Source organism: Pseudomonas sp. NPDC008258, from assembly GCF_042956345.1.
Classification (GTDB): Bacteria; Pseudomonadota; Gammaproteobacteria; order Pseudomonadales; family Pseudomonadaceae; genus Aquipseudomonas.
Genome location: NZ_JBIBGE010000027.1, coordinates 57,443 through 105,826 on the forward strand (window position 1 = coordinate 57,443; position 48,384 = coordinate 105,826).

The window sequence follows — 48,384 nt, forward strand, 5'->3', positions numbered from 1 at the left end:
GCAGGCGAAGGCCACGTCGAAACGCTCGCGCAGGCCGATCAGGCCCTGCATGGCGTAGGGCGAGGATGGGTCCATGCGGATCTGCCCGTCCCAGTCGACGGTCATGAAGCGGAAGGTGGGGTCCACCTCGGTGTTCACCACTTCCAGGTCCAGCTTGTAGTGTTCGGCAATGGCCGACCAGTAGCGCACCCCTGCCCCGCCCAGCGGGTCGACGCCCAGGCGCAGCTTGGCGTTACGGATAACGTCGAAGTCGATGACGTTTTCCAGGTCCGCCACATAGCTGCTCACATAGTCATGGCGCTGGGTGGTCGGGGCCTGCAGCGCCTGGGCATGGTCCATGCGCTTCACGCCCGCAAGGTTGGCAGCCAGCAACTCGTTGGCCTTGGCCTCGACCCACTTGGTCACGTCGCTGTCGGCCGGGCCGCCATTGGGTGGGTTGTACTTGAAACCACCGCTTTGCGGCGGGTTGTGCGACGGGGTGATGACGATGCCATCGGCCAGGCCCTGCTCACGGCCACGGTTGTGGCAGAGGATGGCGTGGGACACGGCTGGCGTCGGCGTATATTCGTCGTCCTTGGACAGCCTGACCTGCACGCCGTTGGCCGCCAGTACTTCCAGGGCGCTGGCAGTGGCCGGCGCTGACAGGGCGTGGGTGTCGGCACCGATGAACAACGGGCCATCGATGCCCTTTTCCTGGCGGTACAGGCAGATGGCCTGGGTAATGGCCAGCACGTGGTATTCGTTGAAACTCAATTCAAGCGAAGTCCCCCGGTGCCCCGAGGTGCCGAAGGCCACCCGCTGGGCCGCCACGGCAGCGTCTGGGCGGCCGGTGTAGTAGGCGGTGAGCAGTCGGGGAATATCGACCAGCACGCTGGCCGGAGCCGGCTTGCCTGCCAAAGGACTGAGCGTCATGCAAAAACCTCGAGTTCAACAGATGTTGGTGTTGGAGCGTGCAGTGTACTGAGAGTTGCAATGCCGTGCGATGGGCGACATCAAAGAAAACAACAGCCCACCTGGCACGCTTTGACGGGGATAGCTGTCTTGATGAAAACCAGAGCCTTGCGCGATCCCTGTGGGAGCGGGCGAGCCCGCGAACACGGGCGCAGCCCGTGCCAACCACCGTGGTGCCTGCTTCGCGGGCTCGCCCGCTCCCACAATGGACGGCCTATACCGCTCATGTGTCTTATCACAGTCTAGAGTGGTTGCCATACCCACCGAAAAAGAGGCCCCATGGCTTTCCACCGCCTGACCCGTACCCACCCCCGCCTGAGCTTCGCCGCCGCAGTCGGCGTTGTCGGCGCCTGGCTGATCCCCGCCGGTGACACCGTTCTGCACATCCTCGCCGGCTGGAACCTTGGCGTGTGGCTGTACCTGCTGCTGGTGCTGTACCTGACCTGGGGCGCCAGCCCTGAAAAGGTCCGCAAGGTTGCCCGCGTCGAAGACGAAAACGCAGGCGTGGTGTTGCTTACGGTGTGTATCGCCGCCATCGCCAGCCTCGCCGCGGTCACCCTGCAACTGGTGTCCAGCCGGGGCCTGCAAGGCTCGGCACTGGCCCTGCATTACCTCTACACCGGCCTGACCGTGGCGGGCTCCTGGCTGCTGATCGGCTGCATATTCAGCCTGCATTACGCCCGGCTGTTCTATACCGGGCAAAACCACGAACCACCACTGCGCTTCGCCGATGGCGAGCGCAACCCGGACTATTGGGACTTTCACTACTTCTCGTTCACCATCAGCGTGGCGGTGCAAACGTCAGATATAGGCGTCGCCGGCAGGCAGTTACGGCGGATTGTGTTGGCGCATTCGCTGGTGGGCTTCGTGTTCAATACGGCGATTCTCGGGTTCACCATCAACATCGCCGCCGGTTTGCTGGGCTGATTACACCGCTCGTCTGAAACTACGTGTGCCGAACACCACTGAAAACGGACTGAACGGAGCAGAAAACTACCGCAATCGTGACCGGAAAACGTTTGCCCTGCCGGCTACGGCCCCAGGGGCTTCGTGACAAGTATGTGACCTCTGTCATGCATTGGTACATTTGTCTTATTTGCAACCGAGAATCGTGCGTGGCAGCTGCTATGTTTACCTTCCCGGTGGCGCACACGCGCAGCCAACCGATCACCGCGTCCAGGCACGGACAAGGAGGCTGGCATGAACAAGATGACGTTTCCCAACGCCTGCCAGGTGATGCGTTGGCATTTCCACCCGCTGGGCTTCGAGGCCATCATGGATGCGCCCCGCAGCATGGTCGCCCGGCTGTTCGACCGCGCCACTGGCGAAACCCTGCTGGCCATTGCCGGCATCCCTTGCATGGCCATCATGGCGGCAGCCGATGTTGAACGCATCATCGAGGCCGTCGAAGCGGAAATGGATGCGTTCATCCCCGCCTTCACCCTGCGCGACGCCGTTTAACCGGTAGCGGCATCCTGCTGACGCAAGGCCTGCAACTTGCCCATGAACTGCTCGGCCGGTACTGGCTGGCCCAGCAGGTAGCCTTGTAGCGAATCACACCCCAGACGGGTCAGGAAATCCTGCTGCCTGCCGGTCTCCACGCCTTCGGCAACAATACGCAGGCCCAGCGCCTGGCCCAGGGCGACGATGGCTGAGACAATCGCCGCATCGTCACTGTCCTGTTCCAGGTCACGCACAAAACCGCGGTCGATCTTCAGCTCGTTGGCGGGCAGGCGCTTGAGGTACATCAAGCTGGAATAGCCGGTGCCAAAGTCATCGATGGACAGGTCCACGCCCATGTCGGACAACCGTTGCAGCACGGTAAGGCTGGCATCGGCGTCGTGCATGGCAGTGGTTTCGGTGATTTCCAGGGTCAGGCAGTTGGCTGGCAGGCCGTGCTGTTGCAGGGCCCTGGCCACACTATCGACCAGCCCGGCATGGCAGAACTGGATGGCCGACAGGTTCACGGCCATGCGCCAGCCTTGATGCCCTTGATCCAGCCACTGGCGCATCTGCCGGCAGGCTTCGTCCAGCACCCACTCGCCGATCGGGATGATCAAGCCGGTCTTCTCCGCCAGGCCGATAAAGCGGTCGGGCAGCAACAGCCCCTGCTGCGGGTGCTCCCAACGCAGCAAGGCTTCGGCACCTATAGGCTGGCATGCCTGTGCGTCGAACTTGGGCTGGTAATGCAAGCGGAACTGGCGTTGCTCCAGCGCCTGACGCAGGTCTTGCAACAGCTGCAATTGCTGGCGGGCGTTACTGTTCATCGACACATCGAAGAAGCTGTAGCCGTTCTTGCCGGCGCTCTTGGCGTGGTACATGGCGGCGTCGGCATTGCGCAGCAGCTCGTGCTGGTCCAGGCCGTTGCCGGGGTACAGGACGATACCCAGGCTCGCGGACAGTTGCAGGTCGTGTTCGGCTACCCGGAATGGCCGTGACACCAGGTTCACCTGCTTCACCGCCACATCCATGGCATCGTCAGGCTCCTGCAACTCCACCAATAGCACGAACTCGTCGCCACCGATGCGCGCCAGGGTGTCCTGGCTGTGCAGGTGGCCGCGCAGGCGTGCGGCCACGGCCTTGAGCAGCAGGTCGCCGATATGGTGGCCGAACGCATCGTTGACCGGCTTGAAGCCGTCCAGGTCGATGAACATCAAGGCAAAGCAACCACCCTGCTCCGCCACCTTGGCAATGGCCTGCTCGATACGATCTGCCAGCAAGGTACGGTTGGGCAGGTCGGTGAGCGTGTCGTGCAGCGCCAGCTGGGTAAGCTCCTGGTTGGCCAGGGTCAGCGAACGGGCCAGCTCGGCGGTGCGTGCCTCCAGGCGCGCGTCCAGCACCGAGGTCAGCAAAGCCACGGCCAGTACCGCCAGGGTGGTGATCAGCACCAGGTAGACCAGGCTATCGCCCTGCAACCCACCGCCCAGCGCACCACAGAAGCTGCCCTCGGGGAAATTCGCCGCCGCCATGCCGGTGTAGTGCATGCCGACGATGGCAAAACCCATCACCACCGCCGCCAGCCCGCGGATCTGCCGCACGTAGGGGGTATGCTTGCGCAGGCGGAAGGCAATCCACAACGCCGCCGCAGAAGCACCCACGGCAATCAGCAGCGAGGCCCCGAACAGCGTGGGGTCGTAGTCGATACCTGGCAGCATGCGCAGCGCGGCCATGCCGGTGTAGTGCATGCAGGCGATGCCGGCGCCCATGATCAGCGCGCCAAAGCCCAGTTGCAGGCACGGCAGGCGCGGCTGGCTCACCAGCCACAGGGCAAAGCCCGAGGACAGCACGGCGATCAGCAGCGAGAACGCGGTAAGCGCCAGGTCATAGCCCAGGTCGATGGGCAGGCTGAAGGCGAGCATGCCGATAAAGTGCATCGACCACACGCCAATGCCCATGGCCAACGCGCCTCCCCCCATCCACAGGTAGGCAGCCCGGCCCTTGGCCGTGGCAATGCGGCCGGTCAGATCAAGGGCGGTATAAGACGCCAGGATCGCCACGCACAGCGAAATCAACACCAGCGAAGAGGAGTAGCTACCGGTCAGCATTGGGAATTCCAGCGACGGGACAGGGGGCCCGGCAAAAGCTGACGATTGTACTCAAGCTTTGGCGAAACGCACGGGGTTTTTGCGAATGGGAATGGATCCAATACAAGCCCTAAGCAGATCTGCAGCGTACTTTGTGGGAGCGGCCTTGTGTCGCGAAAGGGCTGCGAAGCAGCCCCGGCAATTTTACTGTTTGTACGGGTAATCCGGGGCCGCTCCGCGGCCCTTTCGCGACACAAGGCCGCTCCCACAAAAGCGTGCGTTTACTTCAATCCTGCTCGGCAAACGCCTGTTCGGCGTCCCAACCGCCACCCAGCGCGGCTACCAACTGCACACTGGCCACCAGGCGCCCTTGCAGCAGGTTCAACACACTGCGCTCGTTACTCAGCGCCGTAGTCTGCACGTTGACCACATCCAGGTAGCCGATCAACCCGGCACGGTACTGGTTCTCGGTCAGGCGCAACGACTCTCGGGCCGCATCCAGCGCCTCCTGGCGCACCACCGCTTCATCGCCGTACACCTTCAACTGCACCAGCAGGTTTTCCACTTCCTTGAAGCCATCGAGCACGGTCTGGCGGTATTGCGCCACGGTCTGGTCGTACACTGCCACCGTGCGGTCAACCTCGGCGCTGCGCTTGCCGGCATCGAACAGGGTCAGCGCCAGTTGCGGGCCTACCGACCAGTAACGGTTGGGCAGTTCGATCCAGTTGCTGAAGCTGCTGCTGGAATAGCCGCCGCTCATGCTCAGGCTCAGGTCAGGGAAATACGCCGCACGCGATACGCCGATGTTGGCGTTGGCAGCCATCACGTTACGTTCGGCGGCGGCGATGTCCGGGCGCCGCTCCAGCAACTGCGAAGGCAGGGATACCGGGATCTGCGGCAGCGCAGGAACGTTTTTGCTGTCGGCCAGGGCAAAGTCGGCCGGCGTCTTGCCCAGCAACACCGCAATGGCGTTCTCGAACTGTGCACGCTGCCAGATCAGGTCGATCAAGTCAGCCTGGGTGCTCTTGAGCTGGGTGCGCGCCTGGGCCACTGCATCTGGCCCGGCAACACCAGCGCGGTACTGGTTTTCGTTCATCCGCAGCGAGCGTTCATACGCCGCCACGGTGGCTTCCAGCAGGCGCTTCTGCTCATCGATCACCCGCAGTTGCAGGTAGTTCTGCACCAGCTCCGACTGCTGGCTCAAGCGGATCGAAGCGAGGTCGGCAAGGCTGGCTTCGGCGCTGGCCTCGTTGGCATTCATGGTTTCGCGCAGCTTGCCCCACAGGTCGATTTCCCAGCTGACACCCAGCTGAGCGTTGTAGGTGTCGCGGATGCCGCTGCTGTTGTTGGACAGGCTGGAGCTGGAACTGCCGGTACCTTGGGCAGAACGGTTCTTGCCGACCGTCAGGTCCAGGCTTGGGAACAACCCTGCCCGGCTGCTGCGCACCAGTGCCTGGGCCTGGCGATACTGCGCTTCGGACTGGGCTACAGTCTGGTTGCTGCGGTTCAGCTCCTCGACCAGCGCGTTAAGCCCGGCATCGCCGTAGATCTCCCACCAGGCGCCACGGGCGATTGCGTCCGATGGCGTGGCCTGGGTCCAGCCTTGGGCGTGCTTGAACTGCGCCGCCGTGCTGGTCAGTTCCGGGCGGTGGTAGTCCGGGCTCAGGGTACAGGCACTGAGCAAGGCCACGCACAAACCGGCGCCGAGCAGGCGCGAGCCACGCCCACGAGTCAGCGTTTGCAGGGCACGGTGCAGTGGGGTCTGGGCAAAAGTCATAGCGGGTTTTCCAGGGCTGCGTCGGTGCGCACGCCGCGCCAATGATTGAAACGGTGGCGCAGGCGGTCCAGGTACAGGTAGACCACCGGCGTCGTATAAAGGGTAAGGACCTGGCTGAACACCAGGCCACCGATGATGGTCAGGCCCAGCGGCTGGCGCATTTCTGCACCTTCGGCGTGGCTCAGCAGCAGCGGCAAGGCGCCGAGGATGGCCGCCAGCGTGGTCATCAGGATAGGCCGCAGGCGCAGCAGGCAGGCCCGGCGGATCGACTCTTCCGGCGACAGCCCCTGGTGACGCTCCAGCTGCAAGGCCAGGTCGATCATCAAGATGGCGTTTTTCTTCACCACGCCAATCAGCAGGAACAGCCCCAGCAGCGAGATCAGGCTGAACTCGCCCCCTGTGACATACAGCGTGAGCAGCGCACCAACGCCGGCCGACGGCAGTGTCGAAAGAATGGTCAAGGGGTGGATGTAGCTTTCGTACAGGATACCCAGCACCAGGTACACCAGCACCAATGCCCCCAGAATCATCAACGGCTGCCCCTGCTGGGTCTTGGCAAAGGCGTCCGCAGTACCGCCCAGCTTGGCGATCACCTCTTCGGGCAGCCCCAGCTTGGCCACCTCACGCTCCAGCGCTGCCATGGCCTGGTCGGGGCTGTAGCCTTCGGCAACGTCGAAGGCAATGTCTTCCGAGGCGAACTGGCCTTCGTGGCTGACGCGGTCGTTGGCCAGGCTGTTCTCGTAGTGGGCAATGGTGGACAGCGGCACGCGCGCGCCGTCTGCGGTAATCACCTGCACCTGCTCCAGGGTACTCGGGTCCCAGGCATATTTGGGGTTGATCTCCAGCACCACCTGGTACTGGTTGAGGCTGTCATAGATGGTGGAGATTTGCCGCTGGCTGTAGGCGTTGTTCAGCACGGCGGTGACCATGTCCATGTCGATGCCCAGGCGCTTGGCCTGGTCGCGGTCGACTACCAGGGTCACCTGCTGGGTGCCGGCACCGTCGCGGGCGTCGATTGCGGTCAGCTCCGGCAGCGCACGCAGGGCAGCAACTACCTTGGGGAACCACTCACGCAACGCCGCGAGGTCGCCGCTTTGCAACGTGTACAGGTATTGCGACGACGTCTGGTCACGACCGCCGCCGCCCAGTTGCAGATCCTGGTCGGCCATCAGGAACAGGCGCCCGCCCGGTACTTTTGGCATTTCCTTGCGCAGGCGCTCGATCACTTTCTGCGCATCGAGCTTACGCTCGCTGATCGGCTTCAGGCGCACCAGCACCATGGCGTTGTTGGTACCGCTGTTGCCACCGATGAACCCGGCAACACTCTGCACCGCCGGGTCGGCGAGCAAGGCGCGGCGGTAGATTTCCATCTTTGGCTGCATCACGCTGAACGACAAGCCGTCATCTCCACGGATGAAGCCCATCAACTGGCCGGTGTCCTGCTGCGGCATCAGCGTCTTGGGCACCACCACGTAAAGGGCAATGTTCACACCGATGGTCGCCAGCAGGCTGATCAGGGTCAGGCGCTTGTGGCGCAAGGCCCAACCCAGGCTGCGGTCATAGGCGTTGACCATGCGCTGGTGTTGCTTGTCGCTCCAGCGCTGCAAGCGGGTCTGCTCGGCCTGGTGCGGCTTGAGCCAGCGGGCGCAGAGCATCGGCGTAAGGGTCAGCGACACCACCAGCGACACGATGATCGCCGCTGCCAGGGTGATCGAGAACTCCTGGAACAGGTTGCGCACGATGCCGCCCATGAACAGGATGGAGACAAACACCGCCACCAGCGACACGTTCATCGACAGCAAGGTGAAGCCGACTTCCTTGGCCCCCAGGAAGGCCGCCTTCATCGGCGGCTGGCCGTCTTCGATGTGCCGCGAGATGTTCTCCAGCACCACGATGGCATCGTCGACCACCAGGCCGGTGGCCAGGATCAGCGCCATCAGCGACAGGTTGTTCAGCGAGAAACCGCACAGGTACATGACGGCAAAAGTACCCACCAGCGATACCGGCACTGCCAGGCTGGGGATCAGCGAGGCGCGCAGGCTGCCGAGGAACAGGTACACCACCAGGATCACCAGTACCACCGCGATCAGCAGGGTGTGTTCGGCCTCTTTCAGGGTGGCCTTGATCACCGGCGAACGGTCCATGGCCACGTTCAGTTGCACACTGGCCGGCAGCAGTGATTGCAGGGCTGGCAACTGCGCCTTGATCTGGTCGACCGTTTCGATGATGTTGGCGCCGGTCTGGCGGTTGACTACCAGCAGCACCGCCGCCTGGTCATTGAAGAACCCGCTGTTGTAGCGGTTCTCGACGCCATCGGTAATGGTCGCCACGTCGGACAGGCGCAGGATGGTGCCATTCTGCTGGCGGATCACCACCGGCTCATAGTCCTTGGCGCTTTCCAGCTGGTCGTTGGCCCGCACCTGCCAGTTGCGCTCGGCATCCTCGACAAAGCCCATGGGCCGGCGCTGGTTGGCGTTGGACACGGCTGTGCGCACATCGTCCAGCGACAGGCCATACTGGTTGAGCAGTTGCGGTTCGACGGCAATGCGCACCGCAGGCAGCGAACTGCCGCCGATCTGCACCTCCCCTACCCCTGGTACCTGGGCCAGGCTCTGCGACAGGATGGTGTCGGCCAGGTCGTACAGCTGGCCTTTCTGCAGCACGTCCGAGGTCAGCGACAGCACCATGATCGGCGCCTGCGACGGGTTGATCTTCTTGTAGGTGGGCATGCTGCGCATGCCGCTGGGCAGCAGGTTGCGGGTGGCGTTGATCGCGGCCTGCACCTCGCGCGCCGCGCCATCGATGTCGCGGCCCATCTCGAAGCCGATAACGACCCGCGTGGAGCCCTGGTTGGAGCTGCTGGTCAGCGTGGTCACGCCGGCAATGCTGCCCAGCTTGCGCTCCAGCGGCGTGGCCACGGTGGAGGCCATGACCTCGGGGCTGGCACCGGACAGGTTGGCCGATACCACGATTACCGGGAAGTCCATTTGCGGCAGCGGTGCCACCGGCAGCAGGCCGAAGCTGACCCCACCCAGCAGCATGATCGCCAGGCTCAGCAACATGGTCGCCACCGGGCGACGGATAAAAGGACCGGACAGGTTCATGCCTCGGCCTGCTTCACGTCAGTGGCCGGGCGCCAGCGGCGGGCCAGGCGGTCGAAGTACAGGTAGATGACCGGGGTGGTGAACAGTGTCAGCACCTGGCTGACCAGCAACCCGCCCACCATCACCAGCCCCAGGGGCTGACGCAGCTCGGCGCCGGAACCGGTGGCGAGCATCAGCGGCACCGCGCCGAACAGCGCAGCCAGGGTGGTCATGAGGATCGGCCGGAAGCGCAGCAGCGCCGCCTGGTAGATGGCATCACGCGGGCTCATGCCCTGGTGGCGCTCGGCCTCGAGGGCGAAGTCGATCATCATGATCGCGTTCTTCTTGACGATACCGATCAGCAAAATAATGCCGATGATGGCGATCATGCCCAGGTCATTGCCGCTGATGAGCAAGGCCAGCAAGGCCCCCACCGCCGCCGACGGCAGGGTCGAGAGGATGGTCACCGGGTGGATGTAGCTTTCGTACAGCACGCCCAGCACGATGTACATGGTCACCACCGCAGCCAGAATCAGCAGCAAGGTGCTCGACAGCGACGCCTGGAAGGCCTCTGCCGCACCCTGGAAGCGGGTTTGCACCCCCAGCGGCATGCCGATGTCCTTCTGCACCTGCTCGATCACCTGTACCGCTTCGCCCAGCGAGGCGCCGTGGGCCAGGTTGAACGACAAGGTCACCGCCGGGAACTGGCCGATATGGGAAATGGCCAGCTGGGCTTGGCGCTGCTCGATACGTGCCAATGCCGACAGCCGCACCTGGCCGCCATCGGTGGCCTTGACGTGGATCGACTCCAGCGCCTGCGGGCCGATGACCGCCGCGTCCTGCGACTGCAATACCACGCGGTACTGGCTGGCCTGGGTGTAGATGGTCGAGATCTGCCGCTGGCCGAATGCGTCGTAAAGGGCGTTGGTAATCTGCGATACCGTGATGCCCAGGCGGCTGGCCATGTCCCGGTCGATCACCAGGTAAACCTGCAGGCCTTTGTCCTGCAGGTCACTGGCCACGTCCGCCAGCTCCGGGCGCTGCTGCAGTGCCTGCACCAGCTTGCCGCTCCACTGCGCCAGCAGGTCGGCGTCTGGCGACGACAGGCTGAACTGGTACTGGGTACGGCTGACCCGGTCTTCGATGCTCAGGTCCTGCACCGGCTGCATGAACAGGCGGATGCCCACCAACCTGTCGAGTTGTGGTTGCAGGCGGCTGATCACTTCGCTGGCGGTGACATCGCGCTCGCCGTGGGGCTTGAGGTTGATCAGCAGGCGGCCGCTGTTGAGCGTGGCGTTATCACCGTCGACGCCAATGTAGGACGACAGGCTCTGCACGGCAGGGTCCTGCAGGATCACCTTGCTCAGGGCCTGCTGGCGCTCGCTCATGGCGGCGAACGAAGTGGACTGCGGCGCTTCGGAAATGCCCTGGATCACCCCGGTGTCCTGCACCGGGAAGAAGCCCTTGGGCACCACCATGTACAGGAACACCGTCAGCACCAGGCTCGCGACCGCCACCAGCAGGGTCAGCGGCTGGTGCTTCAGCACCCACTGCAAGGCGCTGCCGTAGTGTTTGATCAGCCAGTCGATCCAGGCGCCACTGGCGCGGTAGAAGCGGCTTTGCTCTTCTTCCTTGGGCTCACGCTTGAGCAGGCGTGCACACATCATCGGCGTGAGGGTCAGCGACACCACCAGGGAAATCAGGATAGCCACCGCCAGGGTGATGGCGAACTCGCGGAACAGCCGGCCAACCACATCGGCCATGAACAGCAGAGGGATCAACACCGCGATCAGCGAGAAGGTCAACGAAATCAGGGTGAAGCCGATTTGCCGGGCGCCCTTGAGCGCCGCCTGCATAGGTGTTTCGCCCTCCTCGATATGCCGGGAAATATTCTCCAGCATGACGATGGCATCGTCGACCACAAAGCCGGTGGCGATGGTAAGGGCCATGAGCGTGAGGTTGTTGACCGAGAAACCGGCCAGGTACATCACGCCGAAGGTGCCGATCAGCGACAGGGGTACGGCAATCGACGGAATAAGGGTGGCGCTGAAGCGGCGCAGGAACACGAAGGTGACCATCACCACCAGGACGATGGCGATCAACAGTTCGTGCTGTACGTCCTTGACCGCCGCACGAATGGTCTGGGTGCGGTCGGTCAGTACCGACACATCCAGGCCGGCCGGCAGGTTGTCGGTAATCGACGGCAGCAGGTCCTTGATGCGGTCGACCACTTCGATCACGTTGGCGCCCGGCTGGCGCTGGATGTTCAGCAGTACCGCGTGGTTTTCGTTGGCCCAGGCGGCCAGACGCTCGTTCTCCGCGCCATCGACGATTTCGGCCACGTCCTTGAGGCGCAGCGGCGCACCGTTGTTGTAGGCCAGGATCAGGTTGGCGTATTCCTCGGGGGAACGTAGCTGGTCGTTGGCGTCGAGCATCGACACCCGGGTCGGGCCGTCGAAGTTTCCCTTCGGCTGGTTGACGTTGGACGCGCCAATGAGCGTGCGCACGTCATCGAGATTCAGGCCGTTGGCGGCCAGGGCATCGACGTTGACCTTGATGCGTACCGCCTGGCGCTGGCCGCCAGCGATACTGACCATGCCCACGCCGCTGATCTGCGCGAGCTTTTGCGCCACGCGGGTATCGACCAGGTCGTTGAGTTTGGGCAGCGGCATGGTCTTGCTGGAGATGGCCAGGGTCAGCACCGGGGTGTCGGCCGGGTTGACCTTGTTGTACACCGGCGGCGCCGGCAGGTCGCTGGGCAGCAGGTTGCTGGCGGCGTTGATTGCAGCCTGCACCTGTTGCTCGGCAACGTCCATGTTCATGTCGAGGTTGAAGCGCAGGGTCAGCACCGAGGCGCCCCCGGAACTGGTCGACGCCATCTGCTCCAGGCCGGGCATCTGGCCGAACTGGCGCTCCAGCGGTGCGGTAACCGCGCTGGTCATGACTTGTGGGCTGGCGCCGGGGTACAGGGTCATGACGCGGATGGTCGGGTAATCCACCTGCGGCAAGGCGGAAACCGGCAGCAGCTTGTAGGCGATCAGGCCGGCCAGGACGATGGCCAGCATGCTCAGCGTGGTAGCGACCGGCCGCAGGATGAACAGACGCGAGAGGTTCATGCGCCCGCCTTGCCTGCTGCTTTGCCAGGCTGGGCTTCACCTGTGTGCGCCGAGCCTTTGGCTTCCTGGCCCTGCAGGTGCTGGCCCGGGGTAGTCGGCACTTGCGAGCTGTCTTCGACCACTTCCACCTTGGTACCTTCGCGCAGGCGGTCGGTACCCTCCAGCACCAGGCGGTCACCGGCCTTGAGGCCGTCGAGAATCACGCTGTTCTCGCCATCGCTGGCGCCTACCTTGAGCTTGCGCACGTTCACCGTGCTTTCTGCGTTGACCACGTAGGCAAAGGTGCCGTCGTTGCCAAACTGGATAGCCGCAGCCGGGGCCATGACCACCTGCTTGAGGGTGTCGGCCAGCAGGCGCACGTTGACGAACTGGTTGGGGAACAGGGCCAGGTCCTTGTTCTCGAAACGCCCCTTGAACTTGAGGGTGCCGGTGGTGGTGTCGATCTGGTTGTCGATGCTGCCCAGCACGCCGGTGGACTGCAGCTTGCTGTCACTGCGGTCCCAGGCCTCGACCGGCAGGCTGGCGCCATTGCGGTAGCGCTCCAGCACGGTGCTCAGTTCGGTTTCCGGCAGGGTGAAGGCAACACTGATCGGCTCGGTCTGGGTGATCACCACCAGAGCGGTGGCATCGTTGGCGGCCACCAGGTTGCCCAGGTCGAGCTGGCGCAGGCCGACACGGCCGTTGATCGGCGCACGGATCTGGGTGAAATCGAGGTTCAGGCGGGCATCGTTAACCTGTGCCTGGTTGGTCTTGACCAGCCCCTGGAACTGCGCCACCTGTGCTTCGGCAGTATCCAGGGTTTGCTTGGCAATGCTGTCTTCGGCGTACAGGCCTTTATAGCGGGCCAGGTCGACCTGGGCGTTTTTCAACTGCGCCTGGTTTTGCGCCAGGGTGCCTTCCGCTTGCTGCAGGGCAATGCGGTACGAACGCGGGTCGATTTCAGCCAGCAGGTCGCCGGCCTTGACCTGCTGGCCTTCCTTGAAGTGGATCTTCACCAGTTCGCCCGCCACGCGGCTGCGCACATTGACCGTGTTGGTCGCGGTGACCGTACCCAGGGCCTTGTAGTAGAGCGGGAAGTCGCCAACCCGCACCGGTTCGACGCGCACCGGAACCGGGTCGCTGGAGCCACCGAAGCCTGGGCGCCCGCCCATCACGCCCATGCCCTTGCCGCCGCGCCCGCCGCCTGCGGCCTCTTTATGCGCGGGCGTTGCTGCGGGCCACAGCCACCAGGCCACCGCAGCCACCAGCAGCAGGATCAGCAGGCCGACGAACCAGCGACGGGGGGAACGGGAATTGGACGCTTGCATGGGTTGAACGAACCTTGTTCGGAATGGCGGCTTGGGGAGGGTGAACGATAAGCAATGGCATCGTTTTAGCAAAGGGCCTTTACCAGAGGTTTACCTTTGGCTGACGTTGCCAAGACGCTGAACTTTAAATGAAAACGGCCCGGAAAGCGTTCCGGGCCGTTACAGGGTGTTGCTTGGAGTGGGGGCGGGCTTGAGGGTTCCGCTGCTTGTGCCGGCCTCTTCGCGGGCTTGCCCGCTCCCACAGGTACAGCACAGGTTTCAGAAGCGGTGCTATCCCTGTGGGAGCGGGCAAGCCCGCGAAAGGGCCGGTACAGGCAACAGATACCCGCCCTGCCCCACGCAATCCTTACTTCAGTACAGCCAGCGCTGCCTCGTAGTTCGGCTCGTCAGCGATTTCGCCAACCAGCTCGCTGTGCAGCACCTTGTCGTTCTCGTCCAGCACCACCACGGCGCGGGCAGCCAGGCCGGCCAGCGGGCCGTCGGCGATGGCAACGCCGTAGTTCTCGAGGAACTCGCGGCCACGCAGGGTCGACAGGTTCTTCACGTTCTCCAGGCCTTCGGCACCGCAGAAGCGCGCTTGGGCGAACGGCAGGTCGGCGGAGATGCACAGCACGACAGTGTTGGCGACATCGTTGGCCTGGGCATTGAACTTGCGCACGGAGGTAGCGCAGGTTGGGGTGTCGACGCTCGGGAAGATGTTCAGCACCTTGCGCTTGCCGGCGAAGTCTTTCAGCGACTTGTCAGCCAGGCCTTCACCGACCAGGGAGAAAGCCGGAGCCTGGGCGCCGGCCTGCGGCAGGTTGCCGTTAACCTGAACCGGGCCGCCTTTGAGAGTCACTTGAGCCATGACGAAATCCTTATGCTGGGTTTGAAAAGGACACTGAGTTAAGCATGAAGCCGGCCGGGTGCCTATGGGTGTAGGTAAAATTGTTCTAAATACCAGACTATTTTTGTGGACAAAATGCCGAAACCTGCGGTCACGGCCAGTTGCCGAGCCTCAGGCCGACCGCCCACTACGAGCCTGTTACGAAGTTTTTTACATTGACATGAACTGCACAATGCTACTTTCAAAGCGGCTACATGGCGTGCACTAGAAGCCTTACGGCCAAGTTGGACTGCGCCCTGATAAATATCAAGGTAAAAAATCCTACAACTTCATCGGAAATTTCGGTACACCATTAATCTTGTACATCTTCAAAGAGCCGCTACCATCAGATGTGTCGCAATAACGCGGCGCTTATATGGAGATTCAACTATGAAACCTATCAAGATGGAATCTACAAAACTGGCCAATTTGGCACTTCTGGTCAAAAAGGGCCAGTAAGCCTTAGCCAATGAATGCTAAAGCGCAGTGCCGGCCTGCGCTTTAGCCAAGGGAGAAGACAATGGTAAGTAGAGACTGCTTCTTTTTCGCCATGGATGACGCCCTCATCTGCTGGGACTTCAAGAGTCACAAGCAGTACCAACTGTCAGCCGAGCACGCAAACAAACTGGTATCGATTATTTATGATCACACTTGCAACGATTCGAATGACACCCTACTCAAGGATTTGAAACACTGCAAGGTTGTCGTGGACGCGACCAGGGATGAAAGCACTTGGGGGTGGGATATTCTTTCTCGAATCTTTCATCTTGGAACAAAAGATGTACCGCTAGAAAGCCAGCCAAACAACGCGCATGAGTGGGCTACTCAGTACCTTGAACATTGCACCGACGTATTGACTGAAACAACTCCTACCGAGACCCTTAGGCTGAATGGAGATGGCATCCAACTGCCGACCTCGAACACCACTGACGAATTCGATAGAATTTTAAGGCAACGCGCAACTGTAAGAACCTTCCATCACTCACCGATTCCGATGGAAGAGCTAGGGCGGATCTTGCAGCAAACGCTAGGCTTTGTTGACGGTCGAACACTATCTAGTGCAGAAGGAGGAGTTGAGCAGTTCACCAAACGCCGCAGCAGTCCATCAGCGGGCGGACTAAATGCTACAGAAGGCTATGTATATGTAGCCAATGTCGAAGGCGTAGAGCCCGGAGTCTACCTCTACGACCCTCATATGCATCAATTGCACTGGCGCAATCAGTTGGCGCCAAGATTGGGGGATCTGCTCTCCGGACAGCATTTTGCGAACGATATACCAGCAGGACTATTCCTCACTTCCAGACTCGACAAGTTGTGGTGGAAATATGAGCATTCACGTGCATATCGGATGGCGCTGGTAGAGGTTGGCCACGTGGCCCAGACGTTTCAACTGGCTGCTACTGCCAGCGGCATGAACACATGGCTAACTGGCGCATTGAATGAGTACTCAGTCGAGGCTCTACTAAAGCTCGAAAACGCTAGTGAACAGGTCCTTTTCTTTGTCGGCTGCGGCTACAGTGACGGCTCCGCGATTCCCGACTGCCTAAAGTCGCTCTTGAAAAAAAACTGATGCGAACGTACATATGAATGAGGCAACCTACCGCAGCATCACCTTGTTTCGGAACTGGGACTCATCCAGTGCCGTGCGCTCACGACCTTACGCGTATCAATTCACCCATGAGGATTTTGCTCAGACTGAACCCAGTTTATGGTTTCCTGCCACGCTTAGCTCAGCCCTGACTCATGACTCGGTAAAATCGCTTCCCAAGAAAGAGCTATTGCTCGTACACGCGCATCATCTAGTGCACTTCATGGGCTATACCACAGCCCTGGAAGTGGTTCACGTCAATGAGGCCGTGCGTTGCATTGTGGCTGGCAACTTGAGCAAATACTTTGAAAACGAAGAGCGTCATGTTGCTCTTAAACTCTACGCTGACGAGGCGTATCATGCGCTGTTTTCAAAGGATATCGCAGATCAGGTGGCGAAGCATTTCAACTTGATGCGCACCAAGCCTACCCGCATAGAGGGGCTGAATTTTATCTTAGAACAAAGCCCGCCAGACCTGAAGTGCTTAACCCGCTTCTGTATCGGCTTTGTATCGGAAACATTGATCACCCGCGAGTTACTCAAGTTGTCTACCGGCGCGCTTGTTGGACCAGTCACGAATTTGCTACAGGATCACTTATATGATGAAGGTCGTCATGCAGTCTTCTTTTCCGAGTGCTTCTCGCAGCTGTGGCGACAAATCCCCAAGATCGAAAGAGACTATGTCGCCAAAATGCTACCTAAGATACTCACTGCCTTCAGCCAACCCGATATACCCTTCTTGCGAATGGTTTTCAAAACTCGGCCAGCCCTCGGAGAAGAAGTTTCCGCTTTTGCACTGGCGAACCAGGCGGTACGAATGGTGGAAATTTGCAAGCCCACGCTTCGGGCAATTGAGCGCACTGATTTACTGGATGACGAAAGCTATTTCGTGCATTTCCAATCGGCGGGGTTAGTAGCATGAACCGCCCGCCGGATTCGCTCCGGCGCCATCTGTGCTCGACGCTGCTGATTCTGTTGTGTCTGTTAGGTGTATTTCCGCTGGATGTAATCCTCCCATCATTCCCTGCGCTCTCAGATGAGTTTCGGGTGGACTCAAAGCAGATAGCCTATTCAGTGAGCTTTTTTGCTGTGGGTGTTGCCATGGCGCAAATAGTGATTGGCCCGTTGTCGGATGGCATCGGGCGCAAGCGTTTGCTGCTCGCCGGGTTGGGAGTGTCCATTGCAGGCGCGTTCGGATGTATATTTTCAACCAACTATGAAACGTTCATGGCGTTTCGTTTAGTGCAGGCCCTGGGCTGCGGCAGCCTCGTCCTGGGCCAGACACTTGTGCAGGACCTGTACAGGGGTAAACAGCGCAATGCGATGCGAATCCTGTTAACCAGCGCAAGTGGGCTGTTCATCTCCCTGTCACCGCTAGCAGGTGCCCTTCTTCAACAGTCCTTTGGCTGGGAGGCAAGCTTTGCAATATTCGCGATCATCGCTGCGATCGTTTCACTTTTATCGTATGTGCTGCTTCATGACACACCTGCCCTGCGCCACCGGGCGCCAGGCATGTCCAGTTATAGGGTGATGCTGCGAGACGCGACCTATCTCGCGCATTCCCTACAGTCCAGCCTCGCCTTTGCCTGCCATTTTTCCTTCATAGTCATAGCGCCATTGCTGCTGATGGGCAGGCTGGAGCTGACGACCTATCAATTCTCCATAGTATTTCTCGGCTATGGGTTGGCATATATCGCTGGCGGAGTAGCTGCGACCTACTTGAACCATCGGGTAAGCCCGCAGGTTCAAATAAAAGCGGGCTTCGTGCTTATAAGTGCAGCAGGCATCACCCTTTTGATTTGGGAGCGGGTAGCAGGGTTATCTGTGGTGGGTGTTCTGCTACCGATGATTGTCTGTACCACCGGGACAACCCTGGTGCGCCCAGCTGCAACGACCCAAGCCTTGTCGCGGTATTCGCATCAGGCAGGCGCCGCAGCATCGCTCAACACAACGTTGCTGTTCGCTGGTGCTGGTTTGACCAGCAGTGTGGTCGCAGGCTTCGAAAGTATGCTTCCGGTGGGTTTGGGACTGCTGTTCGTGGCAGCCAGCCTCTGTGGATGGTGGCTGCTGGCATACTGCAAGGACGATGAAATGCAACGCTGTTGAAACCTTGGCCACGCTGAAAAGAATGCCCGGGTGGCGATAGCCGACCCGGGCATTCTTTATTGCAAGCGGCGAATCAGCTCAGCAAGCCGTATACCACCGAGGTCAGCGCAACCAGGCCCACTGCCACGACGAACACGTTGGAAGCCGCACCGCTGTACTTGCGCATCGAAGGTACACGACGAATGGCATACATCGGCATCAGGAACAGCAATACCGCGAGAATCGGGCCGCCGAGCGACTCGATCATGCCGAGGATGCTCGGGTTGAGGGTGGCAACGATCCAGCACACCACCAGCATCAGCGCAGCAACCATGCGGTCCAGGGCCTTGGCACCCGGGCGCGCGCCGGTCTTGGTGATGATGCCCTTCAGGCCTTCGCTGGCGCCGATGTAGTGGCCCAGGAACGACTTGGCGATGGCCACGAAGGCGATCAGCGGTGCCGCAAACGCGATGGTCGGGTTGCTGAAGTGGTTGGCCAGGTACGACAGGATCGACAGGTTCTGTGCCTTGGCTTCGGCCAGTTGGGCGCTGCTGAGGGTGAGCACGCAGCTGAACACGAAGAACAGCACCATCACCACCATCAGCAGGTGGGCACGGCGCAGGATCTGGCCGCTACGCTCGTCGGCGTGTTCGCCGTAGCGGCGCTTCTGGTCCACCGCAAAGGCCGAGATGATCGGCGAGTGGTTGAACGAGAACACCATGACAGGGATGGCCAGCCACAGGGTATGCAGGAAGGCCGAAGCCGGCGGCACCTGGGTGGCGCTGTCGAGGATGCCACCGGTCCAGTGCGGTACCAGGTACAGACCCAGCAATGCCAAGGCGACGATGAACGGGTACACCAGCAGGCTCATGACCTTGACCGTGGCCTGTTCACCGCAGCGCACGATGGCCAGCAGCCCGAGGATCAGCACGAACGACAGGATGGCCCGTGGTGGTGGCTCCATGTGCAACTGGTGCTCCATGAAACTGGAAACCGTGTTGGTCAGCGCCACGCTGTAGATAAGCAGGATGGGGAAGATCGCGAAGAAGTACAGCACGGTGATCGCGGTACCGGCGGAGCTGCCGAAGTGCTCCTTGACCACCTCGGTGATGTCGCCATCGTTGCGCCCGGAAAGCACGAAACGGGTCAGCCCGCGGTGGGCAAAGTACGTCATCGGGAAGGCCAGTATGGCCAGGACCAGCAGCGGCCAGAAACCGCCAAGGCCGGCATTGATCGGCAGGAACAGGGTTCCGGCGCCGATAGCTGTGCCGAACAGGCCCAGCATCCAGGTAGTGTCGTGACGCGCCCAGCTGCCAAGGGTGGCGGGGGTCGATTCTGCAAAGCGTTGTTCAACGCTTGGGGCCTGCTCATTCATTCCGGGTGAAGCTCCACTCGCAAGACTGCAACAGGCTGAGAATGGCGAAATAGACGTTTCGCCCAACTCAACCGGGGAAGAGGGGCGCGATTGTGCACGGAAAGGTTGCACTTGCGAAGCCCTTTTCCGAGGAGCGGTTGCACTTGTCATGACAAGGGAGGCACCGACGAGCCCGTCCGGACGAAATACCAGTCCCATTCGCAGTGGCGCTCATAACGTTTAAAAGTTACTGTTGACGCCTAAGCACCTCAGCTAACTGAAGGGCGTTTGCATCTCGCTCCATTCTCATATTCTTCAGCCAACCTTCAATCTTCGTCATATTCTCTGCGTGTGCGCGCTGAAATCCTCGATCATGCTCTTGGAATGGAATGCTGATGTCTCGGGCATCACGCAACTTCTCCACCATCCGTACAACTTGGCTTTCCTGCTGCGGAAACATCCCTCTCGAATCAATGTCCATTTCATTTACGGCGAGTGCCATATAGGCGCGCTTCGCGTTTTTCATAGAACGGTACAGAATCATCACTCTGACTGATTGCATGCCCTCACTGTGAGGAAATTGGTCAAGCGTTAACTCACCTGAGGGTGTAGCATCAAATGCATCCTTGAACTCTGCGGTAAAATCTGCAACTTCGAAGCTCGGCCTCTTCTTACCTGTGGTAGACTTCATAAATCTCCGCAAACCAGGAGAGCTATTTGTAGCGTTGACCTTGACTCGTTTGAGAGTCAACGCCGAATTCCAAAATCGCCCATCCGGATCAACTCGGTTTATCGGATCTCCGGCACAGTACCCATACGCATTCAGGCCACCTCGGCTAAAGGGGCTAAGACTATCGGGTGACAAAAAACGCATCATACTGGGGCTATAGCTACGATAACCGTTACCCAGCAGATAGTATTTGGAGAGTGCATCGAAGTAATACCCTGAAAAGCCGATGGCATTTGCCAATTCGGCAAAATTCTTATGTAAGCCGTAGACGCTGTAGCTTTCTCCACGCCCCCCTGCTGGCCCCGTCATCCCAAGTACTGAAGCCTGCTTATCTCCCCACGCCATGCGGGTAACAGCACCCCGTTCTACAAGCACTTCCCTTTCGTGTCGGATGACCCATCGAACACTATCTTCCGACTTTAGGGTGTGCACTTTTCCTGCGCAATAAAATAGTTTCACCCTTCGCCCTCGCGCCTGAGTTCATTCACCGCTACGCCAGTATTGGCAGATCGGCCTCAGGGCACAACTGGCAGAAATATCAGGTGTTTTGATCAGGCAAACCTGTTCGAGGGCGGCGACATTTATCTATACGAGGAGGTGCCAAGGGGGCGGGAGCGATTCATGTAGAGAAAGGGGCGCAATGCGCCCCGTATCTTGCACTATTTCTGAACAGCAGCGAACGCTTCGGCAACCTGTTGCAGATTGGCTGGGCGCAGGCCGGACATGCACACGCGACCGCTGTCGATCAGGTACACACCGAATTCGTCACGCAGGCGGCGCACTTGCTCGACGCTGAAGCCGGTGTAGCTGAACATGCCACGCTGGCGCAGGAAGAACTGGAAGTCCTGACCTGGCAGCAGCACGGCCAGGGCATCGACCAGCGCCTGGCGCATGTCGAGGATACGCTTGCGCATCACTTCGACCTCGTCGGCCCACTGGGCATTCAGGCCGGCATCGCTGAGCACGCCTGCAACCAGCTGGGCGCCGAAAGCGGGCGGGCTGGAGTAGTTGCGACGTACGGTGGCCTTGAGCTGGCCAAGAACGCTCTGGGCAGTGGCGTCGTCGTCACACACCACCGACAGGCCGCCAACCCGCTCGCCGTACAGCGAGAAGATTTTCGAGAACGAGTTGCTGACCAGGCACGGCACGCCGGCACGGGCCATTTCGCGGATGGCGTAGGCGTCTTCCACCAGGCCTTCGGCAAAGCCCTGGTAGGCGATGTCGAGGAACGGGATCAGCTGGCGCGCCTTGACCACTTCGACCACCTGTTGCCACTGGTGTTGCTCCAGGTCGGCGCCGGTGGGGTTGTGGCAGCAGGGGTGCAGCAGTACCACGCTGTTGGCTGGCAGGCTTTGCAGGGTGGCCAGCATGCCGTCGAAGTCCACGCCACGGGTGGCCTGGTCGAAGTACGGGTAGGTGTGCACCTTGAAGCCGGCACCTTCGAAGATGGCGCGGTGGTTGTCCCAGGTCGGGTTGCTGACCCAGACTTCGGACTGCGGGAAATAGCGCTTGAGGAAGTCGGCACCGACTTTCAGGGCGCCGGAGCCGCCCACGGTCTGCACCGTGGCCACGCGACCGCCGGTCACGGCCGGGTGATCGGCACCAAACAGCAGCGCCTGGATCGCCTGGCGGTAGCTGGCCAGGCCTTCCATCGGCAGGTAAAGGGATGCTTCGTGGTCCTGGCCGGCAATGCGTTTTTCCACCGCATCCACCGCCGCCAGTTGCGGCACCACGCCGGCCTCATCGTAATACAGGCCGATGCTCAGGTTGACCTTGTCGGCGCGCGGGTCGGCCTTGAAGGTTTCCATCAACGAGAGGATCGGGTCGCCGGCATAGGCATCGACATGTTTGAACACAGCGTGCAACTCCTTGGATCAGGACAGTTCGAAAAGGCAGCCCTGAGCATACCCGGAGTGCGGGCTCAGGAACATCCACCATTGTGCAAGGTTGTCTATGCAACATTGCATGGCCGGGATTTTGTGCTGGATTCTTCGCGGGCATGCCCGCTCCCACATGCACCGCACAGGCCTCAAGGGCGGTGATATCCCTGTGGGAGCGGGCGTGCCCGCGAAGAGGCCGGGTCAGCCAAGCAAGTCTTTCAGGCCCTGCAACTCCTGCTCAGTCACCGCCACCCCCTCCTCCTCGGCCACCTCACGCTCGCGATAACGTCGCTCACCCGGCATGCGCGTCAGCCCCACCGCCTGCATCTGTTCCACCAACTCGCGGCTGCGCTGGGCAAACCGCTCGCCCTCGGCCTTGTGCGGGTCGATGACGATGATCAGCTGCCCCGTCCATGGCGTTTTCGCCCCCGGGTGCCCGGACCAGTCGAACTCCCAGGAGAAATTACCGCCGGTCAGCGCCGCCGCCAGCAGCTCGACCATCATCGACAGCGCCGAGCCCTTGTGCCCGCCAAACGGGAGCAAGGCACCGCCCTCGAGGATGGCCAGCGGGTCGGTGGTCGGCTCGCCATTGGCATTCACCCCCATGCCTTCCGGCAGTTGCTGGCCGGCACGCGCCGCAATCTGCACATCGCCATGCGCCATGGCGCTGGTCGCCATGTCGAAGACGATCGGGTCGTGTTCGGCGCAAGGCGCAGCAAATGCAATGGGGTTGGTGCCGAACAGTGGCTTGCGGGCGCCATGCGGCACCACGCAGGTCATGCTGTTGACCACGCTCAGGGCCACCAGGCCCTCTTCGGCAAACGGTTCAACATCTGGCCACAGTGCCGCGAAGTGGTGCGAGTTGTGGATTGCCAGCACGGCGATGCCGGCATTGCGCGCCTTGGCCACCAACAGTTCGCGGGCCGCAGCCAGCGCCGGCTGGGCGAAGCCGCCAGCGGCATCGACACTGACATAGCCGGCAGCCACATCACTGACCTTCGGCGTGGCCTGGCCGTCGACCCAACCACTGGCCAAGGTCGATACATACCCAGGCATGCGGAATACCCCATGGCTGTGCGCGCCGTCACGCTGGGCACTGGCGCAGTTGTGAGCCAGCACCCCGGCCACGCGCTCGCTGCAGCCATGGCGCTGGAAGACAGCCTGCAACAGGCCCTGCAGTTCGGTAAAAGGCACACGCACAACAGTGCTGGTGGAAGGTGCGGACATCTGAAGCTCCTTGTTGGTATTGGAATGGCTACAGCGTTGCAACGACAAAAACTTTCCTGCATGTGACAGCAATCTGTCAAATATTGACTTGATGACAGAAAACATTCATTTTCTAGCCCAAGCCTTACCCCCCTGGAGCCACAGCATGAGCCAACCGATCAAGCAACGCCTGGAAAACAGCCTCGAAGGAGCCGCTGCTTCGGGCCGCAAGATCGCTACCTACATGCTTGCCAACCTGCACGAACTGCCGTTTCAGACCTCGGCCAGCATCGCGGCCAAGCTGGGTGTCAGCGAATCCAGCGTCGGGCGCTTCTGCCGTTCATTGGGTTATGCCCACCTCAAGGCATTAAAACAAGACCTGCAGAACGACCTGGGCGATGGCCCGTGGCTGGTGGGGGACCGCCTGCAAGATTACCGCCAGAACCAGGACGCCAGTGACAACGCCGGCAGCCTGGAGCTGGAAATCGCCGCCTTGATGCGCGTGCACGAGTACCGCCAAAGCCCCACCTGGCACAGCGTGGCGCAACGCCTGGCGAGCAAGCCACGGGTGTTTGTTGCCGGTTTCCAGACCGAGCGCGGCGTCGCCATGTGCATGAGCCACTTGCTGCAATACCTGCGCGATGGCGTGCAGCTGGTGGATATCAGCGCCGGGCACTTTGGCGACGTACTGCTGGGCCGCGCCGAAGACAGTGCGCTGGTGGTGTTCGAAGCGCGCCGTTATTCCCGCCACGCCCTGTTGCTGTGCCAGAAGGCACGCGAGGCAGGCATTGCGGTCACCCTGGTGACCGACACCTTCTGTGACTGGGCCGATGCCAACGCCGATGAGGTGTTCCGCATCCCCACCGAGTTCAATCTGTTCTGGGAATCCACCTCGACGATGCTGTCGTGGGTACACCTGATGGTCAACGAGGTCTGCAAGAAACTCGGGCCTGATGTTGAAAAACGCTTGGAAGCGACTGCCGCTCTACATAACGAGTTCGTCGGCTACACCTCGTGGTCGACGGGCAAACAACAATAGCAAGAGTGCAATGAGGTGCGAGATGAACAAGACCATGGCCTTGGTGGGTGCGTGCGCCCTGCTGCTGACGGGTGCCGCCAGTGCCGAAACCCTGCGCTTCGCCACCGAGGGCGCCTACCCGCCCTTCAACTATGTCGACGCCAATAATCAGTTGCACGGTTTCGACATCGACATCACCCATGCCCTGTGCGAGCAGATGAAAGTCGAGTGCACACTGGTGGCCCAGGACTGGGAAGGCATCATCCCCGCCCTGATGGCGCGCAAGTACGACGCCGTTGTCGCTTCGATGATCAATACCGAAGAACGGCGCAAGAAAATCGCCTTCACCGACCACTACTACCGTACCCCGCTGACCGTTGCGGTAGCCAAGGACAGCAAGATCGACAGCGCCCAGACCGACTTTGTCGGCTACACCGTCGGCGCCCAGTCATCGTCCACCCAGGCGATCTACGCCGAAGACGTGTATGGCAAGGCCGGTGCCGATGTGAAGTTGTACCCGACCATGGACGAAGCCAACGCCGACCTGGCTGCCGGGCGCCTGGACGGGGTGATTGCCGACAAGTTCCCGCTGCATGAGTGGATGACCAAGAACGGCGGGGACTGCTGCAAGATCCTCGGCGACGTGGCCGACACCAAGGCCGATGCCGCCATTGCCGTGCGCAAGGACGACGAGGCCCTGCGCCAGCGCCTGAACACCGCGCTGCAACAGATCGTGGCCAACGGCACCTACCAGAAGATCGCCAGCAAGTACTTTGCTTTCGATATCTACAACTGACCTTAGAGCCCGCATCGCCTGACCGGGCCCTATCGCCGGCAAGCCAGCTCCCACAGGACCGCACAAGGCCTGAAGGATGCGCAGTCCCTGTGGGAGCTGGCTTGCCGGCGATAAGGCCGGTGAGGTCCACACAAGGTGTTCGTCATGCTCGATCAATTGTCCTTGCTGTCCTTCGCCAGCGGAGGCTGGGGCCAGGCGCTGCTGGCCGGCGCGCTGGTTACCGTTTCGCTGGCCCTGGCCTGCCTGCCCATCGGCCTGCCACTGGGGCTGCTGGTCGCCCTGGCGGCACGCTCGCGCAAGCGCCTGCCACGGGCCTGGGCCACCACGTTCTCTACCGTGTTCCGCGGCCTGCCCGAGCTGCTCACACTGCTGATCATCTATTACGGCTGCCAGATCGCCGCACAGAAAATCCTCGCGGCCATGGGCTACGAGGGTGAGTTCCTGATCAACACCTTCCTCGCCGCGATGATCGCCTTCAGCCTGGTGTTCGCCGCGTTCTCCAGCGAGATCTGGCTGGCGGCGTTCAAGACACTGCCCAAGGGCCAACTGGAAGCCTGCTCGGCACTGGGCCTGAGCAAACGTACCGGGTTCTTCAAGGTGCTGCTGCCGCAACTTACCCGCATCGCCCTGCCCGGCTTGTCCAACAACTGGCTGTCGCTGCTCAAGGACACTTCGCTGGTATCGACCATTTCGCTGGTCGACCTGATGCGTCAGACCAACCTGGCCGTCAGCGTGACCAAGGAGCCGATGTTCTTCTATGGCGTCGCGTGCCTGGGTTACCTGCTGTTCGCGGCACTTTCCGGGCGTGTGTTTGCCTTCATCGAACGGCGCAGCAACCGCCACCTGCAAGGAGCACGCGCATGAGCTTCGATCAACTGCTGGCACTGGTACTCGACCCGGACCTGCTGGAACGTTACGGCCCGCGCTTTTTCGATGGCCTGCTGGTCACTGCCAAACTGGTGGCGATCTCCTTCAGCCTGGGCGCGGTGCTTGGGTTGTTGCTGGCGCTGGCGCGCATGTCACGTAGCCTGGTACTGCAACGTATGGCGGCCGGTTACGTGTACTTCTTCCGCGGCTCGCCACTGCTGGCTCAACTGTTCCTGCTTTATTACGGCCTGGGCTCGCTCAAGGGCTTCTGGCAGGACGTAGGCCTGTGGTGGTTCTTCCGCGAGGCGTGGTTCTGCACCTTGCTGGCCTTCACCCTGAACACCGCCGCCTACCAGGCAGAGATCTTCCGCGGCAGCCTGCTGGCCGTCGCCCCCGGCCAGCATGAGGCGGCGCGGGCGCTGAACCTGAAACGCTCGACCACCTTCTTCAAGGTGATCCTGCCGCAATCGCTGCTGGTGGCCATCGGCCCGCTGGGCAACGAACTGATTCTGATGATCAAGGCCAGCGCCATTGCCTCGCTGGTGACCATCTACGACCTGATGGGCGTGACCAAACTGGCCTTCTCGCGCAGTTTCGACTTCCAGATCTACCTGTGGGCCGCTGTGCTCTACCTGGTGATCGTCGAACTGGTGCGGCGCCTGCTGAAACACCTGGAAGGCCGCCTGGGCCGCCACCTGAACTGACCGAAGGATACGTTCCATGCATTGCCAGACCCTTGTCCTCGGCGCCGGCATCGTCGGCGTCAGCACTGCCCTGCACTTGCAGGCCCGCGGGCGCCAGGTCGTCCTGATCGACCGCGACGAACCGGGCAGCGGCACCAGCCACGGCAACGCCGGGCTGATCGAGCGCTCCAGCGTCATCCCCTACGCATTCCCCAGGCAGCTTGGCGCACTGCTGCGCTACGGCCTGAACCGCCAGCCCGACGTGCGCTACAACCTGGCGCACCTGCCCAAAGCCGCACCGTGGCTGTGGCGCTACTGGCGCCAGTCGGCCCCGGGGCGCCTGGCCGGGGCCGCCGCTGACATGTTGCCGCTGGTGCAGCGCTGCGTCGAAGAGCACGACGCGCTGATCAAGGCCGGCGGCCTTGAAGGCCTGGTGCAGGCCAAAGGCTGGATCGAAGTGTTCCGCGACCCGGCGCTGTTCGAGCAAGCCAAGGCCGACGCCAAGGGCCTGAGCCGCTATGGCCTGCAATTCGAGATCCTGGAATGCGGGCAGCTGCAGGCCCGCGAGCACCAGCTGGACGCCACCGTGGTGGGCGGTATCCACTGGCTCGACCCCAAGACCGTGAACAACCCCGGCGCCCTCACCCGGGGCTATGCGGCGCTGTTCCTGCAACGTGGCGGGCAGTTCCTGCATGGCGATGCCCGCAGCCTGCGCCAGGCCAATGGCCAATGGCGGATAGACAGCCGTCGCGGCCCGATCACCGCCGACGAGGTGGTTGCCTGCCTCGGCCCGCAGTCAGCCGACCTGTTCAGTGGCCTGGGCTACCAGATTCCGCTGGCGATCAAGCGCGGCTACCACATGCACTACAGCACCCGTGACGGCGCTGTGCTTGAGCACTCCATCTGTGACACCCAGGGCGGCTACGTGCTGGCACCGATGGCGCGCGGCGTGCGCCTGACCACCGGCATCGAGTTCGACGCCCCCACTGCGCCTGGCAACCAGATTCAGCTGGGCCGCTGCGAAGCCCTGGCGCGCAAGCTGTTCCCCGCCTTGGGCGAACGCCTGGACGACACGCCGTGGCTGGGCCGCCGCCCGTGCCTGCCCGACATGCGCCCGGTGATCGGCCCTGCGCCGCGCCACCCGGGGCTGTGGTTCAACTTCGGCCATGCCCACCACGGCCTCACCCTGGGCCCGGTCAGCGGCCGGCTGCTGGCCGAGCTGGTCACTGGCGAACGCCCCTTCACCGACCCCGCGCCCTACAGCGCGACCCGTTTCGACTGAACCCACGCGGGAGAAAAACAACATGACCGCATCACTGAGCCTTGCCAGCCTTGCCCCCGAGCCCGACCCACGCCAGGTGCTTATCCGCATCGACGGCCTGAACAAGCACTACGGCGAATTCCACGTACTGCGCAACATTGACCTGCAGGTGCGCGAAGGCGAACGCATTGTGCTGTGCGGGCCGTCCGGCTCGGGCAAGTCGACGCTGATCCGCTGCATCAACCGCCTGGAAGTGGCCCAGCAGGGCAGCATCCAGGTAGGCGGCATCGACCTGGCCGCCACCACCCGTGAGGCGGCGCAAGTGCGCAGCGACATCGGCATGGTGTTCCAGCATTTCAATCTGTTCCCGCACATGAGCGTGCTCGACAACTGCTTGCTGGCCCCCACCAGCGTGCGCGGGCTGTCGCGCAAGGACGCCGAAGAGCAGGCGCGCATGTACCTGAGCAAGGTCGGTATCGAAAGCCAGGCGCACAAGTACCCCAGCCAGTTGTCCGGCGGCCAGCAGCAGCGCGTGGCAATTGCCCGGGCGCTGTGCATGAAGCCGCGGATCATGCTGTTTGACGAGCCTACCTCGGCCCTGGACCCGGAAATGGTTGCCGAGGTGCTGGATGTGCTGGTGCAGCTGGCCGGCACCGGCATGACCATGCTGTGTGTCACCCATGAAATGGGCTTTGCCCGGCAGGTGGCCGAGCGGGTGCTGTTCCTTGAGGGCGGGCAGATCATCGAAGACAGCCCGCCACAGGTGTTCTTCAACCAGCCGCGCACCGAGCGGGCCAAGGCGTTTCTGGCGCAGATACTGCACTGAACCCTGTTCTGGCCTCTTCGCGGGCACGCCCGCTCCCACAGGATTACCTCGGGCTTCAAGACCTGTGATGTACCTGTGGGAGCGGGCGTGCCCGCGAAGAGGCCGAAACTGGCTAGTACCTGCGCCACATTCATTGCACCGCTGCAAAGACCCAACTGCGTCGTTAAATATTATTGACCAGCACCCCCACCAAACCCACGCCGCCACAGGCCCGCATCGGTTTCAGCCCCCAAAAACCGGCGCATTCCCCGCGTTAAAGCCCTCTTCAGTCGTTTGACATATCGAACGGCTCTGGCAAGCTATCTACATGCCCCGACCGGAATCGTCGCCTCTGACGAGCCGGCAGTGCTCGGAGCTACAGGCTGCACCCAGGGCCCCGTGCCGTGCACCTGCACAACAACGACAGGCCGAACCTGTCCCAAGGTGACATATGTCCAACAGCAACATTGGCAACAAGCAACCTTCCCTGCGCAAACCCGTCGTCCTGATGACCATGGGCAGCCAAGAGCGCAAAGGCCATGACTATCAGGTCATGACCCACAAATACATCACCCCGCTGGTCGAGTTCTCCGATTGCGTCCCGGTACTGGTGCCCACCTGCTGCGGCACCGAAGACCTCGAGACCTACCTGGACATGGCCGACGGCGTGTACCTGACCGGTGCCGGCAGTAACATCGACCCGGCCCTGTACGGCCAGGAAAACCAGACCCCAGGCAAAGGCCAGGACCAGAACCGCGACTTGTTCGACATCCCGCTGGTCAAGGCGGCGATCAAGCGTGGCCTGCCAATCTTCGGCATCTGCCGTGGCATGCAAGAGATCAACGTGGCCTTGGGCGGCGACATTTACCAAAAGGTTTACGCCGAACCTGGTTTCAATGACCACCGGGAAAACCCGGAAGACCCGGTTGAAGTACAGTACGCTCAGGTGCATGGGGTGAAGATCAAGCCGGGCAGCTGGCTGCAAGACACCCTGGGTACCGACGAGATTCGCGTCAACTCGCTGCATGGCCAAGGGCTGCACAAGCTCGGCGCCGGTATCGAAGCCATCGCCCACGCCGAAGACGGCCTGGTCGAAGCCATTCACGCCCCGAGCATCTCGCCGTTCCTGTTCGCCGTGCAGTGGCACCCTGAGTGGCAAGCCGCGAAAAACCCTGATTCGATCAAGATTTTCCAGGCGTTCGGCGATGCTTGCCGCGCCCAGGTACGCAAGGCGCAGATCAAGCGCCAGCATGCTGCCTGACCTTCAGTTTCCTCTGCTTTGATCGCGGGGCGGCGCAAGGCCGCCCCCGTTTCCCCGGTCACCCTCTGCTGGTCCCAGAACACTTCCCGTGGAATCGGGCGGCGGCCTTGTGCCTGTCTCCGCGATCATTTTTTCCCTCCCCCGCCAAGAGATACGATGACTGATTGCGAATAGTCTGCCATCGGTGTCTGCACCTTTCGTTATTTGTCGCCTGCGCCGGCCTCTTCGCGGGCGCGCCCGCTCCCACAAGTATCTCCACAGCTCTTGAAGGGAGCGTGGACCTGTGGGAGCGGGCGCGCCCGCGAAGAGGCCAGCACAGGGAATAACACCTTTTTCCTTCCCCGCCGCAAAAAAACTCAAGCAGGGGCTAGTCATCGCGCAAGTTGTACGATAACTTACCTCCAACGCAAAACAACACCCTTCACCCAAGCGCCACAGGATGCCTACAACAATGACTCCACAAGAACTGAAATCCATCCTCTCCCACGGCCTGCTGTCTTTCCCGGTCACCGACTTCAACGCCCAGGGCGACTTCAACCAGGCTGGCTACATCAAACGCCTGGAATGGCTGGCCCCGTACGGCGCCAGCGCCCTGTTCGCTGCCGGCGGCACCGGTGAGTTCTTCTCCCTGGCCGCCAGCGAATACAGCCAGGTGATCAAGACCGCCGTCGACACCTGCGCTACTTCGGTACCTATCCTCGCCGGCGTGGGTGGTTCTACCCGCCAGGCCATCGAATACGCGCAAGAAGCCGAGCGCTTGGGTGCCAAGGGCCTGCTGCTGCTGCCTCACTACTTGACCGAAGCCAGCCAGGACGGCGTTGCCGCCCACGTTGAAGCGGTGTGCAAATCGGTAAAAATCGGCGTGGTGGTGTACAACCGCAACGTCTGCCGCCTGAATGCCGACCTGCTGGAAAAACTGGCCGAGCGCTGCCCGAACCTGATCGGCTACAAAGATGGCCTGGGTGACATCGAACTGATGGTGTCGATCCGTCGCCGCCTGGGCGAGCGCTTCAGCTACCTGGGTGGCCTGCCAACCGCCGAAGTGTATGCTGCTGCCTACAAGGCCCTGGGCGTGCCGGTGTACTCCTCCGCAGTGTTCAACTTCGTGCCGAAGACCGCCATGGACTTCTACAACGCCATCGCCCGTGACGACCACGCCACCGTGGCCAAGCTGATCGACGATTTCTTCCTGCCGTACCTGGACATCCGCAACCGCAAGGCCGGCTACGCCGTGAGCATCGTCAAGGCTGGCGCCAAGATCGCCGGTTACGATGCAGGCCCGGTCCGCACGCCGCTGACCGACCTGACGGCCGAAGAATACGAAATGCTCGCAGCCCTGATGGACAAGATGGGTCCGCAATAAGCGTACCCCTGCGGCCTGCCATTGCCGCACCCGGAGTGGGAAGCCCCACTCCGGTTACAATTCGTGAGCCCGCACAAAAATAACTAGTGGGAGTATTACCAGCATGCAAGCGACTAAGAAGACGCATGTGCGCTACCTGATCCTGTTCATGCTGTTCCTGGTGACCACGATCAACTATGCCGACCGCGCTACCATTGCAATCGCAGGTTCCAGCCTGCAGAAAGACCTCGGCATTGACGCCGTTACCCTCGGTTATATCTTCTCTGCCTTCGGATGGGCTTACGTGGCTGGCCAGATACCTGGTGGCTGGCTGCTCGATCGTTTCGGCTCCAAGAACGTCTACGCCTTCAGCATCTTCACCTGGTCGCTGTTCACCCTGCTGCAGGGCTTTGTCGGTGGCCTGCCGGTTGCCTGGGCCGTAGTGACCCTGTTCACCCTGCGCTTTCTGGTTGGCTTCGCCGAAGCCCCGTCGTTCCCAGGTAACGCACGCATCGTCGCCGCCTGGTTCCCGACCCAGGAACGCGGCACAGCCTCGGCCATCTTCAACTCGGCGCAGTACTTCGCCACCGCACTGTTCGCCCCGATCATGGGCTGGATCGTGTTCAGCTTCGGCTGGGAGCACGTATTCGTGGTCATGGGTGCACTGGGCATCGTGTTCTCCATGATATGGCTGAAGACCATCCACAACCCGCGCCAACACCCACGCATCAGCCAAAGCGAGCTCGAACACATCGAGCAGAACGGCGGCCTGGTGGACATGGACCAGAAGCGCGGCAACGACGGCCCGAAATGGGGCTTCATCAAGCAACTGCTGACCAGCCGCATGCTGCTGGGCGTGTACCTGGGCCAGTACTGTATCAACGCCATCACCTACTTCTTCCTCACCTGGTTCCCGGTGTACCTGGTGCAGGAACGCGGCATGACCATCCTCAAGGCGGGCTTCATCGCCTCGCTGCCAGCGGTCTGCGGCTTCATTGGCGGTGTACTGGGTGGAGTGATCTCGGACTGGCTGCTGCGCCGGGGCAACTCGCTGACCTTCTCGCGCAAACTGCCGATCGTGTGTGGCCTGCTGCTGTCCACCACCATGGTGTTCTGCAACTACGTCGACGCCGAGTGGATGGTGGTTGGCTTCATGACCCTGGCGTTTTTCGGCAAGGGCATTGGCGCACTGGGCTGGGCGGTGGTCGCAGACACCTCGCCCAAACAGATCGCCGGGCTGTCCGGCGGCCTGTTCAACACCTTTGGCAACATCGCCTCGATCACCACCCCCATCGTGATCGGCTACATCATCAGTGCCACCGGTTCGTTCAAGTGGGCGCTGGTGTACGTGGGTGCCAACGCCTTGGTGGCAGTGTTCAGCTACCTGGTGATTGTCGGCCCGATCAAACGTATCGAGCTTCGTGACGATGCCCCAAAGCCACAGCCTGAGCCCGCCGCCAACGGCGAACTGGCCAGCTCGCGCCACTGAGTGAACACGCCCGCGCCGGGCTACCCGGTGCGGGCAGATGTACAAAAAGCCTGAGAACCTGACAAGTAGGGCCCCAACATGCAGTTGATCGAACATTCCGACTCGCCCCGCTACGTCCGCCTGCACGACGACGATAACGTCGTGGTGGTCGTCAACGACGGCGGCCTGGGCGAAGGCGCCCGTTTCGCCGACGGCCTGACCTTGGTCGAAGGCGTGCCGCAAAGCCACAAGGTGGCCACCGTGGCCATCGCCAAGGGTGAACCTGTGCGCCGTTACGGGCAAATCATCGGCTATGCGCTGGAAGACCTGCGCCAAGGCAGCTGGGTGCAGGAAAGCCAACTGGCCATGCCGAGCGCCCCGGCACTGGACAGCCTGCCGCGCTGCGACGCCGTCCCGCAGCCCTTGCCGCCGCTGGAAGGCTTCACATTCGAAGGCTACCGCAACGCTGACGGCACCGTCGGTACACGCAACATCCTTGGCATCACCACGACCGTGCAATGCGTGACCGGCGTGCTGGAGCACGCGGTAAAGCGTATCCGCAGCGAACTGCTGCCCAAATACCCCAACGTCGATGACGTGGTGGCCATCACCCACAGCTACGGCTGCGGCGTGGCGATCAACGCACGCGATGCCTACATCCCGATCCGCACCGTGCGCAACCTGGCCCGCAACCCCAACCTGGGCGGCGAGGCACTGGTCATCAGCCTGGGCTGCGAAAAGCTGCAGGCCGGCCAGGTGATGCACGACAACGACCCATCGGTGGACCTCAGCGACCCGTGGCTGTACCGCCTGCAGGACGCCAGCCTAGGCTTTGTGGAAATGATCGGGCAGATCATGGAACTGGCCGAAACCCGCTTGAAGAAGCTCGACCAGCGCCGCCGCGAAACAGTGCCAGCCAGTGAACTGATACTCGGCATGCAGTGTGGCGGTAGCGACGCCTTCTCGGGCATTACTGCCAACCCGGCACTGGGCTATGCCTCCGACCTGCTGGTACGCGCTGGCGCCACCGTGCTGTTCTCGGAAGTAACCGAGGTGCGCGATGCCATCTACATGCTGACCTCACGCGCCGAAAACCAGGAGGTCGCCGGCGCACTGATACGGGAAATGGACTGGTACGACCGCTACCTGGAGCAAGGCGCCGCCGACCGCAGTGCCAACACCACGCCGGGCAACAAGAAAGGTGGCCTGTCCAATATCGTCGAGAAATCGCTGGGTTCTATCGTCAAGTCCGGCAGCGGCGCCATCCAAGGCGTGCTTGGCCCAGGCGAGCGGGTTACGCGCAAGGGCCTGATGTTCTGCGCCACCCCGGCCAGCGACTTCGTCTGCGGCACCCTGCAACTGGCCGCCGGCATGAACCTGCATGTGTTCACTACCGGCCGTGGCACCCCGTATGGCCTGGCCATGGCGCCAGTGGTCAAGGTGTGCACCCGCAGCGAACTGGCGCAACGTTGGCCCGACCTGATCGACATCGACGCCGGGCGCATCGCCACAGGCCGTTCGACTATCGAAGAGCTGGGCTGGGAACTGTTCCATTACTACCTGGACGTGGCCAGCGGCCGCAAGCAGACCTGGGCCGAGCAGCACCGTTTGCACAACGACATCACCCTGTTCAACCCGGCACCGATTACCTGATGCCAAGGCCTTGCCCGATTCAACGATGCCACGCGGTCATTGTGGGAGCGGGCATGCCCGCGAACACCGGCGAAGCCGGTGCCATGCACCGAGTCGGCTGCTTCGCGGGCGCGCCCGCTCCCACACAGATTTCCTCTCAACCTACAGGAGCACCCCATGCCTGAAATCCTCGGCCACAACTTCATCGCCGGCCAGCGCAGCGCCGCTGGCGCCCAGCGCCTGCAGAGCCTGGACGCCAGCACTGGCGAAGCCCTGCCTTACAGCTTTGCCCAGGCCACCGAAAGCGAAGTGGACCAGGCCGCCAAGGCCGCAGCCGCAGCCTTCGCCGAATTCCGCCAACTCGCCCCGGCCCGCCGCGCCGAGTTCCTCGATGCCATCGCCGCCGAACTGGACGAACTGGACGACGCCTTCGTCGCCATCGTCTGCCGCGAAACCGCCCTGCCGGCGGCCCGCATCCAGGGCGAGCGCGGCCGCACCAGCGGCCAGATGCGCCTGTTCGCCCAGGTGCTGCGCCGTGGTGATTACCTGGGTGCCCGCATCGACCTGGCCTTGCCGGAGCGCCAGCCGCTGCCACGCGTAGACCTGCGCCAGATGCGCATCGGCGTCGGCCCGGTTGCCGTGTTCGGCGCCAGCAACTTCCCGCTGGCCTTCTCCACCGCCGGGGGTGATACCGCCGCCGCCCTGGCTGCCGGGTGCCCAGTGGTATTCAAGGCCCACAGCGGCCACATGGCCACCGCCGACCTGGTCGGCTGCGCCATCGTGCGCGCTGCCGAGCGTACCGGCATGCCCAAGGGCGTATTCAACATGGTATTCGGTGGCGGCGTGGGTGAGTGGCTGGTCAAGCATCCGGCCATTCAGGCCGTCGGCTTTACCGGTTCGCTCAAAGGCGGCGACGCCCTGTGCCGCATGGCCGCGCAACGCCCGCAGCCGATCCCGGTGTTTGCCGAGATGTCCAGCATCAACCCGGTCATCATCCTGCCGGGTGCCCTGGCCAAGCGTGGCGAGGCCATCGCCCGCGAACTGGCCGGCTCCGTGTGCATGGGCGCAGGCCAGTTCTGCACCAACCCGGGCATGGTCATCGGCTTGCAATCGCCACAGTTCAGCCAACTGCTGGCCGACCTCGGCCAACACCTGGACGCCCAGGCTGGCCAGACCATGCTCAACGCCGGCGGCCTGCGCAGCTACATCGGCGGCCTGGAGCACCTGCACGCCCACGCCGGTATCCAGCACCTGGCCGGCCAGGCTCAGCAAGGCAGCCAGGCCCGCGCCCAGCTGTTCAAGGCCGACGCCACCCTGCTGGTCAATGCCGACCCGCTACTGCAGGAAGAAGTGTTCGGCCCCACCACCGTGGCCGTCGAAGTGCAGGATAACGAGCAACTGCGCACCGCCCTGCTCGGCCTGCGTGGTCAGCTGACCGCCACCCTGATCGGCGAAGCGGAAGACTTCGAGGCCTATGCCTGGCTGGTACCGCTGCTGGAAGAGAAAGTCGGTCGCATCCTGATCAATGGTTACCCGACCGGCGTCGAAGTGTGCGACGCGATGGTCCATGGCGGCCCTTACCCGGCCACTTCCGACGCCCGCGGCACCTCGGTCGGCACCCTGGCCATCGACCGCTTCCTGCGCCCGGTGTGCTACCAGAACTACCCGCAGGCATTGCTGCCTGAGGCGCTGCGTGACGGTAACCCGCTGGGGCTGCGCCGCCTGGTGAACGGGCAGTGGAGTGACGGGGCGATCTGACCGATTGCCTGAAACAGGAAAGCCCCGCACATGGCGGGGCTTTTCTTTATGGCTGTACCGGCCTCTTCGCGGGCAAGCCCGCTCCCACAGGTACTGCGCAAGATTCACAACTTGTGCGATCTCTGTGGGAGCGGGCTTGCCCGCGAAGGGGCCGGTCCTGCTGGCAGAGGCCTCAGGCCCCCTGCGCCTCAGCCTCTTGATGAGCCTGACGCAAACGCTCCCGGCTATTGCTCAGGTGCATGCGCATGGCCATCTTTGCCCCTTCGCTGTCACGCCGGGCAATGGCTTCATAAATCGCCTCGTGCTCATGCATCAACCGGCTCATGTAATGTGCCTGGTCATCATGGGCCAGGCGCGCCGAATTCAGCCGGGTACGCGGGATGATGCTGGTGCCCAGGTGGTTGATGATATCGGCGAAGTAATGGTTGCCACTGGCCTGGGCAATACGCAGGTGGAACTGGAAATCCGCCGACACCGCATCATTGGCATGCGCCGCCCCTTCGTTCAGTTCGTCCAGCGCCGCACGCATGCCTGCCAGCTCTTCATCGCTACGCCGCTGCGCGGCCAGGCCTGCGGACTCGATCTCCAGGGCAATGCGTAATTCCAGCACCGCCAGCACTTCACGCAGGGTAACCACGGTGGCCGGGTCGATACGGAAACCGCCCGAAGCCGGCGCGTCCAGCACGAAGGTGCCGATGCCGTGGCGAGTCTCGACCTGCCCGGCAGCCTGCAGCCGCGAGATCGCCTCACGCACCACGGTGCGGCTGACGCCCTCCTCGGCCATGATCTGCGATTCGGTGGGCAGCTTGTCGCCGCGCTTGAGTTGGCCGCTGCGAATGCGTTCGGTCAGCACTGTGACCAGTTCCTGGGCCAGACTACGCGGCTTGCGCCGGGTCCTTGCCTGTACCTGCTGCTCTGTCATTGCCCTGTGTTTCACCTTGAAAGACAGCGCTCATCATAGCGCAAGCGGTTGTACGATCACATACACCCGGTGCGGTATTTATTCCTGCCCGCTGTTGATCAAACCCCTCGAAAAAACGGCACAAGTGCTGGCCCAGAGCCTGCCCTGGCCTGTAATGTGCGCCTTCACGCTCATTCATCCATGGAAGGAAAACGCAGCATGAAACGTCTCGACCGCTTGTTGCTCACCTGCGGGTTGCTGATACCGCTCTGGTTGCTGGCAGGTGTGTGGCTCACCGCCCAGGCCTACCCCGGCTACGACCACCTGCAACAGGCCATGAGCCAGCTCGGCGCCACAGGCTCGCCCACCCACAGCTGGTCGCCCCTGCTCAACAACTTCCCCCTGGCCGGCTTGTTCGCACTGTTTGCCTGGGGCCTGGCGCGGCGCTGGCGTGGCTCGAAACTGGCCTTGCTGAGTGCGGGCCTGGTGTTGCTGCATGGTGTCGGCAGCCTGGGTACCGGCTGGTTCCCATGCGACCAGGGTTGCGCTCCCGCACAGCCTTCCGCCTCGCAGCAGCTGCATAACCTGTTCGGCCTGCTGATGTTCCTCTCGCTTACCCTGGCCAGCGCACTCTGGGCCTGGCTGGGCAATCGCATTGCCGGGTCGCGCGCCCTCGCGCTGTTCTCCCTGGCCTGTGTGGTACTGGCGATCGTAACCGTTGCGCTGATGGGCCAAGCGGTGCAAAGCGGCCAGCTGTTCGGCCTGTATCAACGCCTGAACTACGGCGTGTCGGTAATCTGGGTTGCCAGCCTGGCCTGGGCCAGCCTACGCAGGCCTGCTGTCAGCCCGCTGCGCATGGCCGTGAACTGACGGCAATTTGCTGGCCCCCAGCAGCTGAAATGGAAGGCAAACTCCCTTTTTCTTCAGATGCTTAGGACAGCAACATGCGAGTACTTCTAGCTACTGTGGCCGGCTGTGTGCTGGCCACGCTCGCTTTTGGCGCCCAGGCCCGCGCGCTGAACCAGAACGATCGCCACACCTGCGGCTGGGGTGCGCAGATAGCCGCCGAGGCCCAGCAGGCCAAGCTTTCCGGGGTAACCCTGTATGCCACGCGCAAGAAGCTGCAGGTACGCAAGTTCCCCAAACCGTGGATGCGCATGACCGCCTTCGGCATTACCGAGCAGACCTACAACAGCCGCTCGCGGCTCAAGCCCGCAGCGATCAAGCAAACGTACTACGAGCAGTGCGTACAGCATGCTGTTGCCAGACGATAAGCTGGAGCACCGCGCAGCCCGCCTCAGCCTCGCCACGGCGCGCCCGCTTCGAAGTGTGCCTCCAGCCAGGCTTTGAAGGCACCCAGGGCGGCTGTATTGAGGCGCGCGGTCGGCCGCACCAGGTAGATCCCCGCAGCCACATCCAGCTGCCACTGCGGCAACACCCTCACCAGCCGCCCGCTGGCAAGGTCTTCACCCATCAGCCAGTCGCCCCCGGCAAGAATGCCCACACCACGCCGCGCCGCTTCCAGCAGCGCTTCGTTGTCGTTGCTTCGCAAGTTGCCTGCCACCTTGACGCTCACCTGCTGCCCGGCATTCATTAGCCGCCATTCGGGAAATGAACGTAAGCCACTGAACCCCAGGCAATTATGGTCGACCAAGTGCTCCGGCCGGCCAGGTGCGCCATGCCGGGCCAGGTACTCCGGCGACGCACACAGGATGCGCACGTGATCGCAGAGTTTGCTGGCCACCAGGCGGTTGTCCGCCAGCTCACCAATGCGAATGGCGGCGTCAAAACCCTCACCGATCAGGTCGACGAAACGGTCGGCGTACTCGGCGTCCACCGTCACCTGCGGGTAGGCCAGCACAAAGTCAGCCAGCATCCCGCTCAACCAGCGCCGGCCCATGGCCGCTGGCAACGCCAGGCGCAAGCGCCCGCGAATCGTTGCAGCACCTTCGGCAGCTTCCTGTTCCGCTTCGGCGATCAGGCGGTTGGCCTCGCGCACCTTGGCTACCAACCGCTCGCCCTCATCGGTAAAACGCAGCTGCCGCGTGCTGCGCTCCACCAGGCGAATGCCAAGGCGTGCCTCCAGTGCACTCAGGCGCTTGGACAGCACCGTGGGGTGGCGCTCCAAATGCCGCCCGGCAGCCGCAAACGACCCCTGCTCGTGCAGGGCCAGCAAGGTGGCAAGTTCATCGGCGCGGCGGCTGTCAAAGGCATCCATGGCAAGGCTCGGTGGCGAGGTCGGGTATCAGGCGGTCAGGACCAGCGCGCCCTCCGACAGCCCTTGCTCCAGGTCCCGATGAGCCCTGGCCACTTCGGCCAACGGGTAGCAGCGCCAGACCCGAGGCTGGATGATACCCTCGGCGACGGCGGCCAGCACATCGGCGGCGCGCTGCTGGTACTCGTCAACCGTGCGCGTATGGGCAGCCAGCGACGGCCGGGTCAGGTACAACGAGCCTTTGGCATTCAGCGTGGCTACCTCGATTGCCGCCGGGGCACCGGAGGTACCGCCAAACGACACCAGCAGGCCGCGCACCCGCAGGCTGTCCAGCGACGCCTCCAGCGACACCTTGCCGACGCAGTCATAGGCCACGTCCACGCCCTGCCCCTGCGTCAGCTCGCGCACTTGACCTGCCAGCGTTGCCGCATCGAACACCAGCACATGGTGGCAGCCAGCCGCCTGCGCCCTGGCCACACTCTGCGGGCGCGATACCACGCCAATCACCGTCGCCCCAAGGTGCCGAGCCCACGGCGCCATCAGCTGGCCCAGGGCACCGGCAGCGCCATACAACAGCACTTGGGTACCGGGGCCCACGGCATAGGTGGTTTTCAGCAGGTACTGCGCGGTAATGCCTTTGAACAGTACCGCTGCGCCAGCCTCGTCAGCCAGCTGCGGCGGCAGCTTGACCAGCCGCTCGGCCGGGAACAGCCGGCCGCTGGCGTAGGCCCCGACCGGCCCCATTGCATAGGCGACCCGGTCACCCACCTGCACGTTGTGCACGCCATCGCCGACGGCCATGACCCTGCCTGCGCCTTCCAAGCCCAGGCCAGATGGCAAGGCCAAGGGCGCACCGCCCTTGCGCTGCAACAGGTCGAGCGGGTTTACACCCATGGCGGTCTGCTCCAGCCAGACCTGTCCGGGCCCCGGGGCTGGTGCTTGAACGTGTTCAATCTGCATGACATCGGCGCTGCCGGTGCGGTCAAGCATAATGCGGGTAGCCATGATCGAATCCTGTTGGTTGGGAGAGGGATTCAGGCTAATCAGGCAGGTGATATTGAACAATCAGGCGAGGTGCAGATGATTCCTGCACCCCTTGCAGCAATTCACAGAGTGTTTCAGCAGCCCGTCAGCACCGCAGGGCGCCGCTCACCGGCGAAAAACAGCGGGCGCAAGCGCACACCGATCAGGTTGCCGGCATAGGCAGCAACCAACCACAGCCAGCCATGTACGCTGCCCGATGCAATGCCACTGAAGTACGCCCCGATATTGCAGCCATAGGCCAGGCGCGAACCGTAACCCAGCAGCAGGCCGCCAATCACTGCGGCCACCAGCGACGGTAGCGGGATCTTCAGGCTTGGCGCAAAACGCCCGGCCAGGCCAGCTGCCAGCAGCGCCCCCAGCACGATGCCCAGGTCCATCACCGTGGTGATGTCTTGCCACAGCGGCGAGGCCAAGGCCTTGGCATTGGCCGGCGCCTGCCAGAACACCCAGCTGCCGACATCCACGCCCAGCCCATCGAGGACCTTGGCCCCCCACAAGGCAAAGGCCGAGGTAATGCCCCAAGGCCGCCCCGCCAGCGCCAGGGTGGCGTAGTTCAGCAGGGCCAGGGCGATGGCACCCCACAACAGCGGCCATGGGCCGCGCAGGAAGCGACGCAGGCCCTGATGCTCGCTGGCAAGCGGCGCTTCCAGCGCACCGTGACGGCGTTTTTCCAGCATCACGGTGGCCCAGGCGATCAGCCCGAACACCGCCAGGCTCACCAGCAGTGCCGGCACCACGCCCCACGCCTGCACGATCGAGGTTGCCGGGAACGACGGCAAGGCAAACCACCAATCGGCATGGTGCGTGGCGGTCACCGAGCCGATGATGAAGAACAGCAGGGTCACCAGCATGCGCGCATTGCCGCCGCCCACGGTGAACAGCGTGCCCGACGCGCAGCCGCCACCCAGTTGCATGCCGATGCCGAAGATGAATGCACCGAACACCACCGACACGCCCGCAGGTGCTACCAGGCCATTGACCGGGCTACCGAACAGGCTGCCGGCCGACAGCGCCGGGAAGAACAGCAGCACAGCCAGGCTCAGCATGACCATCTGCGCACGCAGGCCCGCGCCACGTCGCTCGTTGATGAACACCCGCCAGGCCGAGGTGAAGCCGAAGGCGGCGTGGTACAGCGTCAGGCCCAGTGCCGCGCCAACGAGCAGCAGCAATACCTGCTTGAAACCGGCATTAAGGTTGAGAAACCAGACGCCGGCCAGCAGCAGGGCCATGGCGATCAACGGAGCGCCCAGGCGGCGCGGTTCGGGTGTTGCAGTTGCAGAAAGACCCATCGGAGTACTCGGATAACAGTGAAACGGAGGGGGAGTATAACCCCGGATAGCGCACCCGCCACGCCTTACGGAATGAGGGCGTTGCTGCCGGATCATTTGTTAAGCTGATCCAGACCGACAGAAACAACCAGGGCCATTCACCTCATGGATGAACTGCGCAAGATCGACCTCAACCTGCTACTCGCCCTGCACGCGCTGCTCAGCGAGAAACACGTGACCCGCGCCGCGTTGCGCCTGCACCGCAGCCGGCCAGCCAGCCAGCCAGCCAGCCAGCCAGCCGGCGGTAAGCCATGCGTTGGCGCAGTTGCGCGAGCACTTCGACGACCCCTTGCTGGTGCGCCAGAACGGCCGCATGGCCCTCACCACCCTCGCCCAGTCGCTGGCCAGCCCGTTGCAGGACGCCCTGGGTAGCCTCAACGGCCTGCTGGCCACACCCCAGTTCGAGCCAGGCAAGGCGCAGCGGCGTTTCAGGCTGTCGTTATCGGATTACTCCTCGCGCATCATCCTGCCTCCCCTGATGCGCCACCTGCGCCAGGTCGCGCCCGGGGTAGACCTGGCCATCAGCCAGGCCAGCCGCGAAACCATGCAGGCCCAACTGCTCGACGGCGAACTGGACCTGGCGCTGGGCATCTTCCCGGACTTGCCACAGGACATCACTGCCCAACCGCTGTTTGCCGATCGTTTCATCAGCGTTGCCGACCGCCAGGTGCTGCCCGCCAGCGGCGACCTGGCACTGGAAGACTGGCTGTCACGCCCGCATGTGCTGATGGCCATGCGCCCCGATGCCTTCGATGAAATAGAACGTGCGCTGGCGGCCCAAGGACTGCACCGCCGAATCGCCCTGGCCTTGCCGCACTGGAGCGCGGCGGTCGAGGTACTGGCCGGTACCGACCTGATCCTTACCGTAGCCAGCCGGGCGGCCGGCTCGTTGCAGCAGCACAAGGCGTTACGCCAGTTCGAACCGCCACTGCCAATTCCCTGTTTCGACTACCAGCAAGCCTGGCACAGCCGCAAGGACAACGACCCCGGGCATCGGTGGCTGCGCGAAGCCGTGTGGGCCTGCAGCCAACCGACGAGCTGATCAGCCCTCGGGCTGTTTCACCACGGCCGAGCCACTGGCCGGCGCTGCGGGCGCCCAAGTGCCCTGCACCAGCAGTACACCGCACAGAATCAACACCACACCCGCCAACCTGGCCAGGTTGAGTGGTTTGCCACCCAGGCCCATCACGCCGAAATGGTCGGCAAGCACGGCCGTGATGATTTGCCCGGCCACAACCAGCACCAGGAACCCTGCCGCGCCCAGTTTCGGTGTGAGCGCTGCCGCACCCGCCACATACATGGCCCCCAGCACGCCGCCGATCCACAGCCACCAAGGCCCTTGCAGGGCCTTGCTCATGTCCGGTGCCGGCACCCGCAAGATCAGCAACGCGGCGATCACCACCAATGAACTCACCGTCAACGACGTGAATGCACCCCACAGCCAATGCCCCAGCGCACGGCCCACGGCGGCGTTACCCGCGGCCTGGAATGGCAGCACGGCGCCGGCGAGCAACGCCAGGGCAAAGGGTAGTGCCATAAGGCACAGGGCTTTACTGAACATGGCAGACCTCATTCTCGACAAGCAGGAGGCCATCATCGGTAAATTCACTGTATCTATGGAAATCGAAAGCATGCACAGACTTCATTCGCCAAATGGATACTGTGTGTGGTGTCGATTGTGCCAGGATGCTTCCCGGCCACGGCACACAGCGCCCAAACCGGCGCAGCCATGGCAGAACCGAGATGAGACCGTATGTGATGGAGCACATTCGATGACAGATGAACGCACAACGCGAATCAATAACGGGCAGTTGCCAACCCGCAACCTCGCCGAATGCCTGGCAGTTGACCAAAGCGCCTTGGTGGGGGCATTGGCAGACCAGCTACCCGCCGAACTTATAGAGCCTTTGGCTGCCTGCGCCGAACAAACCCGGCCTCTTGGCCTCTCGAAGAAAATTGCCGCCATTGGGCAAACCTTGGGGCAGTGGCTGGAGCAAGCACCTTCGCCAGCAAGCCAGCACGTGTTCGAGCAGTGCAGCGTGCACACCAGCGATACCGTACGCAGCTGGGCAAGCTTCGCCCAGGCGCACCTGTCACGCACGCAGGACCTGGTGGCGGCGCTGCGGGCGCAACTGCGGTTCGCCCGCGATGCACATTTCGGCGTGCGCGAATGGGCCTGGATGGCGCTACGGCCACGCCTGCGCCGGGAGCTGGAGCATGCCCTTGCGGTGCTCGGCCAACATGCCGGCGACCCAGACCCGCTGGTACGTCGCTTCTGCATCGAGGTACTGCGCCCCCGTGGCGTGTGGTGCGAGCACATCGCCACACTCAAGCAAACACCGGAAGTGGCCGAGCCCTTGCTGATACCCCGGCTGGCCGAAGCCGACAAGTACGCCCAGGACTCGGTTGCCAACTGGCTCAACGATGCCAGCAAAACCCGGCCCGACTGGGTGACCCGGCTGTTCGACGAGCATCCGCCGTCGTGCAAGGCCTCACGGCGGATCCATACGCGGGCAACCCGTAGCTTGCCTCGATAACAGGGGCGTTAGCGCGAGGTCTCGATGCGCAGCACTTCGGTGTAGATCGCATCGACCGTCTGGCCGACCTTGAGGTTCTTCATGCGCGCCTGCAGGTCCGGGCTTTCGACCTTGACCACCTGCAACTTGCCTTCCGGCGGCAGCAGGCTCACTTCATGCTTCCCAAGGTCGATCTTCTTGATCTGCGAGGTAACCCTAACCTGCCGGAACGCCTCCCCGCCCGGGTTGGGGTTTTGCGCCGTGGCGCGAATGGTACCCGACTCCTCGCTGGCCTTCGGCGCCCCACCCACCTCGGTATTGAGCACATAGGCCACGGCGCGGGTCACGTAGATATCGACCTTGTCACCCACCTTGAGGTTGGGCAGGGCCTTGGCCTTTTCCGTGAGCTGGAACGTCACATCCTTCTTGTTATCTGGGCCTTTTACCGTGACCTGGCGGTTGGCCAGGTCGATGGCGGTAACCTGCGTGGTGATGTGGCTTTCCAGCGCCTCGCTGGCGATCGGGATATCGGCAGCCTGCACCGAGAGGCTGGCAGTGGAAACCAGCGTGGCCAGGGCAACAGCACGAGCAAGAGAGCAAATCGGGTTCATAGGCCTGCTTCCATGTGATCAAGACCGGATAGGGGCGCGAAGTGTTCACGCGCCAACAAGCATAGACCCTGCCCGCCGGCCTGCTGCCTTGCCGCCTCCAGGCCTTGTAATCCTGTGGGAACGGGCGTGTCGAGGCGTCGAACCGCCGCGAACACCGGCGCAGCCGGTGCCGTGCACCGCGTTGGATTCTTCGCGGGCACGCCCGCTCCCACAGGGTTCTCTGCGTGACAGCGCAGCACCAAGGGCTGGGACATCTCCTACAGACGCGTCACCCGCCACACCGTATTCGCCAGGTCATCGGCAATGATCAACGCCCCATGCGGGTCCACCGTCACCCCCACCGGTCGGCCACGCGTCTTGCCATCCTCACCCCGGAAGCCCGTGGCGAAGTCGACGGGTTCCCCTGCCGGCTTGCCATTGCTGAACGGCACGAAGACCACTTTGTAGCCCACCGGGGCGGGGCGGTTCCAGCTGCCGTGCTCACCCACGAACACACCATTGGCGAAACGCTCGCCCATGGCCGGGATCGAGAAATCGACACCCAACGCAGCCACATGCGAACCCAGGCTGTAGTCCGGCTTGATCGCCGCCGCCACCTTGTCCGGGTTCTGTGGCCGCACCCGCTCATCCACGTTCTGCCCCCAGTAGCTGTAGGGCCACCCATAGAACCCACCCTCACGCACCGACGTCAGGTAATCCGGCACCAGATCGGGGCCTAGCTCATCGCGCTCGTTGACCACCGCCCACAGTTGCCCGGTCTGCGGCTGGATGGTCAATGCCGTCGGGTTGCGCAAGCCGGTGGCATAAGGCCGGTGGGCGCCGGTTTCGGCATCGACCTGCCAGACCATGGCGCGGTCGACCTCTGCCTCCAGGCCACGCTCGGTGATGTTGCTGTTCGAACCGATGCCCACATACAGGTAACGACCGTCCGGGCTGACCGTCAGCGCCTTGGTCCAGTGGTGGTTGATCTCGGCTGGAAGATCAGTGACCTTGGTGGGCGGCCCGTCGGCCTTGGTCTGGTTGGCCCGGTAGTCGAAACGAACCAACGCATCCTGGTTGGCCACATACAGCTTGCCGTTGGCAAAGGCCAGGCCGTAGGGCGCATTGAGGTTTTCCGCGAACACCGTCTGCACCTCGTAGGTGCCATCGCCGTCGGCATCGCGCAGCAAGGTCAACCGGTTGCCACCTTTGACCTGGGTGTTACCCTTGGCCTTGATCTGGCTGGCGATCACATCCTTGGGCTTGAGCTTGGCCGCACTCCCGCCCCGCCCCTCGGCTACCAGAATGTCGCCATTGGGCAGTACCAGGCTCTGCCGCGGAATCCTCAGGTCGGTGGCGATGGCTGTGATACTGAAGCCTTCCGGCACCGTCGGCTTCTGTTCACCCCAGGCAACCGGCTCGGCGATCTTCATGCTCGGCAGCAAGCCACGCTGAGGCGCTGGCAACTTCGGGTCCGGGCCCAGGGCCTGGGTCGCCTCGCCATCACCGCCGCAGGCATTCAGTAGCAACGCCACGCTCAACAGGCTCAACGCATGCAAAGGCCTCATACCGCACCTCCCGAGCGCAGATTGCTCAAACCGGTCCAGGCAGCGATCAACGCAAGCACCGTGACGATTACCGACAGCACCAACCCCGCCGGCATCACTGCCCAAGCGTCCTTGGCATGTTCGAAGGCGTTGATCAAGCCAAGCACCCAGGTCACCAATAACAGCACAAAGCACAACGTCGGCCGCCCACTTTTGCGCTCTGCACGGACCAGGTTGGCGAGTGCGAACAATAGTGCCAGCCCGCAGAACACCAAGCCTCCGGCGATCAGCCAGGCGGCGAAGTTACTCCATTGGATCTGGTAGCTGTTGAAGTAAGCTATGTCGCTTAGCAACCCACCGAGAAACAACGGCACACTGCCTGCCAGCAACAGGGCGTGGAGCGGGCTTGGTGTATGGCGATGGAAGGTTTGGTCAGGTGTGGTCACAGTGCCTCCTTTTCATTCAGTGACCCAAGGGCTGATGAGCTTGTGCCACCAGATGCGCACGGTCTGCGCTATGCAAAGGAGCCCCTTGTCATCGCGATAGTTCACCGTTTCGCTTCAATGAAATATCCTGCAAGGTATTCGGGATGTGCCTCAGGAGCAGACATGAACGGCAAAGTGAACGGCGCGCACGCCTCCATTGCACTGACCACCCTGCTCGCCCTGTGCCTGGCACTCACTGCGGGCTGCTCCAGCAAAAACAGCAAGACACGCTACGCGGCTTCCACGGTCGGCTCCAACTGCTTTGCCAAAGCCGTGCCCACAACCGGTGAAGGCGGCCTGGCATGGGGTAATACGCTGAGCATCGCGCGGCAAAAATCGCTAAACAACTGCGTGCGTTATGCCAGCCGGTCAGGGGGCACCCCAAGGACTTGCCAAGTAGTGATGGCCAAGTGCAAGAACTAGACGTTTATATATCAACAATAAAAAAAGAAACTTCCTACAAATACAAACAACACTTCCCGCCGTTAACTTACCGCGACAAACTCATCAGCTCTTGAACCCCAACATATTATTACACTTCTCGGCTCGACTCTGCGTGCAGAATCAAGGCAGTGTTTTGCACTCCAATATTAGCTAAATCATTATCAGCCCCACGCCACACACCCATCAAGCTCAACTCATTTATCACTTCCCGGATACTGGAACAGGCCGCCTTACGCATACTTCGTGACCTGCAAAGGCAGCCCCTGAGCAAGGAGTTCATATGACTAACGCCTCCGTCAGCAGCGCCACTTCCGGCCCGGCGTGCAGCGCCCGCGTCCCCATCCTGCCTATCCGCTACGCCATCGTACCGCGCACCGATAATGCCCCCGCCTGCCGCTACGCTGACGCGGGCTTCAACCTCGAACAAGGCTTCGCTGCGCTGCATCACTCGGCCTATACCCTCCGTGCGCTGCGCCCAGGCTACGTCTATGTGTTCATGACGGGCCCTCTGGGCGAAAAACTGGTCATTCATGAACACAAAGGCGCAGGCCGTTACCAGGAACTGCGCTACCAGGGCCTGGCGTGTTATCACCGCCGCGACCGCTACCTGTCTGGCCAGACCCAGGGCTGGGTCTGGGCCGACACCTGCCAGGACACCGCCAGGGAAGTGTGGATCGGCTACAGCCCGCACCTGTGGACCAATGCCGTTACCGCCCGCATCACCGCTTCCCCCGCCTTGCGCAAACGGCACATGCGCCGAATGGACATGGCCGAGCTGATAGCGGGCAACCAGGCCCCCTCCACCCAGCCCCATGTGCTGCCCGTCAGTGCCCTGCAAACCTGGGTCGAAGACTTCAAGCCGGTTGACCGACGCATGCCGCTGGCCTGGAGCAGCGCCCCGATTACCGAAACCTTGCCCATCGGCAACCTCGCCGCCGTGGCACGGCACTATCCCTG

40 protein-coding genes and 1 pseudogene (1 of these 41 running past the window's edge) are annotated in these 48,384 nt (G+C 62.5%); 22 read left to right on the top strand and 19 right to left on the bottom strand.

The window, feature by feature from the left end:
* Positions 1-912 carry the 5' portion of a phosphoglucomutase (alpha-D-glucose-1,6-bisphosphate-dependent) gene (pgm, locus tag ACFY9W_RS20790; RefSeq protein WP_391133963.1) on the bottom strand. It extends 726 nt beyond the left edge of the window, so 912 of the gene's 1,638 nt are visible here — the first part of the coding sequence; it begins with the start codon at positions 910-912; the stop codon falls past the left edge of the window.
* 318 nt (positions 913-1,230) lie between these two features.
* Here pgm and ACFY9W_RS20795 point away from each other — a divergent pair, with 318 nt between their 5' ends.
* Both ACFY9W_RS20795 and ACFY9W_RS20800 read left to right on the top strand, forming a co-directional pair.
* Positions 1,231-1,878 (top strand): DUF1345 domain-containing protein, encoded by a 648-nt coding sequence (locus tag ACFY9W_RS20795; RefSeq protein WP_391133966.1) that lies wholly within the window; start codon positions 1,231-1,233, stop codon positions 1,876-1,878.
* Between the two features lie 273 nt (positions 1,879-2,151).
* Positions 2,152-2,412 (top strand): DUF1652 domain-containing protein, encoded by a 261-nt coding sequence (locus tag ACFY9W_RS20800; protein ID WP_391133969.1) that lies wholly within the window; start codon positions 2,152-2,154, stop codon positions 2,410-2,412.
* Here ACFY9W_RS20800 and ACFY9W_RS20805 read toward each other — a convergent pair.
* The 6 genes from ACFY9W_RS20805 to tpx form a co-directional block, all read right to left on the bottom strand.
* Positions 2,409-4,496, bottom strand: a complete 2,088-nt coding sequence (locus tag ACFY9W_RS20805; RefSeq protein ID WP_391133972.1) for an EAL domain-containing protein — start codon at positions 4,494-4,496, stop codon at positions 2,409-2,411. The genes ACFY9W_RS20800 and ACFY9W_RS20805 overlap by 4 nt on opposite strands.
* Before the next feature lie 265 nt (positions 4,497-4,761).
* A complete protein-coding gene (locus ACFY9W_RS20810) occupies positions 4,762-6,252 on the bottom strand; it encodes an efflux transporter outer membrane subunit (protein WP_391133974.1) in 1,491 nt (496 codons plus the stop codon).
* Positions 6,249-9,356 carry an efflux RND transporter permease subunit gene (locus ACFY9W_RS20815; RefSeq protein ID WP_391133977.1) on the bottom strand — a complete coding sequence of 1,036 codons (3,108 nt, stop codon included), beginning with the start codon at positions 9,354-9,356 and terminating at the stop codon, positions 6,249-6,251. Before ACFY9W_RS20815 ends, ACFY9W_RS20810 begins: the two co-directional genes overlap by 4 nt.
* Positions 9,353-12,451: an MdtB/MuxB family multidrug efflux RND transporter permease subunit gene (locus ACFY9W_RS20820; RefSeq protein WP_391133980.1), complete on the bottom strand. Its 3,099-nt coding sequence runs from the start codon at positions 12,449-12,451 to the stop codon at positions 9,353-9,355. The genes ACFY9W_RS20815 and ACFY9W_RS20820 overlap by 4 nt, the downstream gene beginning before the upstream one ends.
* Entirely contained in the window at positions 12,448-13,758 is a 1,311-nt protein-coding gene (locus ACFY9W_RS20825; RefSeq protein ID WP_391133983.1) for an MdtA/MuxA family multidrug efflux RND transporter periplasmic adaptor subunit, read from the bottom strand. Before ACFY9W_RS20825 ends, ACFY9W_RS20820 begins: the two co-directional genes overlap by 4 nt.
* Positions 13,759-14,104: 346 nt before the next feature.
* Positions 14,105-14,605: a thiol peroxidase gene (gene tpx / locus ACFY9W_RS20830; protein ID WP_391133986.1), complete on the bottom strand. Its 501-nt coding sequence runs from the start codon at positions 14,603-14,605 to the stop codon at positions 14,105-14,107.
* Between the two features lie 538 nt (positions 14,606-15,143).
* On the opposite strand from tpx, the gene ACFY9W_RS20835 reads away from it, so the two are divergent.
* From ACFY9W_RS20835 to ACFY9W_RS20845, 3 genes are read left to right on the top strand one after another with little or no spacing between them, the layout of a single operon-like run.
* On the top strand, positions 15,144-16,193 hold the full coding sequence (locus tag ACFY9W_RS20835) for a SagB family peptide dehydrogenase (protein WP_391133989.1): 1,050 nt from the start codon (positions 15,144-15,146) through the stop codon (positions 16,191-16,193).
* A 13-nt stretch (positions 16,194-16,206) separates the two neighbouring features.
* Positions 16,207-17,133 carry a diiron oxygenase gene (locus ACFY9W_RS20840; protein ID WP_391133992.1) on the top strand — a complete coding sequence of 309 codons (927 nt, stop codon included), beginning with the start codon at positions 16,207-16,209 and terminating at the stop codon, positions 17,131-17,133.
* Complete coding sequence (locus ACFY9W_RS20845; protein WP_391133995.1) at positions 17,130-18,317, top strand: Bcr/CflA family efflux MFS transporter; 1,188 nt, start codon at positions 17,130-17,132, stop codon at positions 18,315-18,317. Before ACFY9W_RS20840 ends, ACFY9W_RS20845 begins: the two co-directional genes overlap by 4 nt.
* A 73-nt stretch (positions 18,318-18,390) precedes the next feature.
* Here ACFY9W_RS20845 and ACFY9W_RS20850 read toward each other — a convergent pair whose 3' ends face one another.
* The 4 genes from ACFY9W_RS20850 to ACFY9W_RS20865 all read right to left on the bottom strand — a co-directional run bounded on the left by ACFY9W_RS20850 (position 18,391) and on the right by ACFY9W_RS20865 (position 23,487).
* Positions 18,391-19,671, bottom strand: coding sequence for a serine/threonine transporter (locus tag ACFY9W_RS20850; protein WP_391133998.1), 1,281 nt, complete (start codon positions 19,669-19,671; stop codon positions 18,391-18,393).
* 226 nt (positions 19,672-19,897) lie between these two features.
* Complete coding sequence (locus ACFY9W_RS20855; protein WP_391134000.1) at positions 19,898-20,755, bottom strand: RHS repeat-associated core domain-containing protein; 858 nt, start codon at positions 20,753-20,755, stop codon at positions 19,898-19,900.
* Positions 20,756-21,039: 284 nt separating this feature from the next.
* On the bottom strand, positions 21,040-22,236 hold the full coding sequence (locus tag ACFY9W_RS20860; protein WP_391134003.1) for an aromatic amino acid transaminase: 1,197 nt from the start codon (positions 22,234-22,236) through the stop codon (positions 21,040-21,042).
* 225 nt (positions 22,237-22,461) lie between these two features.
* Positions 22,462-23,487, bottom strand: a complete 1,026-nt coding sequence (locus tag ACFY9W_RS20865) for an Ldh family oxidoreductase (protein ID WP_391134006.1) — start codon at positions 23,485-23,487, stop codon at positions 22,462-22,464.
* 145 nt (positions 23,488-23,632) lie between these two features.
* Between ACFY9W_RS20865 and ACFY9W_RS20870 the strand changes: the two genes are divergently transcribed.
* The 11 genes from ACFY9W_RS20870 to ACFY9W_RS20920 all read left to right on the top strand — a co-directional run bounded on the left by ACFY9W_RS20870 (position 23,633) and on the right by ACFY9W_RS20920 (position 36,357).
* The gene (locus ACFY9W_RS20870; RefSeq protein ID WP_391134009.1) at positions 23,633-24,505 is read left to right on the top strand and encodes an SIS domain-containing protein; all 873 of its coding nucleotides are present in this window, start codon (positions 23,633-23,635) and stop codon (positions 24,503-24,505) included.
* Positions 24,506-24,527: 22 nt separating this feature from the next.
* A complete protein-coding gene (locus tag ACFY9W_RS20875; RefSeq protein WP_391134012.1) occupies positions 24,528-25,280 on the top strand; it encodes a transporter substrate-binding domain-containing protein in 753 nt (250 codons plus the stop codon).
* A 144-nt stretch (positions 25,281-25,424) separates the two neighbouring features.
* Positions 25,425-26,144 (top strand): ABC transporter permease subunit, encoded by a 720-nt coding sequence (locus ACFY9W_RS20880; RefSeq protein ID WP_391134015.1) that lies wholly within the window; start codon positions 25,425-25,427, stop codon positions 26,142-26,144.
* Positions 26,141-26,851, top strand: coding sequence for an ABC transporter permease subunit (locus tag ACFY9W_RS20885; RefSeq protein WP_391134018.1), 711 nt, complete (start codon positions 26,141-26,143; stop codon positions 26,849-26,851). Before ACFY9W_RS20880 ends, ACFY9W_RS20885 begins: the two co-directional genes overlap by 4 nt.
* 16 nt (positions 26,852-26,867) lie before the next feature.
* Entirely contained in the window at positions 26,868-28,112 is a 1,245-nt protein-coding gene (locus tag ACFY9W_RS20890; RefSeq protein WP_391134021.1) for an FAD-dependent oxidoreductase, read from the top strand.
* A gap of 22 nt (positions 28,113-28,134) precedes the next feature.
* Complete coding sequence (locus ACFY9W_RS20895; RefSeq protein ID WP_391134024.1) at positions 28,135-28,917, top strand: ATP-binding cassette domain-containing protein; 783 nt, start codon at positions 28,135-28,137, stop codon at positions 28,915-28,917.
* Positions 28,918-29,347: 430 nt separating this feature from the next.
* Complete coding sequence (locus ACFY9W_RS20900) at positions 29,348-30,157, top strand: gamma-glutamyl-gamma-aminobutyrate hydrolase family protein (protein ID WP_391134027.1); 810 nt, start codon at positions 29,348-29,350, stop codon at positions 30,155-30,157.
* Positions 30,158-30,608: 451 nt separating this feature from the next.
* Complete coding sequence (gene kdgD / locus ACFY9W_RS20905) at positions 30,609-31,520, top strand: 5-dehydro-4-deoxyglucarate dehydratase (protein WP_391134029.1); 912 nt, start codon at positions 30,609-30,611, stop codon at positions 31,518-31,520.
* Between the two features lie 103 nt (positions 31,521-31,623).
* Complete coding sequence (locus ACFY9W_RS20910) at positions 31,624-32,988, top strand: D-galactonate transporter (protein ID WP_391134032.1); 1,365 nt, start codon at positions 31,624-31,626, stop codon at positions 32,986-32,988.
* Between the two features lie 78 nt (positions 32,989-33,066).
* Positions 33,067-34,620: a galactarate dehydratase gene (garD, locus tag ACFY9W_RS20915; protein WP_391134035.1), complete on the top strand. Its 1,554-nt coding sequence runs from the start codon at positions 33,067-33,069 to the stop codon at positions 34,618-34,620.
* Positions 34,621-34,776: 156 nt separating this feature from the next.
* Positions 34,777-36,357 carry an aldehyde dehydrogenase family protein gene (locus ACFY9W_RS20920; RefSeq protein ID WP_391134037.1) on the top strand — a complete coding sequence of 527 codons (1,581 nt, stop codon included), beginning with the start codon at positions 34,777-34,779 and terminating at the stop codon, positions 36,355-36,357.
* Positions 36,358-36,529: 172 nt separating this feature from the next.
* On the opposite strand, the gene ACFY9W_RS20925 is transcribed toward ACFY9W_RS20920, so the two are convergent.
* Positions 36,530-37,279: an FCD domain-containing protein gene (locus tag ACFY9W_RS20925; protein ID WP_391134040.1), complete on the bottom strand. Its 750-nt coding sequence runs from the start codon at positions 37,277-37,279 to the stop codon at positions 36,530-36,532.
* A 198-nt stretch (positions 37,280-37,477) separates the two neighbouring features.
* Here ACFY9W_RS20925 and ACFY9W_RS20930 point away from each other — a divergent pair, with 198 nt between their 5' ends.
* Entirely contained in the window at positions 37,478-38,128 is a 651-nt protein-coding gene (locus ACFY9W_RS20930) for a DUF998 domain-containing protein (RefSeq protein ID WP_391134043.1), read from the top strand.
* A gap of 74 nt (positions 38,129-38,202) precedes the next feature.
* Positions 38,203-38,532 (top strand): hypothetical protein, encoded by a 330-nt coding sequence (locus ACFY9W_RS20935; protein WP_391134046.1) that lies wholly within the window; start codon positions 38,203-38,205, stop codon positions 38,530-38,532.
* A gap of 23 nt (positions 38,533-38,555) precedes the next feature.
* On the opposite strand, the gene ACFY9W_RS20940 is transcribed toward ACFY9W_RS20935, so the two are convergent.
* The 3 genes from ACFY9W_RS20940 to ACFY9W_RS20950 all read right to left on the bottom strand — a co-directional run bounded on the left by ACFY9W_RS20940 (position 38,556) and on the right by ACFY9W_RS20950 (position 41,806).
* Positions 38,556-39,476, bottom strand: a complete 921-nt coding sequence (locus tag ACFY9W_RS20940) for a LysR substrate-binding domain-containing protein (RefSeq protein ID WP_391134049.1) — start codon at positions 39,474-39,476, stop codon at positions 38,556-38,558.
* A 27-nt stretch (positions 39,477-39,503) separates the two neighbouring features.
* Positions 39,504-40,478, bottom strand: a complete 975-nt coding sequence (locus tag ACFY9W_RS20945) for a zinc-binding dehydrogenase (protein WP_391134052.1) — start codon at positions 40,476-40,478, stop codon at positions 39,504-39,506.
* Between the two features lie 113 nt (positions 40,479-40,591).
* Positions 40,592-41,806 carry a YeeE/YedE thiosulfate transporter family protein gene (locus ACFY9W_RS20950; protein WP_391134055.1) on the bottom strand — a complete coding sequence of 405 codons (1,215 nt, stop codon included), beginning with the start codon at positions 41,804-41,806 and terminating at the stop codon, positions 40,592-40,594.
* A gap of 144 nt (positions 41,807-41,950) precedes the next feature.
* Between ACFY9W_RS20950 and ACFY9W_RS20955 the strand changes: the two are divergent.
* A pseudogene (locus ACFY9W_RS20955) lies at positions 41,951-42,887 on the top strand (LysR family transcriptional regulator).
* Here ACFY9W_RS20955 and ACFY9W_RS20960 read toward each other — a convergent pair.
* Positions 42,888-43,406 carry a DMT family transporter gene (locus ACFY9W_RS20960; protein ID WP_391134057.1) on the bottom strand — a complete coding sequence of 173 codons (519 nt, stop codon included), beginning with the start codon at positions 43,404-43,406 and terminating at the stop codon, positions 42,888-42,890.
* A gap of 211 nt (positions 43,407-43,617) precedes the next feature.
* On the opposite strand from ACFY9W_RS20960, the gene ACFY9W_RS20965 reads away from it, so the two are divergent.
* A complete protein-coding gene (locus ACFY9W_RS20965; protein ID WP_391134060.1) occupies positions 43,618-44,382 on the top strand; it encodes a hypothetical protein in 765 nt (254 codons plus the stop codon).
* A gap of 8 nt (positions 44,383-44,390) precedes the next feature.
* Here ACFY9W_RS20965 and ACFY9W_RS20970 read toward each other — a convergent pair whose 3' ends face one another.
* The 3 genes from ACFY9W_RS20970 to ACFY9W_RS20980 form a co-directional block, all read right to left on the bottom strand.
* Positions 44,391-44,972 carry a hypothetical protein gene (locus ACFY9W_RS20970; RefSeq protein ID WP_391134063.1) on the bottom strand — a complete coding sequence of 194 codons (582 nt, stop codon included), beginning with the start codon at positions 44,970-44,972 and terminating at the stop codon, positions 44,391-44,393.
* A 257-nt stretch (positions 44,973-45,229) separates the two neighbouring features.
* A complete protein-coding gene (locus ACFY9W_RS20975) occupies positions 45,230-46,519 on the bottom strand; it encodes a PQQ-dependent sugar dehydrogenase (RefSeq protein WP_391134066.1) in 1,290 nt (429 codons plus the stop codon).
* A complete protein-coding gene (locus ACFY9W_RS20980) occupies positions 46,516-46,944 on the bottom strand; it encodes a DUF2231 domain-containing protein (RefSeq protein WP_391134068.1) in 429 nt (142 codons plus the stop codon). Before ACFY9W_RS20980 ends, ACFY9W_RS20975 begins: the two co-directional genes overlap by 4 nt.
* 162 nt (positions 46,945-47,106) lie before the next feature.
* Between ACFY9W_RS20980 and ACFY9W_RS20985 the strand changes: the two genes are divergently transcribed.
* Together ACFY9W_RS20985 and ACFY9W_RS20990 are read left to right on the top strand one after the other, a co-directional pair.
* Positions 47,107-47,406 carry a hypothetical protein gene (locus ACFY9W_RS20985; RefSeq protein WP_391134071.1) on the top strand — a complete coding sequence of 100 codons (300 nt, stop codon included), beginning with the start codon at positions 47,107-47,109 and terminating at the stop codon, positions 47,404-47,406.
* 301 nt (positions 47,407-47,707) lie between these two features.
* A partial coding sequence (locus tag ACFY9W_RS20990) for a toxin VasX (RefSeq protein ID WP_391134074.1) occupies positions 47,708-48,384 on the top strand: 677 nt, incomplete at its 3' end.

Excerpts from the sequence above, each read along its gene's own strand:
- ACFY9W_RS20795 (WP_391133966.1), top strand. The coding sequence starts at position 1,231 with ATGGCTTTCCACCGCCTGACCCGTACCCACCCCCGCCTGAGCTTCGCC.
- ACFY9W_RS20800 (WP_391133969.1), top strand. The coding sequence starts at position 2,152 with ATGAACAAGATGACGTTTCCCAACGCCTGCCAGGTGATGCGTTGGCAT.
- ACFY9W_RS20805 (WP_391133972.1), bottom strand. The coding sequence starts at position 4,496 with ATGCTGACCGGTAGCTACTCCTCTTCGCTGGTGTTGATTTCGCTGTGC.
- ACFY9W_RS20810 (WP_391133974.1), bottom strand. The coding sequence starts at position 6,252 with ATGACTTTTGCCCAGACCCCACTGCACCGTGCCCTGCAAACGCTGACT.
- ACFY9W_RS20815 (WP_391133977.1), bottom strand. The coding sequence starts at position 9,356 with ATGAACCTGTCCGGTCCTTTTATCCGTCGCCCGGTGGCGACCATGTTG.
- ACFY9W_RS20820 (WP_391133980.1), bottom strand. The coding sequence starts at position 12,451 with ATGAACCTCTCGCGTCTGTTCATCCTGCGGCCGGTCGCTACCACGCTG.
- ACFY9W_RS20825 (WP_391133983.1), bottom strand. The coding sequence starts at position 13,758 with ATGCAAGCGTCCAATTCCCGTTCCCCCCGTCGCTGGTTCGTCGGCCTG.
- tpx (WP_391133986.1), bottom strand. The coding sequence starts at position 14,605 with ATGGCTCAAGTGACTCTCAAAGGCGGCCCGGTTCAGGTTAACGGCAAC.
- ACFY9W_RS20835 (WP_391133989.1), top strand. The coding sequence starts at position 15,144 with ATGGTAAGTAGAGACTGCTTCTTTTTCGCCATGGATGACGCCCTCATC.
- ACFY9W_RS20840 (WP_391133992.1), top strand. The coding sequence starts at position 16,207 with ATGAATGAGGCAACCTACCGCAGCATCACCTTGTTTCGGAACTGGGAC.
- ACFY9W_RS20845 (WP_391133995.1), top strand. The coding sequence starts at position 17,130 with ATGAACCGCCCGCCGGATTCGCTCCGGCGCCATCTGTGCTCGACGCTG.
- ACFY9W_RS20850 (WP_391133998.1), bottom strand. The coding sequence starts at position 19,671 with ATGAATGAGCAGGCCCCAAGCGTTGAACAACGCTTTGCAGAATCGACC.
- ACFY9W_RS20865 (WP_391134006.1), bottom strand. The coding sequence starts at position 23,487 with ATGTCCGCACCTTCCACCAGCACTGTTGTGCGTGTGCCTTTTACCGAA.
- ACFY9W_RS20870 (WP_391134009.1), top strand. The coding sequence starts at position 23,633 with ATGAGCCAACCGATCAAGCAACGCCTGGAAAACAGCCTCGAAGGAGCC.
- ACFY9W_RS20875 (WP_391134012.1), top strand. The coding sequence starts at position 24,528 with ATGAACAAGACCATGGCCTTGGTGGGTGCGTGCGCCCTGCTGCTGACG.
- ACFY9W_RS20880 (WP_391134015.1), top strand. The coding sequence starts at position 25,425 with ATGCTCGATCAATTGTCCTTGCTGTCCTTCGCCAGCGGAGGCTGGGGC.
- ACFY9W_RS20885 (WP_391134018.1), top strand. The coding sequence starts at position 26,141 with ATGAGCTTCGATCAACTGCTGGCACTGGTACTCGACCCGGACCTGCTG.
- ACFY9W_RS20890 (WP_391134021.1), top strand. The coding sequence starts at position 26,868 with ATGCATTGCCAGACCCTTGTCCTCGGCGCCGGCATCGTCGGCGTCAGC.
- ACFY9W_RS20895 (WP_391134024.1), top strand. The coding sequence starts at position 28,135 with ATGACCGCATCACTGAGCCTTGCCAGCCTTGCCCCCGAGCCCGACCCA.
- ACFY9W_RS20900 (WP_391134027.1), top strand. The coding sequence starts at position 29,348 with ATGTCCAACAGCAACATTGGCAACAAGCAACCTTCCCTGCGCAAACCC.
- kdgD (WP_391134029.1), top strand. The coding sequence starts at position 30,609 with ATGACTCCACAAGAACTGAAATCCATCCTCTCCCACGGCCTGCTGTCT.
- ACFY9W_RS20910 (WP_391134032.1), top strand. The coding sequence starts at position 31,624 with ATGCAAGCGACTAAGAAGACGCATGTGCGCTACCTGATCCTGTTCATG.
- garD (WP_391134035.1), top strand. The coding sequence starts at position 33,067 with ATGCAGTTGATCGAACATTCCGACTCGCCCCGCTACGTCCGCCTGCAC.
- ACFY9W_RS20920 (WP_391134037.1), top strand. The coding sequence starts at position 34,777 with ATGCCTGAAATCCTCGGCCACAACTTCATCGCCGGCCAGCGCAGCGCC.
- ACFY9W_RS20925 (WP_391134040.1), bottom strand. The coding sequence starts at position 37,279 with ATGACAGAGCAGCAGGTACAGGCAAGGACCCGGCGCAAGCCGCGTAGT.
- ACFY9W_RS20930 (WP_391134043.1), top strand. The coding sequence starts at position 37,478 with ATGAAACGTCTCGACCGCTTGTTGCTCACCTGCGGGTTGCTGATACCG.
- ACFY9W_RS20935 (WP_391134046.1), top strand. The coding sequence starts at position 38,203 with ATGCGAGTACTTCTAGCTACTGTGGCCGGCTGTGTGCTGGCCACGCTC.
- ACFY9W_RS20940 (WP_391134049.1), bottom strand. The coding sequence starts at position 39,476 with ATGGATGCCTTTGACAGCCGCCGCGCCGATGAACTTGCCACCTTGCTG.
- ACFY9W_RS20945 (WP_391134052.1), bottom strand. The coding sequence starts at position 40,478 with ATGGCTACCCGCATTATGCTTGACCGCACCGGCAGCGCCGATGTCATG.
- ACFY9W_RS20950 (WP_391134055.1), bottom strand. The coding sequence starts at position 41,806 with ATGGGTCTTTCTGCAACTGCAACACCCGAACCGCGCCGCCTGGGCGCT.
- ACFY9W_RS20960 (WP_391134057.1), bottom strand. The coding sequence starts at position 43,406 with ATGTTCAGTAAAGCCCTGTGCCTTATGGCACTACCCTTTGCCCTGGCG.
- ACFY9W_RS20965 (WP_391134060.1), top strand. The coding sequence starts at position 43,618 with ATGACAGATGAACGCACAACGCGAATCAATAACGGGCAGTTGCCAACC.
- ACFY9W_RS20970 (WP_391134063.1), bottom strand. The coding sequence starts at position 44,972 with ATGAACCCGATTTGCTCTCTTGCTCGTGCTGTTGCCCTGGCCACGCTG.
- ACFY9W_RS20975 (WP_391134066.1), bottom strand. The coding sequence starts at position 46,519 with ATGAGGCCTTTGCATGCGTTGAGCCTGTTGAGCGTGGCGTTGCTACTG.
- ACFY9W_RS20985 (WP_391134071.1), top strand. The coding sequence starts at position 47,107 with ATGAACGGCAAAGTGAACGGCGCGCACGCCTCCATTGCACTGACCACC.